The 55,673-nt window shown below is 65.2% G+C and carries 56 protein-coding genes (2 of these 56 only partly in view); 11 read left to right on the plus strand and 45 right to left on the minus strand.

What is annotated here, in order from left to right; translation table 11 throughout:
* From NX782_RS02495 to fabG, 19 genes are all read right to left on the minus strand, one after another.
* Nucleotides 1–875 carry the beginning of an acyl-CoA dehydrogenase C-terminal domain-containing protein gene (locus tag NX782_RS02495; RefSeq protein ID WP_258843917.1) on the minus strand. 916 nt of this gene lie to the left of the window's left edge, so only the first 875 of its 1,791 coding nucleotides appear in the window; it begins with the start codon at nt 873–875; its stop codon lies beyond the left edge, outside the window.
* Between the two features lie 32 nt (nt 876–907).
* Entirely contained in the window at nt 908–1,504 is a 597-nt protein-coding gene (locus NX782_RS02500) for a TetR/AcrR family transcriptional regulator (RefSeq protein WP_258844052.1), read from the minus strand.
* Between the two features lie 205 nt (nt 1,505–1,709).
* The gene (locus NX782_RS02505; RefSeq protein ID WP_258843918.1) at nt 1,710–2,096 is read right to left on the minus strand and encodes an RNA-binding S4 domain-containing protein; all 387 of its coding nucleotides are present in this window, start codon (nt 2,094–2,096) and stop codon (nt 1,710–1,712) included.
* 18 nt (nt 2,097–2,114) lie between these two features.
* Entirely contained in the window at nt 2,115–3,275 is a 1,161-nt protein-coding gene (gene clsB, locus NX782_RS02510; protein WP_258843919.1) for a cardiolipin synthase ClsB, read from the minus strand.
* 6 nt (nt 3,276–3,281) lie between these two features.
* Nucleotides 3,282–4,100, minus strand: coding sequence for an endonuclease/exonuclease/phosphatase family protein (locus NX782_RS02515; RefSeq protein ID WP_258843920.1), 819 nt, complete (start codon nt 4,098–4,100; stop codon nt 3,282–3,284).
* Nucleotides 4,101–4,197: 97 nt separating this feature from the next.
* Complete coding sequence (locus tag NX782_RS02520; RefSeq protein WP_258843921.1) at nt 4,198–4,383, minus strand: hypothetical protein; 186 nt, start codon at nt 4,381–4,383, stop codon at nt 4,198–4,200.
* 214 nt (nt 4,384–4,597) lie between these two features.
* Nucleotides 4,598–5,365 (minus strand): ATP-binding cassette domain-containing protein, encoded by a 768-nt coding sequence (locus NX782_RS02525; protein ID WP_258843922.1) that lies wholly within the window; start codon nt 5,363–5,365, stop codon nt 4,598–4,600.
* Nucleotides 5,366–5,375: 10 nt separating this feature from the next.
* Nucleotides 5,376–6,146, minus strand: coding sequence for an aliphatic sulfonate ABC transporter permease SsuC (ssuC, locus tag NX782_RS02530; protein ID WP_258843923.1), 771 nt, complete (start codon nt 6,144–6,146; stop codon nt 5,376–5,378).
* Between the two features lie 2 nt (nt 6,147–6,148).
* Nucleotides 6,149–7,321, minus strand: a complete 1,173-nt coding sequence (ssuD, locus tag NX782_RS02535) for an FMNH2-dependent alkanesulfonate monooxygenase (protein ID WP_258844053.1) — start codon at nt 7,319–7,321, stop codon at nt 6,149–6,151.
* Between the two features lie 12 nt (nt 7,322–7,333).
* A complete protein-coding gene (locus NX782_RS02540) occupies nt 7,334–8,335 on the minus strand; it encodes a sulfonate ABC transporter substrate-binding protein (protein ID WP_258843924.1) in 1,002 nt (333 codons plus the stop codon).
* Between the two features lie 13 nt (nt 8,336–8,348).
* Nucleotides 8,349–8,879 (minus strand): NADPH-dependent FMN reductase, encoded by a 531-nt coding sequence (gene ssuE / locus NX782_RS02545; RefSeq protein ID WP_258843925.1) that lies wholly within the window; start codon nt 8,877–8,879, stop codon nt 8,349–8,351.
* Between the two features lie 125 nt (nt 8,880–9,004).
* Nucleotides 9,005–9,682, minus strand: coding sequence for a GGDEF domain-containing protein (locus NX782_RS02550; protein WP_258843926.1), 678 nt, complete (start codon nt 9,680–9,682; stop codon nt 9,005–9,007).
* A gap of 54 nt (nt 9,683–9,736) precedes the next feature.
* Nucleotides 9,737–10,693: a CHASE3 domain-containing protein gene (locus tag NX782_RS02555; protein WP_258843927.1), complete on the minus strand. Its 957-nt coding sequence runs from the start codon at nt 10,691–10,693 to the stop codon at nt 9,737–9,739.
* A 79-nt stretch (nt 10,694–10,772) separates the two neighbouring features.
* Nucleotides 10,773–14,606: an ATP-binding protein gene (locus tag NX782_RS02560; protein WP_258843928.1), complete on the minus strand. Its 3,834-nt coding sequence runs from the start codon at nt 14,604–14,606 to the stop codon at nt 10,773–10,775.
* Nucleotides 14,607–14,774: 168 nt separating this feature from the next.
* Nucleotides 14,775–15,233, minus strand: a complete 459-nt coding sequence (gene nudB, locus NX782_RS02565) for a dihydroneopterin triphosphate diphosphatase (protein WP_258843929.1) — start codon at nt 15,231–15,233, stop codon at nt 14,775–14,777.
* Between the two features lie 151 nt (nt 15,234–15,384).
* Nucleotides 15,385–17,190: an aspartate--tRNA ligase gene (gene aspS / locus NX782_RS02570; protein ID WP_258843930.1), complete on the minus strand. Its 1,806-nt coding sequence runs from the start codon at nt 17,188–17,190 to the stop codon at nt 15,385–15,387.
* 20 nt (nt 17,191–17,210) lie between these two features.
* Nucleotides 17,211–17,846 (minus strand): DUF502 domain-containing protein, encoded by a 636-nt coding sequence (locus NX782_RS02575; protein ID WP_258843931.1) that lies wholly within the window; start codon nt 17,844–17,846, stop codon nt 17,211–17,213.
* Between the two features lie 18 nt (nt 17,847–17,864).
* Nucleotides 17,865–18,176: an FmdB family zinc ribbon protein gene (locus NX782_RS02580; protein ID WP_258843932.1), complete on the minus strand. Its 312-nt coding sequence runs from the start codon at nt 18,174–18,176 to the stop codon at nt 17,865–17,867.
* A gap of 314 nt (nt 18,177–18,490) precedes the next feature.
* A complete protein-coding gene (gene fabG / locus NX782_RS02585) occupies nt 18,491–19,231 on the minus strand; it encodes a 3-oxoacyl-ACP reductase FabG (protein ID WP_258843933.1) in 741 nt (246 codons plus the stop codon).
* An 82-nt stretch (nt 19,232–19,313) separates the two neighbouring features.
* On the opposite strand from fabG, the gene NX782_RS02590 reads away from it, so the two are divergent.
* Complete coding sequence (locus NX782_RS02590; protein ID WP_258843934.1) at nt 19,314–20,036, plus strand: TetR/AcrR family transcriptional regulator; 723 nt, start codon at nt 19,314–19,316, stop codon at nt 20,034–20,036.
* On the opposite strand, the gene NX782_RS02595 is transcribed toward NX782_RS02590, so the two are convergent.
* From NX782_RS02595 to ubiE, 9 genes are all read right to left on the minus strand, one after another.
* Nucleotides 20,002–21,018, minus strand: a complete 1,017-nt coding sequence (locus NX782_RS02595; protein ID WP_258843935.1) for a branched-chain amino acid ABC transporter permease — start codon at nt 21,016–21,018, stop codon at nt 20,002–20,004. The two genes, NX782_RS02590 and NX782_RS02595, sit on opposite strands and share 35 nt — an antisense overlap.
* Nucleotides 21,019–21,100: 82 nt before the next feature.
* Nucleotides 21,101–21,985 (minus strand): branched-chain amino acid ABC transporter permease, encoded by an 885-nt coding sequence (locus NX782_RS02600; RefSeq protein ID WP_258843936.1) that lies wholly within the window; start codon nt 21,983–21,985, stop codon nt 21,101–21,103.
* The gene (locus NX782_RS02605) at nt 21,985–22,689 is read right to left on the minus strand and encodes an ABC transporter ATP-binding protein (RefSeq protein WP_258843937.1); all 705 of its coding nucleotides are present in this window, start codon (nt 22,687–22,689) and stop codon (nt 21,985–21,987) included. Before NX782_RS02605 ends, NX782_RS02600 begins: the two co-directional genes overlap by 1 nt.
* Nucleotides 22,690–22,697: 8 nt before the next feature.
* Nucleotides 22,698–23,447 (minus strand): ABC transporter ATP-binding protein, encoded by a 750-nt coding sequence (locus tag NX782_RS02610; RefSeq protein ID WP_258843938.1) that lies wholly within the window; start codon nt 23,445–23,447, stop codon nt 22,698–22,700.
* Nucleotides 23,448–23,521: 74 nt separating this feature from the next.
* Nucleotides 23,522–24,139 (minus strand): methyltransferase domain-containing protein, encoded by a 618-nt coding sequence (locus NX782_RS02615; RefSeq protein ID WP_258843939.1) that lies wholly within the window; start codon nt 24,137–24,139, stop codon nt 23,522–23,524.
* Nucleotides 24,140–24,143: 4 nt separating this feature from the next.
* The gene (gene ubiB / locus NX782_RS02620) at nt 24,144–25,697 is read right to left on the minus strand and encodes a ubiquinone biosynthesis regulatory protein kinase UbiB (protein WP_258843940.1); all 1,554 of its coding nucleotides are present in this window, start codon (nt 25,695–25,697) and stop codon (nt 24,144–24,146) included.
* Nucleotides 25,697–26,350 (minus strand): ubiquinone biosynthesis accessory factor UbiJ, encoded by a 654-nt coding sequence (locus NX782_RS02625; RefSeq protein ID WP_258843941.1) that lies wholly within the window; start codon nt 26,348–26,350, stop codon nt 25,697–25,699. The genes ubiB and NX782_RS02625 overlap by 1 nt, the downstream gene beginning before the upstream one ends.
* A gap of 116 nt (nt 26,351–26,466) precedes the next feature.
* Entirely contained in the window at nt 26,467–27,429 is a 963-nt protein-coding gene (locus NX782_RS02630; RefSeq protein ID WP_258843942.1) for a Tim44 domain-containing protein, read from the minus strand.
* Nucleotides 27,430–27,439: 10 nt separating this feature from the next.
* Complete coding sequence (gene ubiE, locus NX782_RS02635) at nt 27,440–28,174, minus strand: bifunctional demethylmenaquinone methyltransferase/2-methoxy-6-polyprenyl-1,4-benzoquinol methylase UbiE (protein ID WP_258843943.1); 735 nt, start codon at nt 28,172–28,174, stop codon at nt 27,440–27,442.
* 273 nt (nt 28,175–28,447) lie between these two features.
* On the opposite strand from ubiE, the gene NX782_RS02640 reads away from it, so the two are divergent.
* On the plus strand, nt 28,448–28,654 hold the full coding sequence (locus tag NX782_RS02640; RefSeq protein WP_258843944.1) for a cold-shock protein: 207 nt from the start codon (nt 28,448–28,450) through the stop codon (nt 28,652–28,654).
* 80 nt (nt 28,655–28,734) lie between these two features.
* Here the strand turns inward: NX782_RS02640 and NX782_RS02645 are convergent, their stop codons facing one another.
* The 4 genes from NX782_RS02645 to NX782_RS02660 form a co-directional block, all read right to left on the minus strand.
* Complete coding sequence (locus NX782_RS02645; RefSeq protein WP_258843945.1) at nt 28,735–29,157, minus strand: gamma-butyrobetaine hydroxylase family protein; 423 nt, start codon at nt 29,155–29,157, stop codon at nt 28,735–28,737.
* A 123-nt stretch (nt 29,158–29,280) separates the two neighbouring features.
* Nucleotides 29,281–29,718: an HIT family protein gene (locus NX782_RS02650; RefSeq protein ID WP_258843946.1), complete on the minus strand. Its 438-nt coding sequence runs from the start codon at nt 29,716–29,718 to the stop codon at nt 29,281–29,283.
* Entirely contained in the window at nt 29,715–33,725 is a 4,011-nt protein-coding gene (locus tag NX782_RS02655) for a DUF3683 domain-containing protein (RefSeq protein ID WP_258843947.1), read from the minus strand. Before NX782_RS02655 ends, NX782_RS02650 begins: the two co-directional genes overlap by 4 nt.
* 197 nt (nt 33,726–33,922) lie before the next feature.
* Nucleotides 33,923–35,149 carry an NADH:flavin oxidoreductase/NADH oxidase family protein gene (locus tag NX782_RS02660; RefSeq protein ID WP_258843948.1) on the minus strand — a complete coding sequence of 409 codons (1,227 nt, stop codon included), beginning with the start codon at nt 35,147–35,149 and terminating at the stop codon, nt 33,923–33,925.
* 23 nt (nt 35,150–35,172) lie between these two features.
* On the opposite strand from NX782_RS02660, the gene NX782_RS02665 reads away from it, so the two are divergent.
* On the plus strand, nt 35,173–35,625 hold the full coding sequence (locus tag NX782_RS02665) for a MerR family transcriptional regulator (RefSeq protein ID WP_258843949.1): 453 nt from the start codon (nt 35,173–35,175) through the stop codon (nt 35,623–35,625).
* Here NX782_RS02665 and NX782_RS02670 read toward each other — a convergent pair.
* Nucleotides 35,609–36,109, minus strand: coding sequence for a YqaA family protein (locus NX782_RS02670; RefSeq protein WP_258843950.1), 501 nt, complete (start codon nt 36,107–36,109; stop codon nt 35,609–35,611). The two genes, NX782_RS02665 and NX782_RS02670, sit on opposite strands and share 17 nt — an antisense overlap.
* A gap of 170 nt (nt 36,110–36,279) precedes the next feature.
* Here NX782_RS02670 and ilvA point away from each other — a divergent pair, with 170 nt between their 5' ends.
* From ilvA to NX782_RS02705, 7 genes are all read left to right on the plus strand, one after another.
* Nucleotides 36,280–37,812: a threonine ammonia-lyase, biosynthetic gene (gene ilvA / locus NX782_RS02675; protein WP_258843951.1), complete on the plus strand. Its 1,533-nt coding sequence runs from the start codon at nt 36,280–36,282 to the stop codon at nt 37,810–37,812.
* A 163-nt stretch (nt 37,813–37,975) separates the two neighbouring features.
* Complete coding sequence (queF, locus tag NX782_RS02680; protein WP_258843952.1) at nt 37,976–38,806, plus strand: NADPH-dependent 7-cyano-7-deazaguanine reductase QueF; 831 nt, start codon at nt 37,976–37,978, stop codon at nt 38,804–38,806.
* A gap of 366 nt (nt 38,807–39,172) precedes the next feature.
* Entirely contained in the window at nt 39,173–39,655 is a 483-nt protein-coding gene (locus tag NX782_RS02685) for a PTS sugar transporter subunit IIA (RefSeq protein WP_258843953.1), read from the plus strand.
* A gap of 9 nt (nt 39,656–39,664) precedes the next feature.
* Nucleotides 39,665–40,600 (plus strand): HPr(Ser) kinase/phosphatase, encoded by a 936-nt coding sequence (gene hprK / locus NX782_RS02690; protein WP_258843954.1) that lies wholly within the window; start codon nt 39,665–39,667, stop codon nt 40,598–40,600.
* A gap of 23 nt (nt 40,601–40,623) precedes the next feature.
* On the plus strand, nt 40,624–41,487 hold the full coding sequence (gene rapZ / locus NX782_RS02695; protein ID WP_258843955.1) for an RNase adapter RapZ: 864 nt from the start codon (nt 40,624–40,626) through the stop codon (nt 41,485–41,487).
* A 241-nt stretch (nt 41,488–41,728) separates the two neighbouring features.
* Nucleotides 41,729–42,193 carry a helix-turn-helix domain-containing protein gene (locus NX782_RS02700; protein WP_258843956.1) on the plus strand — a complete coding sequence of 155 codons (465 nt, stop codon included), beginning with the start codon at nt 41,729–41,731 and terminating at the stop codon, nt 42,191–42,193.
* Nucleotides 42,194–42,219: 26 nt separating this feature from the next.
* A complete protein-coding gene (locus NX782_RS02705; protein WP_370661752.1) occupies nt 42,220–42,771 on the plus strand; it encodes a PIN domain-containing protein in 552 nt (183 codons plus the stop codon).
* 37 nt (nt 42,772–42,808) lie between these two features.
* Here the strand turns inward: NX782_RS02705 and NX782_RS02710 are convergent, their stop codons facing one another.
* The 10 genes from NX782_RS02710 to NX782_RS02755 all read right to left on the minus strand — a co-directional run bounded on the left by NX782_RS02710 (nt 42,809) and on the right by NX782_RS02755 (nt 51,782).
* Nucleotides 42,809–44,215 carry a GntP family permease gene (locus NX782_RS02710; RefSeq protein WP_258843957.1) on the minus strand — a complete coding sequence of 469 codons (1,407 nt, stop codon included), beginning with the start codon at nt 44,213–44,215 and terminating at the stop codon, nt 42,809–42,811.
* A 116-nt stretch (nt 44,216–44,331) separates the two neighbouring features.
* Nucleotides 44,332–45,105, minus strand: coding sequence for an APH(3')-II family aminoglycoside O-phosphotransferase (locus tag NX782_RS02715; RefSeq protein WP_258843958.1), 774 nt, complete (start codon nt 45,103–45,105; stop codon nt 44,332–44,334).
* A 1-nt stretch (nt 45,106) separates the two neighbouring features.
* Entirely contained in the window at nt 45,107–46,198 is a 1,092-nt protein-coding gene (locus NX782_RS02720; RefSeq protein ID WP_258843959.1) for an enoyl-CoA hydratase/isomerase family protein, read from the minus strand.
* A gap of 106 nt (nt 46,199–46,304) precedes the next feature.
* Nucleotides 46,305–46,673 carry a ribosome hibernation-promoting factor, HPF/YfiA family gene (gene hpf / locus NX782_RS02725; protein ID WP_258843960.1) on the minus strand — a complete coding sequence of 123 codons (369 nt, stop codon included), beginning with the start codon at nt 46,671–46,673 and terminating at the stop codon, nt 46,305–46,307.
* Between the two features lie 49 nt (nt 46,674–46,722).
* Nucleotides 46,723–48,207: an RNA polymerase factor sigma-54 gene (locus NX782_RS02730; RefSeq protein WP_258843961.1), complete on the minus strand. Its 1,485-nt coding sequence runs from the start codon at nt 48,205–48,207 to the stop codon at nt 46,723–46,725.
* 2 nt (nt 48,208–48,209) lie between these two features.
* On the minus strand, nt 48,210–48,995 hold the full coding sequence (gene lptB, locus NX782_RS02735; RefSeq protein WP_258843962.1) for an LPS export ABC transporter ATP-binding protein: 786 nt from the start codon (nt 48,993–48,995) through the stop codon (nt 48,210–48,212).
* Nucleotides 48,992–49,567, minus strand: coding sequence for a lipopolysaccharide transport periplasmic protein LptA (lptA, locus tag NX782_RS02740; RefSeq protein WP_258843963.1), 576 nt, complete (start codon nt 49,565–49,567; stop codon nt 48,992–48,994). The genes lptB and lptA overlap by 4 nt, the downstream gene beginning before the upstream one ends.
* A gap of 37 nt (nt 49,568–49,604) precedes the next feature.
* On the minus strand, nt 49,605–50,213 hold the full coding sequence (gene lptC, locus NX782_RS02745) for an LPS export ABC transporter periplasmic protein LptC (protein ID WP_258843964.1): 609 nt from the start codon (nt 50,211–50,213) through the stop codon (nt 49,605–49,607).
* A 13-nt stretch (nt 50,214–50,226) separates the two neighbouring features.
* The gene (locus NX782_RS02750) at nt 50,227–50,760 is read right to left on the minus strand and encodes a KdsC family phosphatase (RefSeq protein ID WP_258843965.1); all 534 of its coding nucleotides are present in this window, start codon (nt 50,758–50,760) and stop codon (nt 50,227–50,229) included.
* Complete coding sequence (locus NX782_RS02755; RefSeq protein ID WP_308632784.1) at nt 50,760–51,782, minus strand: KpsF/GutQ family sugar-phosphate isomerase; 1,023 nt, start codon at nt 51,780–51,782, stop codon at nt 50,760–50,762. Before NX782_RS02755 ends, NX782_RS02750 begins: the two co-directional genes overlap by 1 nt.
* Before the next feature lie 88 nt (nt 51,783–51,870).
* Between NX782_RS02755 and NX782_RS02760 the strand changes: the two genes are divergently transcribed.
* On the plus strand, nt 51,871–53,853 hold the full coding sequence (locus tag NX782_RS02760; RefSeq protein ID WP_258843967.1) for a monovalent cation:proton antiporter family protein: 1,983 nt from the start codon (nt 51,871–51,873) through the stop codon (nt 53,851–53,853).
* 75 nt (nt 53,854–53,928) lie between these two features.
* Here the strand turns inward: NX782_RS02760 and NX782_RS02765 are convergent, their stop codons facing one another.
* Both NX782_RS02765 and NX782_RS02770 read right to left on the minus strand, forming a co-directional pair.
* Nucleotides 53,929–55,047 carry a GGDEF domain-containing protein gene (locus tag NX782_RS02765; RefSeq protein WP_258843968.1) on the minus strand — a complete coding sequence of 373 codons (1,119 nt, stop codon included), beginning with the start codon at nt 55,045–55,047 and terminating at the stop codon, nt 53,929–53,931.
* A gap of 78 nt (nt 55,048–55,125) precedes the next feature.
* Nucleotides 55,126–55,673 carry the 3' portion of an MOSC domain-containing protein gene (locus tag NX782_RS02770; protein ID WP_258843969.1) on the minus strand. The gene runs 304 nt beyond the window's last position, so the window shows 548 of its 852 coding nt (coding positions 305–852); its start codon lies off the right edge, out of view; the stop codon is at nt 55,126–55,128.

Genomic DNA, 55,673 nt, shown 5'->3' on the forward strand with positions numbered 1-55,673 from the left:
ACGAACATCGCGTTCAGGCCTTTGTGCGGCTGGCCGATCAGGGTGCCGACCGCGCCGTCCAGGTTCATCTGGCAGGTGGCGTTGCCGTGGATGCCCATCTTTTCTTCGATGGCGCCGCAGAAGATCGGGTTGCGCTCGCCGATCGAACCATCGGCGTTCGGCAGGAACTTCGGCACCAGGAACAGCGAGATGCCCTTCGAGCCTTCCGGTGCGTCCGGCAGGCGCGCCAGCACCAGGTGGACGATGTTTTCGGCGACGTCATGCTCGCCGGCCGAGATGAAGATCTTCGAGCCGGTGATCTTGTAGGTGCCGTCGGCTTGCGGCTCGGCCTTCGAGCGCAGCAGGCCCAGGTCGGTACCGCAGTGGGCTTCGGTCAGGCACATGGTGCCGGTCCATTCGCCCGAGACCAGCTTCGGCAGGTAGAACTTCTTCTGCTCTTCGGTGCCGTGTTCCTTCAGGCACTCGTAGGCGCCGTGCGACAGGCCCGGGTACATGGTCCAGGCCTGGTTGGCCGAGTTCAGCATCTCGTAGAAGGAGTTGTTCAGCGAGACCGGCAGGCCCTGGCCGCCGTATTCCGGATCGCAGGCCAGCGCAGCCCAGCCGCCTTCCACGTACTGCTTGTAGGCTTCCTTGAAGCCCTTCGGCGTGGTGACGGTCTTGGTGGCGGCGTCGAAATGGCAGCCTTCGCGGTCGCCGGAGTGGTTCAGCGGGAACAGCACTTCCTGCGTGAATTTCGCGCCTTCTTCGAGCACCTGGTTGATGATGTCGGCGTCGATTTCCTGGTAAGCCGGCAGGTTCTTGAATTCCTCGGTGACGTTCAGGAACTCATGCAGAACGAACTGCATATCCCGGATTGGCGCGACGTACTGACCCATGTTGATCTCCTGACGAAGGTAAAGATGATTGGTTATTTAGTGGGATTACGGTAATTCTCGATCAGGCGCGCGAAGCCGCGGTTTGCGCGGTCGACGGCGCCGGGGATGCGCAGGAAACGGGCATCGTGGTGCACGGCCAGGACCAGGCCGTACATCTCGTACACCAGCTGCTGCGGGTCGGTATCCGCCTTCAGGTCGCCGCAATCGACGGCCTGCTGGGCGCAGCGCACCAGGGCGCCCTGCCACACCCGCACCATGCCGACCAGCTCATCGCGGATCGGGCCAGGGCGATCGTCGTACTCGACGGCGCCGCTGATATAGATGCAGCCGGAGGCGATCTCGACCGAGACGCGCCTGAGCCAGTGGTTGAACATGGCTTCCAGGCGCGGCAGGCCGCGTGCTTCTTTGACGCTGGGGAAAAAAACTTCCTGCTCGAAGCGCTGGTGATATAGTTTCAGCACTTCGATCTGCAAGTCTTCGCGCGAACCGAAATGCGCGAACACGCCCGACTTGCTCATGTTCATGCGGTCGGCCAGCAGGCCGATCGTCAGGCCCTCGAGACCGTCACGGCTGGCGAGCTCGAGCGCAACGTCGAGAATCGCTGCACGCGTCATCTCGCCCTTGCGCATGACCATGGATTTGGCTGAAGTGTTAATACGAGACCCCCGTTTGAAGCGAGAAAAAATCCGAACGCTCGTACTATTATCTACCAGCCTGGAAATGTCAAACGGGAAGTTTAGAGTTGGCGTTCTAGTAGGGTGGGCACTCCGTGCCCACGCGTAACGCTCGAACAATTAACAACCTACATGCCTACATGGGCACAGTGTGCCCACCCTACGATTCACCGGCACGGGTAATCGCCCGGCGGTCGCGCTTGGTGGGCCGGCCCTTGATCGTGCTGCCGGGCTCCGGGAACAGGCGGCGCGCTTCCTGGTCGTTCGCGCGTTTCTGGATGCTGACTTCGGTTTCGCGGTAGAGCGCCTGGGCGACCGGCGCCGGACCGCGCGTGCCGGACAGGCCCAGCACGATCACTTCCCAACGGGTCGAGCCGTTGTCGATGAGGATCTTGTCGCCCACCTTCACCGAGCGCGCCGGCTTGACGTTCTCGGCATTGATCTTGATGCGCCCGCGATCGACCGCTTCCGCCGCCAGCGAGCGCGTCTTGAAGAAGCGCGCCGCCCATAGCCATTTGTCGATCCGTACGTTGTCGTTTTCGCTCATAAATTAATCTATTTCTACTCAGGCATAGCCGATCGTAAAGATCCGCATCGTCAGTTTATACAAAAGATAGGCCATTTCGTGCCCGGTGCGGCGCACCCAACTGAGTTGCTTGAGATCATCCATGCCTACCGGCACACCATCGGCGATGCCGCGCTCGATCTGCTGCGCCATGCTGGCGGCAAATCCGACGTCGTTGACCACCACGTTCGCTTCCTGGTTTACGAACAGCGACAGCGCATCGCAATTGCTGGAGCCGACCGTGGCCCAGTCGTGGTCGACCACCGCCACCTTGGCATGCAGCTGGGTCTTGCGGTATTCGACGATGCGCACGCCGGCCGCCAGCAGTTGCGGGTAGAAGGAATTCGCGACCGCATCCTGCATGCGGAATTCGCCGACGCCGATCAGGAGGCAGACGTCGACCCCACGCCGCGCCGCCTGCGCCAGCGCCTGGCGGAACTTCAGCCCCGGCGCAAAGTAAGGCGTGGCCATCAGCACGCGCTTGCGCGCGCGGCCGATCGCCTGCAGGTAGGCGCGCTGGATGGTGCGGCGGTTGCGCAGGTTGTCGCGCACCACGAAGCCGGCACGCATCGGATGCTCGCCCAGCCCCGGCGCCTGCTTGCGCGTTTCGCGGAACAGGTTCACGCGGTGGGCCAGGTTCAGGTGGCCGACGCGGGTCCATTGGGCCTGCGCCTCGCGGTGGATGCGCTCGACCAGCGGCCCGCGCACGCGCACCGCGAAATCCCAGCGCGGCGCCGGCAGCCTGGCATACGGCGCATAGTCGTGGTGCCAGTCGTCGTTGGTGTTGATGCCGCCGACGAAAGCCGTCTCGCCATCGACCACGCAAATCTTGCGGTGGCTGCGCGCCACGCCGCGCCGGAACCAGGGATTGAACCTGCGGCAATGCACGCAGGCCTGGGTGAACTCCTCGCGCAGCCGGTTGGCGATGCGGTGGCCGGTGCCGAACCAGTCGATCAGCACGCGCACCTTGACGTCGCGCTTGGCGGCGCGCTTCAGGGCCTCGGTCACGGCGCGCGCGGTCTCGTCCTCGGCATAGATATAGGTTTCGTACAGAATCTCGTGCTCGGCCGCGTCGATGGCCGCCAATAGTTCCTTGAAATAGCTGCCACCGCTTTCGAGCAGCTTGACGTCGTTGTTGGCGACGTAGGGAACCGAACGCATGGGCGGTCAGGCCAGCTGCAGGTTGGCGACGATGGGCGCGTGGTCCGACAGGCGCGCCCATTGCGGCCCGTGCAGGACTTCCGCGTGGTCGACCTTGAAACCGCGCACGTAGATGCGGTCGAGACGGAACCAGGGCATGGCGGCCGGGAAGGTCCGGGCCGGTACCAGGCGCCGCTCGCGGCCGGCCATGGTGCGCACCAGGTCGCCGATCTTCGAGGAGTCCCGCTCCAGTTCGTCGAACACCTCGACCACGCCGAGCTTGAGGCGCAGGCAGTCGCTCAGGGTGTTGCGCCAATCGTTGAAGTCGCCGGCGATGATCACCGGCTCGCCGTTCGGCGCCGACTCGTTCACCGCGCTGATCAGGGCATCGGTCTGGCGCCGGCGGCTGCCTTCGAACAGGCCTAGGTGGACCACGTAGCAGTGGACCTGGCCGCCTGGCGTGTCGAGCACGCAGTGCAGGATGCCGCGCTGCTCGTAGGCATGGTCGGAGACGTCGTGGTTGTGCTGGTTGGCGATCGGGTAGCAGGACAGCAGGGCATTGCCATGGTGGCCGTGATCGTAGACCGCGTTCATGCCGTAGGCGGCGTGCAGCGATTCGCCGGCAAAGAATTCGTGCTGGGCCTTCTCGGGCCAGTGGTGATGGGGACTGCGCACCTTCTCGCCGTAGCGGGCCTGATAGCGGTCATGACGGCCCTGCACTTCCTGCAGGAACACGACATTGGCATCGAACATACCGATGGCCTTCTTCAGCGCCAGCACACGCGGGGTGCTGCGGAAGGACGAGACGCCTTTATGGATGTTGTAGGTCGCAACACGAATTTTCATGGGAACATTTTAACCCCATCATTCGTGTTCTTCCGTTAAGCGCACCAATCGTGCGGGGAGATGCCATTCCCGGTCGTGTCCGGGAATGGCTGCGGGATCAAATGCTCATGGCCGGCAGGAAATGCTCTGCCGGCGCGAAATCTTCGGGCTTGCCGGTTTCGCGGAGAATCGGCTTGGTGTGCAGCGGACCGGTCAGGAGCAGACCGTTCAGCAATTCAATGCATAAATAATCATCGTCGACGCTAACATCTTTTATTTGCTGCTCGTGCTTGCGTTCGCTCATAGTTCCTCCAGTAACCTTCGTTGGACATTGCAAAACGTTAATTCGCGGTGAAGCGATCTATTGAACTTAATCAAATCATTTCCGCCTGTCAAACGAGGGAATCTATTGTGCTAACTCATCTGTTCCGAATTTAATTCCGTACATACGGGTAATTTGTAGGCATAAGCTGACAAATTCGTCGGAGTTAGCCGCATGAATTTGTCTTTAAATGTATCTAGATGTGTCGCACATCCAACACTCTGCTAAGTACTTGTTTCTCAAGGGAAATCAAAGCTGCATCGTCGCGCGCGCGCGGGTGGGGCAAGCCCACCGACAGGTCCATTGTTAAATTTCCATCTTCAATGAGAAGGACGCGGTCGGCCAGGGTGACGGCCTCCTGCACGTCATGGGTGACCAGCACGGCGGTGAAGCCGCGTTCCAGCCACAGCGACTCGATCAGCCGCTGCATCTCGATGCGCGTGAGGGCGTCGAGCGCGCCCAGGGGTTCGTCGAGCAGCAGCAGTTGCGGCTGGTGCACCAGCGCGCGCGCCAGCGCCACCCGCTGGCGCTGGCCGCCCGACAGCACCGCCGGCCAGTCGCCGGCGCGCGCTTCCAGGCCGACGCTGGCGAGTGCCGCGCGGGCCTGGGCCTGCCCGTCCGGCAGACCAAGGGCGACATTCTCCAGCACGGTCTTCCACGGCAGCAGGCGCGGGTCCTGGAACATCATCCGCACTTCGGGTTTCGTGCCTCCACCACCGATCTTGACCTGCCCGGCGTCGGGCTGTTCCAGCCCGGCGATGGCGCGCAGCAGCGTACTCTTGCCGCAGCCGCTGCGCCCGACCACGGCGACGAATTCGCCGGGCGCGATCTTGAGGTTGACGCCTTCCAGCACGCTGCGCCCGCTGTAGCGCTTGCCCAGGCCGCGCAGTACCAGGTGGGCGCCCTTCGCGCTCAAACCCGCGGCCTGGCTTACCCGCGTTTCTTCGACATGGCTGATCTGCATGAAGCACTCCTCATGAATAGGCCTGGTTCCAGCGCAGGAAGCGCCGTTCCAGTCCGACCGCGAACAAATCGGCGGCCTTGCCCAGCAGGGCGTACAGCAGGATCCCGACCAGCACCACGTCGGTCTGCAGGAATTCGCGCGCATTCATCGTCATGTAGCCGATCCCGGCCTGGGCCGAAATCGTCTCGGCGACGATCAGCAGCACCCACACCAGCCCCAGCGAAAAACGCACGCCGACCAGGATGGACGGCAGCGCGCCCGGCAGGATGACGTCGCGGTACAGGGCCCAGCCGCGCAAGCCGTAGCTGCGCGCCATTTCGATCAGGCCGGCGTCGACCGTGCGGATGCCGTGGAAGGTATTCAGGTAGACCGGGAAGAACACGCCCACGGCCAGCAGGAACAGCTTGGCCGCCTCGTCGATGCCGAACCACAGGATCACCAGCGGAATCAGGGCCAGCGCCGGGATGTTGCGGATCATCTGCAAGGTGGTATCCAACAGGGTCGCGGCGCGCCGGCTGCTGCCGTTCAGCAGGCCGAGCAGCAGGCCGGCGCCGGCGCCGATGCCGAAACCCGCCAGCGCCCGCCACAGGCTCACCTTCAGGTGCGCCCACAGTTCGCCGGACAAAACCAGGTCGCGGGTCGCCAGCGCCACGGCCCAGGGTTCGGGCAGGATGCGGCTGGACAGCCAGCCGAGCCGCGCCGCCGCCTCCCATGCCAGCACCAGCGCGACCGGCAGCGCCCAGGGTGCCAGCGGCGCCAGCAGGGCTTTCGCGCGCGCCATCCTCAAGCCGCCTTCTTCGGCACGCCGGTGTTCGGCACGCTGGTCTTAGGCACAATGTCGCTGGCCATGACTTCGCCGAAGGGTCCGGTCAGCGAATGTTCGCCGCCCTGTTTTCCTTTACCCAGCAGCGGGAACACCAGTTCGGCGAAGCGGTAGGACTCCTCCAGGTGCGGATAGCCGGACAGGATGAAGGTCTCGATGCCGAGGTCCGCATATTCCTGCATGCGCGCGGCCACCGTTTCCGGGTCGCCCACCAGCGCGGTGCCGGCGCCGCCGCGCACCAGGCCGACCCCGGCCCACAGGTTGGGCGACACTTCCAGCTTGTCGCGGCGGCCGCCGTGCAGCGCGGCCATGCGGCGCTGGCCCACCGAATCCATCTTCGCGAACGCGGCCTGGGCCTTGGCGATGACCTCGTCGTCCAGGTGGCTGATCAACTCGTCGGCGGCGCGCCATGCTTCCTCGTTCGTCTCGCGCACGATCACGTGCAGGCGGATGCCGAAGCGCACCGTGCGGCCATGCTTCGCGGCGCGAGCGCGGATGTCGGCCAGCTTCTCGGCGACGGCCGCCGGCGGCTCGCCCCAGGTCAGGTAGACGTCCATCTGCTCGGCCGCCAGTTCGTGCGCCGCTTCCGATGAGCCGCCGAAGTACAGCGGCGGATACGGTTTCTGCAGCGGCGGATACAGGGTGCGCGCGCCCTTCACGCTCAGGTGCCTGCCCTCGAAATCGAAGCCCTTGTCGCCGCCCTCGCCCGCCATCGCGGCGCGCCAGATGCGGAAGAATTCGTCCGAGATTTCGTAGCGCGTCGCGTGGTCGGCAAACAGGCCGTCGGCTTCGAGTTCTCCCTGGTCGCCGCCGGTGACGACGTTGATCAGGAGGCGCCCGCCCGAGAGCCGGTCGAAGGTCGAGGCCATGCGCACCGCCAGGCCGGGCGTCGACAGGCCCGGGCGGATCGCCACCAGGAACTTCAGCTGGCGCGTGGCCTGGATCAGCGAGGACGCGACGATCCAGGCATCCTCGCAGGAGCGCCCGGTCGGCAGCAGCACGCCGTCGTAGCCGAGCGTATCGGCCGCCACCGCGACCTGGCGCAGGTAGTCGCCGTCGACGGTGCGGGCGCCGCGGCTGGTGCCGAGGTAACGGCTGTCGCCGTGGGTTGGCAGGAACCAGAAGACATTCAACTTGGACATGGCTTATTCCTTGGCGAGCAGTTGAGCAAGCAGTTGGGCCGGCGGCTGCGCATCGCGCACCACGATCGGTTTCGGGATCAGTTTCAGTTTGTGGAAGGCGTCGGCGATGTCCTGCTGCGCCTTCAGGACCTCGGGCGTGACCGGCTTCACGCCATAGGCATAGCGCTGCGCCGCCAGCGCCACCACCTCGGGCGCCAGGCCGGTCTGGGCCGCCAGGATGGTCGACACTTCCTGCTGGTGGGTGCGGCCCCATTCGTCGACCTTCGCCAGTTCGTCGAGCACGATGCGCACCAGCTCCGGGTTCTGCTGGGCGAAGCCGCGCGCGGCCAGATAGAACTGGTGGTTCGCCACCAGGCCTTTGCCGTCGATGAGCACGCGCGCACCCAGCTGCTTTTCGGCGGCGGCCAGGAAGGGATCCCAGATCACCCAGGCGTCGACCGCGCCGCGCTCGAAGGCGGCGCGGGCATCGGCGGGCGGCAGGTAGACCGGCTGGATGTCGGTGTAGGCGATGCCGGCCTTTTCCAGCGCCTTCACCAGCAGGAAGTGCACGTTCGAGCCCTTGTTCAGGGCGATCTTCTTCCCCTTCAGATCGGCCAGCGAGCGCAGGTTCGAGCCCTTGGGCACGACGATCGCTTCCGACGATGGCGACGGCGGCTCGTTGCCGACGTAGACCAGGTTCGCCCCCGCGGCCTGGGCGAAGATCGGCGGCGCCTCGCCGACGGTCCCGAAGTCGATGCTGCCGACATTCAGGCCTTCGAGCAGCTGCGGGCCGGCCGGGAACTCGGTCCATTTGACGGCGATGTTCTTCTCGCGCAGGCGCTTTTCCAGCGTGCCGCGTCCCTTCAGCAGGGTCAGGGTGCCGTACTTCTGGTAGCCGATGCGCACTTCCTTCGTCGCGTCGGCGGCGTGGGCAGGCAGGCCGGCGGCCAGCGGAAGGGATGCGGCGGCAAACAGCAGGCCGAGCGTGCGGCGGCGCTGGTGCACGCGGTCCAGGGGATCGCTCATGGGGTCAGTCTCCTTAAGTAAGCTGCAGCTCGCCGTGCAGCTGTTCGATGCCGGCCTCGATGCGGACGGCGATGGCGTCGGCCGGCTGCAGGCCCCGCGCCGGATCCCAGGGCAACTGCTGCGAGGTGGCGTAGATGCTGGGCAGGATGTGGCGCGCACCGAGCGCGGCCAGCACGGGCCGCAAGGCGTAGTCGAGCGCCAGCATGTGCGACTGGCCGCCGCCGGTGGCCACCGGCAGCACCAGCTTGCCGGCCAGCCCGTCCTGCGGCAGCAGGTCGAGGAAGGTCTTCAGCACGCCGCTGAACGAGGCTTTGTACACGGGCGTACCGACGATCACGGCGTCGGCCTCGAACACGAGCGACAGCGCTTCGCGCAGCACCGGGTCCGTGCCGTCGCCCTGCAGCAGGGCCGCGGCCGGCAGTTGGCGCACCTGCAGCGCCACGCTGCGGTGGCCCAGCGCCGCCAGGCGTTCGCCGAACAGCTGCAGCAGGCGCCAGGTGGTCGATGGCGCGGATGGGCTTCCGCCCAGCAATAAGACATTCATGGTGGGTTCCGGTCAGGATGGACGAGTACAGGCTACCGTCCGCCCCGTGGAATCGGAACGAATGCTTTCGCGCTTCGATATGACTATTTTGTTAAAAGATTTTGCGCATATCGATGTGCGCAGGATTATTGCTGGCCCGCCGCGATGACGCGGTTGCGCCCTTCCCGCTTGGCCTGGTACAAGGCGCGGTCGGCGGCGCGGAACAGCGCCTCAGCGTCGGGGCCGTGGATCGGAAATTCGGCCACGCCGAACGAGGCCGTGATGGTGTCCGGGCCGGCGCCGTCAGGCATCGGCGGCGCGCCGGCGATGTCGGCCCGCAGCGCCTCGGCGCGCCGGGCCGCATCCTGCTGGGCGCAGTCCGGCATCAGGATCACCAGCTCTTCGCCGCCGTAGCGGCAGGCGACGTCGCAGTCGCGGATCGACTGCCGCACCAGCTGGGCGATGGTGCGCAGGACCGCGTCGCCGGTGGCGTGGCCGTAGCCGTCGTTGACGCGCTTGAAATGGTCGACGTCGAGCACCACCAGCGACAGCGGCGACGCCATGCGCCGCGAACGCGCCAGTTCGCGCCGCAGCGTTTCTTCGAAATAGCGGCGGTTGAACAGGCCGGTGAGCGGATCCAGTACCGACTGGCGGCGCAGCGATTCGCGCAGCCTGGCATTGCCGAGCGCCAGCGCCAGCTGCTCGGCCAGCGAGACCGCCAGCTGCTCCTGCTCGTCGCGCAGCTTCGCTTGCGCGGCCAGGCCCTCAAGGTGCAGCATGCCGACCAGTTCGTCCTGCGTGACCAGCGGCACGCACAGACGCATGCTGTCGTCGCCGGCGCCGGCGCCGTTGCGGTAGTGCGCACAGGCGGCCCCCTCTTAGCCGATGGTCTTGTAGCGCGCGCCGTGGCGCAGGGCCCAGCAGTCGTCGGGGGCGATCTCCGCCGGCTGGTTCGAAGCCGCGCCCCAGCGCGCGAGCTGGCGCAGCCGGGCCTCGCCGGCGCCGAGCGCGAAAAAGGTGCCGCCGGCACCGGGCAGCAGCCTGGAGAAGCTGCGCGCCACCACCGGTCCGGTGTCCAGGCTGGACGGCAGGGCCTCGACCGCGCGCAACATCTCGGCGACGATCCTGAGTTCGCGGTTCTGGCGCGTGCTCAACTCGACCGCGGCCGCCAGCTGGGCCGCTTTCTGCTCGAGCTGGCGGGCGGTCTCGCGGCGTTCGCGCAGCATGCGCGCCAGCACCGTCAGCAGTGCGCCGAATACGCAGATATTGATGAAAGTGGCGCCGACGCTCACCGTAAACGACCGGTTCGACGCCGCCAGCATTTCAGTGCGCAGCTCTTCGCGGCGCGCCTCGGTATGCGCCTGCCGCATCCCGATCTGGCGGCGCAGTTCATCCATGTAGACCTTGCCGCGCAGCGAGCCGACCACCTCTTCGGTCTTCGCGAAACCGTCGGCGCGCCGGATCGCGATGGTTTCGTCGAGTTCGGCCAGCTTCAGCTCGGCCAGGCGCGCGATGCGCCAGATCCTGGCGCGCTCGGCATCGCTGCCCGCCTTGTCCTTGGCCTCGCGGATGGCGAGCGGCAGCGTTTGCTGGACACGCAGGTAAGGCTCGAGAAAGACTTCGTTGCCGGTGATGACAAAGCCGCGCTGCCCGGTCTCGGCATCGCGCAGCGCATCCAGGATGCTGTCGAGGCGCTGTTGCTGCTCCAGTTCCGTGCGCAGTTGCTGGACGAGCGTGGTGGTCTGGCGGTCCAGCCAGAACGGCACGGCCGCCACCAGCGCCATCACCAGGAACACGGCCAGGATGGCGAATTGAATGTGTGTTTTACTGCGCATGCAGGGGAATGGCGCCGCCTTGTTCAGGAGCACCCAACCTTAGCACAGATATTGAACATCCGATGATGCTTGTAATGTATCAAGTCTTGCGGCGCACTTTCTCGAGCACCGCGCTCAGGTCCGGCGTATGGACGGGCTTGACCAGGTGGTGATCGAATCCCGCGGCCAGTGTTTGCTGGCGGTCGCCTTCCATGCCGTAGCCGGTGACCGCCACCAGGATGGTGGCGCTGGTGGACGGCATCGAGCGCAGGCGATGCGCGAGCGCGTTGCCGTCCATGCCGGGCAGGCCGATGTCGAGCAGGGCCACGTCCGGCGCTGCGCGGGCGACGCTCTCGAGCGCGCCATAGGCATCGTGCTCGACCCGCACACGGTGACCCCATTGCTCGAGCAGCAGCTTGAACATGAAGGCGGCATCGGTGTTGTCGTCGACGACCAGGATATCGAGCTGCCCGGCCCCTTGCTGCGGCGGCGCACTGGGCGGGGCAGCGGCCGGCGCCGCTTCATCCAGCAGGCGCGGCAACTGGACGATGAAGGTACTGCCCTTGCCCAGGCCGGCGCTATGGCAGGCCACGCGGCCGCCATGCAGGACGACCAGGCTCTTGACCAGGGCCAGGCCCAGTCCGAGGCCACCCTGCGAGCGGTCCGGCGTGCGCTCGGCCTGGGCAAACAGGTCGAACACCTGCGCGCGCAACGCCGGCGCGATGCCGATCCCGGTATCGCTCACGATCACCAGCACGCAATCGGCGTCGACCTCGGTGCGCAGCGTGATGGTGCCGCCGGCCGGGGTGTACTTGGCCGCGTTGTTGAGCAGGTTGGTGAGGATCTGCACCAGGCGCTTTTCGTCGCCGAGGACGCGGCCGCCGGCCGGATCGGGCGCCAGCACCAGCTGGTGGCGCTGCGCTTCGATCAGCGGCCGCACCTGTTCGACCGCATGGGCGACGATGGCCGGCACCTCATGCGGCTTCTTGTCGATCTCGACCAGCCCTCGGGTGACGCGCGAGACGTCCAGCAGGTCGTCGATCAGCGCGGTCATGTGGCGCACCTGGCGGCCGATGATGTCGCTGACGCGGCGCGAACGTGCGGCGTCGAGCTGGGCCATGCCCATCATCTCGGCCGCCGCACGGATCGGCGCCAGCGGGTTGCGCAGTTCGTGCGCGAGCATGGCCAGGAATTCGTCCTTGCGCCGCGCCGCCTCGTGCAGCGCGGCTTCGGCCTGCTTGCGTTCCGAGACATCCATGTACACGCCAAGCACGGTCGACGGGCCGCCGTCGCGGCCGCGCACCGGCGTCACGGTCTTGCCGACCCAGAGCACCCGGCCGTCGGAACGCAGGAAACGGTTTTCGAGTTCGTAGGGAATGCCATACTCGACCAGGGCGGCGAACAGCGCCCGGTTGTCCGGCGCATCCTCCGGATGGAGAAAAGCGTCGACCCGGCGCCCGACGATCTCTTCGCGGGGCAGGCCGATCATGTCGGCATAACGCTGGTTGACGTTCAGCAGGACGCCGTCGAGGCTCGCTTCGGCGATGCCGACCGTGGTCTGCTCGAACAGCGCGGCGGCATGCCGCTGGCTGTCCGCCAGCGCCGCCTTGTCGCGCGCCGTTTCGACTTCCAGGCGCAGGGCCTGCTCGCGCGCGGCGGCGTCGCGGCGCTGGCGCGCCAGCCTGATGGCACCGTCCACCCGCGCGCGCAGTTCGCGCGCGCCGAAGGGCTTGACCAGGTAGTCGTCGGCGCCGGCGTGCAGGCCTTCGAGCCGGGCTTCTTCGCCGGCGCGCGCGGACAGCAGGAACATCGCCACGCCGCTGGTCGCCGGATGGGCGCGCAGCGCCGCCAGCAGGCCGAAGCCGTCCAGCCCGGGCATCATCACATCGGACAGCACCAGGTCCGGCAAGGTGCCGGCCTGCGCCGCCGAACGTACGGCGTCGAGCGCCGCGCGGCCGTTGCCGAACGCCGTCACCTCGTGGCCGCCCTCTTCCAGCACGCGCCTGATGTAGGCACGCATGTCGGCATTGTCGTCGGCCAGCACGACACGGCCGCTGCGCAGGGACAGGCCAGCGCCGTCCCCGGCCGGTGCCGGTGCCGGTGCCGATGCCGATGCCGGCACATCGTCCGGCAGCCAGCCCAGGGCTTCGTCGACGTAGCGCTGCGCCGCGGCGGGCAGCGTCTCGCCGGCGGCATGCGCGGCGTCCCCCGATGCCACCTGGTGCGGCGGCAGGTGGGCCGCGCCGAACGGCAGGCGCAGGGTGAACACCGCGCCCTGGCCCTGGGTGCTGGCGACGGCGATCGTACCGCCGTGCAGCTGCACCAGTTCGCGCACCAGCGACAGGCCGATGCCGGTACCTTCCACCGAGCGCCCGGCCTGGCCTTCGACCCGGTGGAAGCGCTCGAATACGTGGTCGAGGTCGGCTGCGGGAATGCCGACGCCGGTATCGGCGACCCGCAGCTCGGCCATGCCGCCGGCTTCGCGCAGGGTCACGCGGATACCGCCGGCAAGGGTGAACTTGAAGGCGTTCGACAACAGGTTCAGGACGATCGTTTCCCACATCGCCGGATCGACGAAGACGGCGCCGGGCAAGGCTGGGCAGTCGATCTCGAGATCGAGGCCGGCACGTTCGCAGGCGGCGCGGAAGTTACTGGCCAGGTCGGTCGTCAGCGGTCCCAGTTCGGTGGCGACGAAGCCGGCTTCGATGCGGCCGGCCTCGATGCGCGAGAAATCGAGCAGCGAATTCACCAGGCGCAGCAGGCGCTGGGCGTTGCGGTTGGCGATGTCCAGGCGCGCGCGCTGGTCCGGTGCCACGCCATCCGCCTGCAAGGCTTCTTCGAGCGGCCCCAGCATCAGGGTCAGCGGCGTGCGGAATTCGTGGCTGACGTTGGAGAAGAACGCGGTTTTCGCACGGTCGATGGCGGCCAGCATGGCGGCGCGCTTGCGCTCGGCCTCGACCGCGTCCACGCGCGCCAGTGCGGCGCCGAGCGCGGCCTGCACCAGATCGTAGAAACCGGCGTAGGTATCGTCGAGCGGCAGGCGCGCGCTGGCGCCGGCCATCAGCAACAGGTCGGGCTGGACACTGCCCGGCTGGCTGACCGGCAGCGCGAACGCGGCGTCCGGCGCTTCTTCGTAGGGGCCGCAGGCGGCGCCCTCGAGGCGCGCGCGCAGGCCGGTCAGGCGCAGCGGCGCATCGGTTTGCATCAGTTCCGGCATCGGCCAGACCGCGTCGTCGCCTGGCGCCAGCACGGACGGCGCCATCGCGGTGCCGGGGGGCATGCCGGTGTCGCCGGCCAGCCGGTAGTTGCCGCTGTCGGGATCGCGCTCGTACAGCAGCGCGAACGGCAGGTCGAGTTCGCACTGCGCCACGGTCTGCATCAGGAGGCGGAACAGGTCGGCACGCGTGTCGGCCCGGCCCAGTTGCGCATTCAGGTCGCGCAGCGCACGCGTGCGCCGCTCGCTGAGCATGGTCGCCGTGGTTTCCGTCACCGGGTGGAACAGGCCGGCGATATTCCCGCTTTCGTCGCGGATGGGGCTGAGCGAAAACGTGAAGAAGGTCTCTTCCAGGTAGCCTTTGCGGAACAGGAAGATGCGGCGGTTCTCCAGGAAGGACGTGCGCCCGCTGCGCGCCTGTTCGAAGGGCTGGTCGAGCTCCGGCCAGGCCGAGGCCCAGCATTCCTTGAAGTCCTGGCCGAGCGAGCCCGGATGCTTGTCGCCGCAGATGACCCGGTAACCGTCGTTGTAGATCTGGACGTTGTCCGGTCCCCAGATGATATCGATGGGGAAGTTGGAGGCCAGGCACAGGCCGACGGTGGTACGCAGGCTGTGCGGCCAGCCGGAGATGGGCCCCAGCGGCGTGCTGGACCAGTCGTGGGCCAGGATCAGCGCGGCCATTTCGCTGTCGCCGGTCAGGAAGGTTTCTTCGGATAGCATGCCGCTATCGGGCTCGAGAGGCATATTCATTGTGCATTGCAGGTCAGTCCCTGCCGCCTCCCGGCTATTCAGTAATTCGTTACATTAACATGCTTGCGTCGGCGATGTTATGAAACATTTCAGTGCAGCATGTCGGTACGCGGCAGCGCAACGCTGCCACATCCCTCTTCAGGACTGGCGCCCAACGTGGCGCGGCAACTGCAGCACCGCTTCCGCGTTCGAACTGGAAAAGCAGCGGTCGGCCGCGGCCAGCAGCGGCAGCCATTCGTAGCGCAGGTGTTCGCGCGGCGACAGGGTGATCGGGATATCGCGCGGTACGCAGACCGAGAACACGTGTTCGGTGTTGTGGGTGACGCCCGGGGCATAGCGGTGGCGCCAGGTCTGGTAGATCTCGTAGACGTTGGACAGGTGCCAGTCGCGCAGCACGATGCGTTCGCCATCGGCACGGATGCCGGTTTCCTCGAACAGCTCGCGGGTGGCAGTCTCGAGCAGCGGCTCGTCGACGCGGTCCAGGGAACCGGTGACGGATTGCCAGAAGCCGGGCCGGTCGGCACGCTCGATCAGCAGGACCTCGAGGTCGGCGGTGTGGATGACGACGAGGACGGATTCGGGGATTTTGTGGGGCATAACGCCATTGTAGCGTTATTGATCGTCGTTCCCGCTTCCAACAACGTCGTCCCCGCGAAGGCGGGGACCCAAGTTATGCATGCGCTAACGTAACGCCTACAAACCTTGGGTCCCCGCCTGCGCGGGGACGACGGATCAAACGCCAGTGGTTTTACGCCACCTTCGGCTGCTCGTTACGCAGACGGATGTGCAGTTCCTTCAGCTGCTTCTCGTCGACTTCCGACGGCGCGTTGGTCAGCAGATCCTGTGCGCGCTGGGTCTTCGGGAAGGCGATCACGTCGCGGATCGACTCGGAGCCGGTCATCAGCGTGATCAGGCGGTCCAGGCCGAAGGCCAGGCCACCGTGCGGCGGCGCGCCGTACTGCAGGGCGTCGAGCAGGAAGCCGAACTTCAGCTGGGCTTCTTCGGCGTCGATCTTCAGCGCGCGGAACACCTTGCTCTGGACTTCTTCGCGGTGGATACGGATCGAGCCGCCGCCCAGTTCCCAGCCGTTCAGGACCATGTCGTAGGCCTTGGCGACGCAGGCGCCCGGATTGGTCTCGAGCATGTCTTCGTGGCCGTCCTTCGGTGCGGTGAACGGGTGGTGAGTGGCGTTCCAGCGGTCGCCTTCCTCGTCGTACTCGAACATCGGGAAGTCGATGACCCACAGCGGTGCCCAGCGGTCGTCGAACAGGCCGGCCTTCTTGCCGAATTCCGAGTGGCCGATCTTCACGCGCAGCGCGCCCATGGCGTCGTTGACGACCTTGGCTTTATCGGCACCGAAGAAGATCAGGTCGCCGTCTTCTGCACCGGTCAGTTCCAGGATCTGGGTGAGAACTTCGTCCGAGATGTTCTTCACGATCGGCGACTGCAGGCCATCGCGGCCCTTGGCCTTCTCGTTGACCTTGATGTAGGCCAGGCCCTTGGCGCCGTAGATGCCGACGAACTGGGTGTAGGCGTCGATTTCCGAACGCGGCATCGAACCGCCCTGCGGCACGCGCAGGCCGACCACGCGGCCGTTCGGCAGGTTGGCGGCCGAGTTGAACACCTTGAACTCGACGGTCTTCATCAGTTCGGTCAGTTCGGTGAACTGCAGCTTGACGCGCATGTCCGGCTTGTCCGAACCGTAGGAGCCCATGGCGGTGGCGAAGTCCATCACCGGGAACGGGTTCGGCAGGTCGATGCCGGCGGCGTTCTTGAAGACGACGCGCATCATGTCTTCGAACAGGTCACGGATTTCCTGCTCGGTCAGGAACGAGGTTTCGCAGTCGATCTGGGTGAATTCCGGCTGGCGGTCGGCGCGCAGGTCTTCGTCGCGGAAGCACTTGGTGATCTGGTAGTAACGGTCGAAGTTGGCGACCATCAGCAGCTGCTTGAACAGCTGCGGCGACTGCGGCAGCGCGAAGAAGTTGCCCGGGTTGACGCGCGACGGGACCAGGTAGTCGCGCGCGCCTTCCGGGGTCGACTTGGTCAGCATCGGGGTTTCGATGTCGATGAAGCCCAGGTTGTCCAGGTACTTGCGCACTTCCATCGAGACCTTGTAGCGCAGGCGCAGGTTGTGCTGCATCTGCTGGCGGCGCAGGTCGAGCACGCGGTGCGTCAGGCGGGTGGTTTCCGACAGGTTGTCGTCGTCCAGCTGGAACGGCACCGGGACCGAGGCGTTCAGCACTTCGAGGCCGGTGGTGTTGATTTCGATCTTGCCCGACTTCAGGTTGGCGTTGGCGGTGCCCTCCAGGCGGTTCACGACGGTGCCGGTGATGCGCAGGCAGTACTCGTTGCGCACGTGCTCGGCGGCCTTGAAGACTTCCGCATTGTCGGGGTGGCAGACGACCTGCACCAGGCCTTCACGGTCGCGCAGGTCGATGAAGATCACGCCACCGTGGTCGCGGCGACGGTGCACCCAGCCGCACAGGCTGACGGTTTGGCCCAGCAGCTCTTCGGTCACGAGGCCGCAGTAGTTGGTACGCATGGAGGACATAGTTTTTCGATCCAGGTTGGTTATTCGGTGCCTGCTGCCAGGCGTTTAATCTCTTGTAAATCCTTGACGGCGTCTTCGGCCGGTGCCGGCGCCACGACGCCCATCGACACGATGTACTTCAGGGCGGCGTCGACCGTCATGTCCAGTTCCACCACCCGGCTGCGTTCCATCATCAGGAAGAAGCCGGAGGTCGGATTCGGGGTGGTCGGCACGTACACGCTCACGTAGTCGCCCACCAGGTGATTCTTCACGTCGCCGCCCGGCACGCCGGTCAGGAAGGCGATCGTGTACGAGTTCTCGTGCGGGTACGGGATCAGCACGGCCTTGCGAAAGGCGTTGCCCGAGGACGAGAACAGGGTGTCGGACACCTGCTTGACGCTGCCGTAGATCGAGTTCACGACCGGAATGCGGTTCAGCAGGCGTTCCCACAGGCGCACGAACCATTTGCCGACCAGGTTATTGGTCAGCACGCCGGTCAGGAACACGATCGCCAGCGTGATGATCGCACCCAGGCCGGGGATGTAGGTGCGCGGTTGCCACTCGCTGGGGACCAGCACCAGCGACTGGTCCAGCGTGCTGATCACGAAGTTCAGCACCCAGGCGGTAATCGCCAGGGGGACCAGAACCAGCGCGCCGGTGATGAAATATTTACGCATTCGGTGTCCGCAAAGGGGTCAGGTGCTGCTGTCGCCCGGCGTCGAGGCCGGTGCCGGCGCTGGCGCGGCACTGGCGGTGCTGTCGCCGCCGGCGCTGCTGCTTGCGCCGCTGTCGGTCGACGGCGCCGTGCCGGTCGCCGGGGCATTGCCACCGCGGAAGTCAGTCACGTACCAGCCGGTACCCTTGAGCTGGAAACCGGCAGCCGTGACCTGCTTCTTGAACGATGACTTGCCGCACGACGGGCACACGGTCAGAACCGGATCCGAAATCTTTTGCAGTACATCCTTGGCAAAACCGCATTCATCGCAGCGGTAGGCGTAAATCGGCATCTGAATACTCCGCAAAAATCATCAAAACCCTGAATTATAAAGCTTTTGCGGGAGGATTTGCCCTTTGGCGCACTGCCTGGGCAGGATAGACACCCTTACAACTTGCTGCAAATAGGCAACAGTGTTGTTTTTCTTCAGCACAATGGATGTGCTGGGTTTGCCGAACATCAACATACCTGTTTAAATAGCACACCTTAGTTGCTAAGAAACAGAAGTTTGCGCGACCGGCTCCGCCGCCGCCGCTAAGCCATACAAGAACGACTTCAAATCAAGGGCCCTGCGCGGGCCCTTTTTCTTTTGGCGGCGGCCGGCGCTTACAGGGTCAGCCCGCCCGACACTTCGAGCGTGGCGCCGTTCACGTAGCTGGCATCGGCGGACAGCAGGAAGGCCACGCACGAAGCGACCTCCTCCGGCCGGCCCATGCGGCCCTGCGGCACCGCCTTGACCATCTCGTCGATCAGGTGCTGCGGGATGTCCTTGACGATGGCGGTGCCGACGAAGCCCGGACATACGGCATTGCAGCGCACGCCCTTGCGGCCCAGTTCGCGCGCCCAGGTCTTGGTCATGCCGAGCACGCCCGCCTTCGCCGCCGCATAGTTGGTCTGCCCGAAGTTGCCGCTCAGGCCGACGATCGACGAGATGTTCACGATCGCCCCGCCGCTCCCGATCAGCGCCTCCACCGCCGCGCGCCCGCAGTTGAACACGCCCTTCAGGTTGACGTCGATGACGGCGTCCCACTGGGCTTCGCTCATCTTGCGCAACTGCGCGTCGGCGACGATGCCGGCATTGTTGACCAGGCCATCCAGGCGCCCGAAGTGCGCCAGCGTGGCGTCGAGTGCCGCCTGCACGCTGGCCATGCTGGAGACGTCGACCACGCAGCCCAGCACATCGGCCTGCGCCTCCGCGCGCAGGCGCGCCACCGCGGCGTCGACCGCCTCGGCGCGCAAGTCCCATACCGCGACGCGGGCACCATCCGCCGCGCAGCGTTCGGCGATCGCCAGGCCGATACCCTGGGCGCCGCCGGTGACCACGACCACCTTGCCATGTAAATCCATGCGTATTCCTCGCTTTCCATCGATGTAATCCGGACAGGATACTCCGTTGTAGAATTGCGCGTCCCCATCAACTCCAGAGCCGATGACGCGCACCACCGAATCCAGCTCCCCTGCCGGCAATGCGCGCAAGGCCAGGTCGGTCGGCCGCCGTCCCCGGATCGAGGGCGGCAGCGAAACCTCGCCGGTCATCCTCGACGCCGCCGAAAAGCTGTTCGCCCTTCACGGCTTCCACGGCGTGACGGTGCGCGCCGTCGCCGTCGAATGCGGGGTCGATTCGGCCCTGGTCCACTATTATTTCGGCACCAAGCAGGCGCTGTTCGACGCCGTGTTCGCGCGCCGCGCAGCCACGATCAACCAGGACCGCCTGGACGCGATGCTGCGCTACGAAGAGGAATTCGGCGACAACATGACCGTCGAAGGCGTCGCCTCGGCCTTCCTGATGCCGCTGCTCGACCGGGCCCGCCACAACGACCCCGGCTGGAAGCATTATTTCGCCCTGCTCGGCCTGGTCAACAACGCGCGCGGCTGGGGCACGGACACCATGACCAGCAACTTCGACCCGGTGGTGCGCCGCTTCATCGGCCTGCTGCAGCGGGTGCTGCCGCAGGCCGCCACCGAAGACCTGTTCTACAGCTACCACTTCCTGACCGGCGCCCTGTGCCTGACCCTGAGCGATACCGGCCGCCTGGACCAGCTGTCGGAAGGCAGCGCCAGCTCCGCCGACATGGCGGCGATCGCGCCGCGGATGATTGCTTACTGTGCCGCCGGTTTCAGGGCGGTGTGCCGGCCGCGCCGGCCCGCGTAACGGTTCCGGCGTCCCCAGCGCTCTGGCGCGATGCCACGAAGGCGCCGATCTCGCCCACCACGCCGCGGCGGAACAGCAGCACGCAGGCGACGAACACCAGGCCGGTCACGATGCCCACCGATTCGCCCAGGGTCGAGAACCATTCGATGTGGGTGGCTTCGGCCAGCCAGGTGCCGAGGTCGCCGAGACGGTTTTCCAGCGAGACGATCAGGAAGGCGCCGACGATCGGCCCCACCAGCGTGCCCATGCCGCCCACCAGGGTCATCAGGATCACCAGGCCGGACATGGTCCAGTGCACGTCGGTGAGGGTTTCGAAGCTCAGCACCAGGGTCTTGGTGGCGCCCGCCAGGCCGGCCAGCGCGGCGGACAGTACGAAGGCCAGCAGCTTGTAGCGGTCGACGTCGTAGCCCAGCGAGATCGCGCGCGGCTCGTTTTCCTTGATCGCCTTGAGCACCTGGCCGAAAGGCGAGTGGATGGTGCGCACGATCAGCGCGAAGCCGCCCACGAAGATCGCCAGCACCACGTAGTACAGGGTCAGGTCGTTGGACAGGTCCAGGCCGAACAGGCTGCCGCGCGGGACGCCCTGCAGGCCATCCTCGCCGTGCGTGAACGGCGCGCGCAGCGCCGCGAAATACACCATCTGCGCCAGCGCCAGCGTGATCATCGAAAAATAGATGCCCTGGCGCCGGATCGCAAGTAGCCCCATCACCAGCCCCAGCACGCCGGCTGCCAGCACGGCGAGCAGGATCCCGAGCGGCACCGGCAAGCCCAGCGTCGTCAAGGCATAACCGGCCACGTAGCCGCCAGTGCCGAGGAAGGCCGCATGGCCGAAGGACAGCAGCCCCGTATAGCCGATCAAGAGGTTGAAGGCGCAGGCGAACAGACCGAAGCACAGGAGCTTCATCAGGAACACCGGGTAGGCGAACATGGGCGCGGCCAGCGCGATGGCCAAGGCCACCATGCATAAGATTTTCTTATTCATATATCCTCTCTTAAGTGGCCTCGAAAACCGTAGCGAGCATCGCAGGCCAACAATGCAACGCGCAGTAGGTTTGCGAGGTCTCTTACTTCTCCTTGCCGAACAGGCCGGCCGGGCGCAGCAGCAGCACGATCACCATCACCACGAACACCACGACTTCCGACCCCTCCGGATAAAACACCCGGGTCAGCCCTTCGATCACGCCCAGACCGAGGCCGGTCAGGATGGAGCCGAGGATCGAGCCCATCCCGCCGATCACCACCACCGCGAACACGACGATGATCAGGTTCGATCCCATCAGCGGCGTGACGTTGATGACGGGCGCCGCCAGCACGCCGGCCAGGCCGGCCAGCGCGACGCCGAAGCCGTAGGTCAGCATCACCATCATCGGCACGTTGACGCCGAAGGCTTCGACCAGTTTCGGGTTCTCGGTGCCGGCGCGCAGGTAGGCGCCGAGTCGCGTCTTCTCGATCACGAACCAGGTGCCGAGGCAGACCACGATCGAAGCCGCGACCACCCAGGCGCGGTAGTTCGGCAGGATCATGAAGCCCAGGTTGGTGGCGCCGGCAAGCTGTTCGGGCACGTCGAGGGTCTGGCCGGACACGCCGTAGAAGGAGCGGAACAGGCCTTCCAGCAGCAGGGTCAGGCCGAAGGTCAGCAGCAGGCCGTACAGGTGATCGAGCTTGTACAGCCAGCGCAGCATGGTGCGTTCGATCACGATGCCGAGCAGGCCCACCAACAGCGGCGCCAACACCAGCATCATCCAGTAATTCAGGCCGAACTGGGTCACGCCGATGTAGGCCAGGAAGGCGCCGACCATGTACAACGCCCCATGCGAGAAGTTGATCACGTTGAGCAGGCCGAAGATCACGGCCAGGCCCAGCGACAGCATCGCGTAGAAGGAACCGTTCACCAGGCCGAGCAGCAGTTGGCTCATCAATGCCTGCAGGGGCACGCCGAGGATCTCCATCACACCCCCAGCAGTTCGGTGAGCGCCGGCATCCTGGCTTCCAGGTCGGCCGCGGCGATGGTGTCGGCGATTTGCCCATGCTCGATCACGTAGAAGCGGTCCGCCAGCGGCGCCGCGAAGCGGAAGTTCTGCTCGACCATCACGATGGTATAGCCTTTCTCCTTGAGGGTGAGGATCATGCGCGCCAGCGCCTGCACGATGACGGGCGCCAGGCCTTCCGAGATCTCGTCCAGCAGCAGCAGGCGGGCGCCGGTGCGCAGGATGCGCGCCACCGCCAGCATCTGCTGCTCGCCGCCGGACAGGCGCGTACCCTGGCTGTGGCGGCGCTCCAGCAGGTTCGGGAACATCGCGTAGATCTCGTCGAGCGACATGCCCTTGCCTGCATCCAGCACGGGCGGCAGCAGCAGGTTTTCCTCGGTCGACAGCGAAGCGAAGATGCCGCGCTCCTCCGGGCAGTAGCCGATGCCGAGGTGGGCGATCCTGTGGGTCGGCAGGCCGATCGCCTCGACGCCGTGGATCCTGATCGAGCCGCTGCGGCGCCCGGTCAGGCCCATGACGGCGCGCAGGAGCGTGGTGCGGCCGGCGCCGTTGCGGCCCAGCAGGGCCACCACCTCGCCCGGCTGCACGCTCAGGCTGATGCCGTGCAGGACGTGCGATTCGCCATACCAGGCCTGCAGGTTGGCGATCTCGAGTGCGGCGCTCATTGCAGGGCTCATTGCGGCGCTCCCATATAGGCTTCCATCACCTGCGGGTCCTTCGAGACCTCGGCGTAGCTGCCCTCGGCCAGCACCGCGCCGCGCTGCAGCACCGAGATGCGGTCGCAGATGCCGGATACCACGCTCATGTTGTGCTCCACCATCAGGATCGTGCGCCCGCTCGACACCTTCTTGATCAGCGCCGTCACGCGGTGCACGTCCTCGTGGCCCATGCCCTGGGTCGGCTCGTCCAGCAGCATCAGCTCCGGCTCCATCGCCAGCGTCGCGGCGATCTCCAATGCGCGCTTGCGGCCGTAGGGCAGGCTGGCGGTGACCTGGTCGGCAAAACCGGCCAGGTCGACCTCTTCCAGCAGCTGCATCGCGCGGCCGTTCAACACGTCCAGCGAGCGCTCGCTGCGCCAGAAGTGGAAGCTGGTGCCGAGCGTACGCTGCAGGCCGATGCGCACGTTCTGCAGCACGGTCAGGTGCGGAAAGACCGCCGAGATCTGGAAGGAGCGGATGATGCCCATGCGCGCGATCTGCGCCGGCGCCGCCGCCGTGATGTCGCGGCCATTGAACAGGATCTGGCCGGATGTCGGGGTGAGGAATTTGGTGAGCAGGTTGAAGCAGGTGGTCTTCCCTGCCCCGTTCGGCCCGATCAGCGCGTGGATATGTCCACGCTCGATATTCAGATCGACGCCGCCGACCGCCGTAAAGCCTTTGAAGGCCTTGGTGAGCTTGCGTGTTTCGAGTATGACGTCCGCCACTCGCGCCTCCGTTTTATCACCTGCCGGTGCATTATTTTTTCAATCATACACGGCGGGATTTAACGGAACAATCATTAGCGGCGGCGCCAGATCATCCAGCGCTCCTTCTCAAGGAATACCGGGATCGAATCGGTCACCGCCTCGTCGGCGATGCAATCGAAATGCGGCGCCAGCAGCGCATCGAGCTGGGCGCGGGCGATGCCGAACGGCGGCCCCTTCGGCACATCGTCGAAGAAGAAATAGCCAGCCAGCAGGCCGCCCGGTGCCAGCAGGCGCGCCCAGCGCGCGGCCACCTCGGGCCAGCGCGCCCGCGGCAGCGCGCACAGGAAAGCCTGTTCGTAGACCAGGTCGAGCGGCCTGGATGGGACGTAATCGAAGAAGTCGGCCTGCACGATATGGCCGGCGTGCGGTCCCGCCAGCGCCTTGGCGCGCGCCACCGCGACCGGCGAAAAATCGATGGCGGTGGCGTCCCAGCCGGCATCCAGCATCAGCGCCAGTTCGTAGGCCGAGCCGCAACCCGGCAGCAAGACAGCCGGGGGCCGTCCTGCGGTCGACAAGAGCGCCGGGGCATTCGCCACGAAGGCCCGCAGCGCGGCCGACGCGCCGCCCCGGTCCCAGGGCGTGAATTGCCTGTCGAAGCGTTCGTCCCAGAACGTCGGCGTCAGCGGATCGCGGCTGGCAAAGTCCGGCATGGCGTCAGAAGCGGACGAAGTGCACCGCGGCCAGGCCGACCACCGCGACGGCCGTGACGCAGGCGAGGATGGCCAGCAGGCGGTTGGTGCGGCGCTGGTTCTCGACCAGCTTGTACATCAGGTCGCCCATGTCGAGGTCGCTGTGCGCGCGCTTGTGCAGCACCTGGTGGGCCAGGCGCGGGATCTGCGGGAAGATCTGGGCGAAGCGCGGCGCCTCGTCGCGCAGGCGCTCGACGAAGCCGCGCCAGCCCACCTGGTCGGCCATCCAGCGCTCCAGATAGGGTTTCGCGGTCTTCCACAGGTCGAGGTCCGGATCGAGCTGGCGCCCCAGGCCCTCGATGTTGAGCATGGTCTTCTGCAGCAGCACCAGCTGCGGCTGGACCTCGACGTTGAAGCGGCGCGAGGTCTGGAACAGGCGCAGCAGCACCTGGCCGAAGGAGATGTCCTTCAGCGGACGGTCGAAGATCGGTTCGCAGGTCGCGCGCACTGCGGCTTCCAGTTCGTCGACGCGGGTGTCGCGCGGCGCCCAGCCGGATTCGATGTGGGCTTCGGCCACGCGCTTGTAGTCGCGGCGGAAGAAGGCCAGGAAGTTCTGCGACAGGTAATCCTTGTCGAAATCGTTCAGGGTGCCGACGATGCCGAAGTCGAGCGCAATGTAGCGCCCGAAGGTCGCCTCCTCCACCGACACCAGGATGTTGCCGGGGTGCATATCCGCGTGGAAGAAACCGTCGCGGAAGACCTGGGTGAAGAAGATCTCGACGCCATCGCGCGACAGCTTTTTCAGGTCGACGCCGGCTGCGACCAGGCGGTCGGTCTGCGAGATCGGGATGCCGTTCATGCGCTCCATCACGATCACGCTGCTGGAGCAGTAATCCCAGTACATCTCCGGGACCATCAGCAGGGTCGAGTTGGCGAAGTTGCGGCGCAGCTGGCTGGCCTGGGCCGCTTCGCGCATCAGGTCGAGCTCGTCGTGCAGGTACTTGTCGAATTCGGCGACGACTTCGCGCGGCTTCAGGCGGCGGCTGTCCGGCCACACCTTTTCGATCAGGCCGGCCGCCATCTGCATCAGGGCCAGGTCTTCGTCGATGGTCGATTTCATCCCCGGACGCAGCACCTTGACCGCGACTTCCTTGCCGTTCTTGAGGGTGGCGAAGTGGACCTGGGCGATCGAGGCCGACGCCACCGGCGTGCGCTCGAAAGTAGCGAACAGCTGCTCCGGCGGGGCGCCGAGCGAGCGCGTGATCTGGGCGATGGCGAGGTCGGAATCGAAAGGCGGCACGCGGTCCTGCAGCAGCGACAGCTCGGCCACGATATCCGGCGGCATCAGGTCGGGGCGGGTCGACAGCACCTGGCCGAACTTCACGAAGATCGGTCCCAGCTCTTCCAGCGCCAGGCGCAGGCGGATCGCGCGCGGCGACGTGATGCGGCGCCAGAAGAACATGGTGTTAATGAAGCGGGCGGTGCGCGGCACTTGCAGGCCGGACATCGCGATCTCGTCGAGACCGTATTTCGTGAAAACCGTGAAGATCTTCAGCAGGCGCAGGAATTTCAGAATCATCAGCTATCCGATTGTGGGTCGTGCGGCAGTCGCGGCACAGGGGTGGCGCTGCGCTGGGCCAGCCGCTGTTCCAGTTTCTGCTCCAGTTTGGCGATGCGCTTGGCGGTACGCTCGACGTCGTCGCGCAGGCGGTTCACGTCGTCCGCGAAGGCATCGACGGCCTCCGGGCGGATCAGGACGCGGCGCTCCTCGAGCAGGAATTCGGCGACGTTCTCGGCAAGGCGGCGCCCGGCACCGGTCGCGTGCGACACCGCCGCGCGCGCGCCGCCGACCAGGCGGGTGGCGGCGATGGGGCCGAGAAAGCGTTCCAGATCATGCTCGGCATCCCAGCGCAGGCCTTTCGACAGTTGCGAGATGGTGTTGGCGAATTCGGCATCGCCCTCGATGCGCACATAGGAAAAGGCGCGGTCGCGGTTCTGCAGGATCAGCGGCAGGTCGCCCGGCTTGACGTGAATGGTCACGTCCGGCACGTCATCGGCACCGGCCGCTTCCAGCATGCCGTCTTTCGCCACGCGCATGCACAGGCGCAGGTGGCCCATGTCGATGCAGGCGACCTTGCCGGCGCGGCGCATCAGGGTATCGCGCGCCCAGGCTTCCTGGGCCAGCAGGTGGTTGATGGTCGCTACGCTGAGAAAAGAAGGAGTTGATGACATGGAGGCTTGCGTTCAAAAAAAAACCGCCCTGCGTTGGGCGGTTCGATCTTACCAGTTCGCCGGGGCACAAACCCGGCGGCACGGATCGTTATGACAAAAATATTGTCAAAAATATCTTACGTGATCTGCTGGATGCCCGCCAGGACCCAGCCACCGTTGCCGTTCAGCGGCTTCGCCAGGTTCCACACCTCGACGTAGGGCTCGGCCAGCGCGCCCGGGGCGTTGCGGATCATGCCGTTGAACTGCACGCTCGCCAGGTAGTCGCGCTCGGTGGTTTCGATGCCCAGCAGTTGGGCGTCGATCGAGACGACTTCGGTGTAATCCTGCTGGCCGCCGCGCTCCTGGATCTGCATCTGCAGCTCGGCAAACACTTCCGGCGAGGTGAACTCGCGCAGGTCGGCCGTATCGCCGCGGTCCCAGGCTGCCTGCATGCGGATGAACGAGGCTTTCGCATGGCGCAGGAAGGCCTCGGTGTCGAAGCCGGCCGGCACGCCCCATTGCTGGTGCGCGGTCTGCTTGTTCAGCGACACGTTCGAGGTCGGCTGGTTGTAGCCGCCGGCATAGTTGCTGGCGGTCTCAGGCTGCCAGCCCTGGTTCAGACCCGAGCCGATTTCCGGCGTGCCGGTCGCCGGCGCAGGCGTCGGATTGAAACCCGAGAACTGCGTATTCGACGGCGTGGCTTTGCGGCGGAACATGCGCACGATGAACACCACGGCGAGCACCAGCAGCAGGATCATCAGGATCGAGGACAAGGCGCTGGCCATGGCGCCGCCGATGCCGAGGTGCGAGAACAGCGCGCCCAGGCCCAGGCCCAGCAGCGCGCCGCCCAGGACGCCCTTCCACATGCTCGGACGACGCTGCGGCACTTGTGCAGGCGCGGCCGGTGCCGGTGCCTGGCGCTGGTAGCCCGGCTGCTGGGACGGTGCCGGCGCGGGGGCCGGCGCCGGCGCGCGCATCTGGCGCACCGACTGCGACTGGCGGCCGAAGGAACGGCCGCCGCCCACCGGACGCGCGAACGCTTCGGCGACGAAGGACAGTGCGGTCACCGCGATCATCGTGCTGGCCAAGAATTTCTTCATCGTGGACACCTCAAAGTTTGATGCCGGTGTGCAGTGCAGCCACACCAGCCGTCAGGTTGTAGTACTGCACGCGTTCCAGGCCCACCGTTTCCATCATGGATTTCAGCGTTTCCTGGTCCGGGTGCATGCGGATCGATTCCGCCAGGTAGCGGTAGCTCTCGGCATCGTTGGCGATGCGCTGGCCCAGCCACGGCAGCACCGAGAACGAATAGATGTCGTACGGCTTCTGCAGCGGCGCGGCCACTTTCGAGAACTCCAGCACCAGCAACTTGCCGCCGGGCTTGAGCACGCGGCGCATTTCCGCCAGCGCCTGGTCCTTGTGCGTCATGTTGCGCAGGCCGAAGGCCACGCTGACCCGGTCGAAGTAGTTGTCCGGGAAGGGCAACTTTTCCGCGTCACACAGCAAGGTGGGGGTCACTAGACCTTTATTCAATAGACGGTCGCGGCCAACGCGCAGCATCGATTCGTTGATGTCGGTGAGCCAGACCTCGCCGCTCGGCCCGGCCTGCTTGGCGAAGGCCTTGGCCAGATCGCCGGTGCCGCCGGCGATGTCGAGCACCTTGAAGCCGGGGCGCACGCCCGCCTGGGCGATCGTGAAGGTCTTCCAGATGCGGTGCAGGCCGCCGGACATCAGGTCGTTCATCACGTCGTACTTCGACGCAACCGAGTGGAAAACCTTGGCGACCTCGTGGACCTTGTCGTCCTCGGAAACGGTCTTGTAGCCGAAATGGGTGGTGTTGGTCATATCGTTTGCCAGTTTGATCTTGTCGCATTATACAAGGCTCATCCTGGGCACAGGCGCGGGGCTTGCCGGACCGGCAAGCGGGTCGGCAGCACGCGCGGCCCATACTGCTGAGCTGTTGTCGCGGAAATAACAACACTAAAAAAAATTTCAATTCAATCGTGCAGCACTTTCCCTAAATTTTGCTTATAGTGATTCAGCTTTGTTCAGTTCGCCACGGCGGAGACCTGGGGACGTGGCAAAGTTTTGGATAATTCCTTTTAAGAGAGAAAAGACATGGCGACTGGCACTGTGAAATGGTTTAACGACTCCAAGGGCTTCGGCTTCATCAAACCGGATGATGGCGGCGACGATCTGTTCGCGCACTTCTCGGCAATCAACACGGCCGGCTTCAAGTCCCTGGCGGAAAACCAGCGCGTCAGCTTCGATATCACCACCGGCCCGAAGGGCAAGCAAGCTGCAAATATCCAGCCGCAGGCGTAATTGCCGACCAGCCGGTTTAACCGGCATAAAAAAAGCGCCGAGCGGTTTCGCCGGCGCTTTTTTCGTTTTATGTGCTGCTTTTAATGCTTGTGGCCGCAGCCGCTGATCGCTTTGATTGGGGTACCCGGCAGCACCGTGCGCGATTCGCGGCCGACGTCGCCCACGAAACCGGCGGCGTGCAGGCGCTGCATGTAGTCCTGCCACAGGGTTTCCTGTTCGCTGCCCAGCTTGTACAGGTAATCCCAGGTAAAGATGCCGGACTCGTGGCCGTCGGTGAACAGCGGCTTGATCGCGTAATTGCCGACCGGCTCGACGCCGTTGATGCCGACTTCGCGCTTGCCGACCTGCAGTACTTCCTGGCCCGGACCGTGGCCCATCACTTCGGCCGAGGGCGAGTAGACGCGCATCAGCTCGAAGGGGATGGAGAAGGCGGCGCCGTCGTCGAAGGCGATTTCCAGCACTTTGGATTGCTGGCGGATGGTGAGGCTGGTTGGGATGCGCATGGTGTCGATAAATGGTGACCGATGATAAACCGTCATTCCCGCGCAGGCGGGAATCCATACGTCGCGTTCACATAGGCGCAGCATGGGTTCCCGCTTTCGCGGGAACGACGAAGTGGGATCATTTTACTGCTTCGCGAACTTCCGCTCGATCGCCTGCTTCAATTGCGGCATCAGGGCGCGCCGCTGTTCCAGCACATCCGCAGGCGTTTCACGCACCGCCTGGGCCCACACCGGCGCCGGGAAATGCGCGTCGTCGGCGTAGCGCGGAATCACGTGCCAGTGCAGGTGCGGCACCACGTTGCCCAGGCTCGCCACATTCACCTTCAGCGGCTGCATCGCCTCGCGCACCGCCTGCTCGAGCTTGAACACGGCTTCGTTCAACAGCAGCCGGTCGGCATCAAGCAGGTCGCTCATCTCGCGCACGTGCCCGTTCCACACCACGCGGGCGAAGCCGGGATAGTTGGGCTCCTCTGCCAGGATCACGGAAAACTTCTCGTTCGCGACCACTTTCGCAGAAGCCGCCAGTTCGCACAGCTCGCAGCCCATCACCCTGGACGTCATACCAGCACCCTTTCGATACCGCCGTTGTTGGCATTCGCCACGTAGTTCGGCAGCCAGTTCTCGCCCAGCAGATGCCGCGCGATCTCGACCACGATGTAGTCGGCAGTCGTGCCGGCGTCGTCGTTGTAGCGCGACAGGCCCTGCAGGCAGGATGGGCAGCTGGTCAGGATCTTGACGTCGCCCTTGAAGCCGTCGGCGCGCAGTTTATCCGCGCCCTTCTCCATCTCTTCTTCCTTCCGGAAGCGGACCTGGGTCGCGATGTCCGGACGGGACACGGCGAAGGTGCCCGACTCGCCGCAGCAGCGGTCGTTCTTCTCGATCTTGACGTTGTCCGCGGTCTGCACCAGCGCGTTCACGGTCTTCATCGAGTCCTGCAGCTTCATCGGCGTGTGGCAGGGGTCGTGGTACATGTAGCGGGTACCGGTCACGCCTTCCAGCTTGACGCCCTTCTCGAGCAGGTACTCGTGGATGTCCATGATGCGGCAGCCCGGGAAGATCTTCTCGAATTCATAGGTCGCCAACTGGTCGTAGCAGGTGCCGCAGGAAACCAGCACCGTCTTGATGTCGAGGTAGTTCAGCGTGTTCGCCATGCGGTGGAACAGCACGCGGTTATCGGTCATCATCTTGTCGGCCTTGTCGTACTGGCCGGCGCCGCGCTGCGGATAGCCGCAGCACAGATAGCCCGGCGGCAGCACGGTCTGCACGCCGACTTCCCACAGCATCGCCTGGGTGGCCAGGCCGACCTGCGAGAACAGGCGCTCGGAGCCGCAGCCGGGGAAGTAGAACACCGCTTCCGTATCCGCATTGGTCCGCTTCGGATTGCGGATGATCGGGATGACCTTGTCGTCCTCGATGTCCAGCAGGGCGCGCGCGGTCTTCTTCGGCAGGTTGCCCGGCATCTTCTTGTTCACGAAGTGGATCACCTGCTCGCGGATCGGCGCCTTGCCGGTGGTCGGCGGCGGTGCCTTGGTCTGCTCTTTCGCCACCGCCTTCAGCACGCTCGCGCCCAGGCGCTGCGCCTTGTAGCCCAGATCGACCATCGCCTTGCGGGTAGCGTTGATGGTGGTCGGGTCGGTCGCGTTCAGGAAGAACATGGCGGCGCGGTTGGCCGGCTTGAAGCTGCGCTTGTCCATCTTGCGCAGCAGGTTACGCATGTTCATCGAGACGTCGCCGAAGTCGATGTTGACCGGGCACGGCGTCACGCATTTGTGGCACACGGTGCAGTGGTCGGACACGTCCTCGAATTCTTCCCAGTGCCGGATCGAGACGCCGCGGCGGGTTTGCTCTTCGTACAGGAAGGCCTCGATCAGCGCGGAGGTCGCGAGGATCTTGTCGCGCGGCGAGTACAGCAAATTCGATTGCGGCACGTGGGTCGTGCAGACCGGCTTGCACTTCCCGCAGCGCAGGCAGTCCTTGATGCTGTTGGCGATGGCGCCGATATCGCTCTGCTGCATGATCAGCGATTCGTGGCCCATCAGGCCGAAGGACGGCGTGTAGGCGTTGGTCAGATCGGCCGCCACCGCGCTCGTGTTGAGCAGCTTGCCCTTGTTGAAGCGGCCTTCCGGGTCGACGCGCTGCTTGTAGTCGCGGAACTCGGCGATCTCTTCGTCGGTCAGGAACTCGAGCTTGGTGATGCCGATGCCGTGCTCGCCCGAGATCACGCCGTCCAGCGAACGGGCCAGCTTCATGATGCGCTCGACCGCTTTATGCGCATCCTGCAGCATCGCGTAATCGTCGGAGTTGACCGGCAGGTTGGTGTGGACGTTGCCATCGCCGGCGTGCATGTGCAGCGCCACGAAGACGCGCGAACGCAGCACGCGCTGGTGGATGGCGGTGGCTTCGTCCAGGATCGGTTTGTAAGCCGCGCCGTTGAAGATCTGGCGCAGCGGCGCGCGGATGTCGTTCTTCCACGAGACGCGCACGGTGTGGTCCTGCACCACGTCGAACAGACGCGCCTGCGGCTGCGCGTTCAGGCGGCGCTCGAAGTTCTCGTAGAAACCATCCAGCCCGAATTCGGCCAGCTTCGGCAGCGCGTCCTTCAGCGGCTGGTCGAGGTTCGCCAGCAGCCAGCCCCAGCGTGCGGCGGTCTTCGCCAGCAATTCGTCGGCCTGCTGCGGACGGTCGCCGAGGATCTCTTCCTTCGAGACGCCCTCGCCGGTGGCATCGTCCGCCTTCATCACTTCCAGCGTGCCGGACGTGATCCAGGCATGCAGTTCCTCGACCAGCTGCAGCTTGTTCTTGATCGACAGCTCGATGTTGATGCGCTCGATGCCGTCGGTGTACTCGCCCATGCGGTTCAGGGGAATGACGACGTCTTCGTTGATCTTGAAGGCGTTGGTGTGGCGCGCGATGGCCGCGGTGCGTGCGCGGTCCAGCCAGAACTTCTTGCGCGCTTCGGCGCTGACGGCGATGAAGCCTTCGCCGACGCGGGTATTCGCCAGCCGCACCACTTCCGACGCGGCCTGCGCGACGGCGTTCTCGTCGTCGCCGACGATGTCGCCGAACAGCGCCATCTTCGGCAGCGTGCCGCGCTTCGATTTGGTCGCATAGCCGACCGCGCGCAGGTAGCGCTCGTCCAGGTGCTCCAGGCCCGCCAGGCGCAGGCTGGCGAACTCCGGCTTGCCGTTCTTCGGCAGGCTATCGAGATAGTCTTTGATCTCGACGATCGACGGAATCGCATCGCGCGCCTGGCCGAAGAATTCCAGCGCCACGGTGCGCGTGAACTTCGGCATCTTGTGCAGGATCCAGCGGCTGGAGGTGATCAGGCCATCGGTCCCCTCCTTCTGGATGCCCGGCAGGCCGGCCAGGAATTTGTCGGTCACGTCCTTGCCCAGGCCCTCCTTGCGGAAGCGGCGGCCTTCGATGCTGAGCATCTCGGTGCGGAAAGGCGTGCCCTTGGGTGCGCCCTTCTCCGATGGGTGCGTCCACTCCAGCTTGAAGGTCGCGACAGGGGCGTCGTGGATCTTGCCGAGGTTGTGGTCGACGCGGGTCACGTCCAGCCAGTCGCCGTTCGGGTCGACCATGCGCCAGGAAGCGAGGTTGTCGAGCGCCGTCCCCCACAGCACGGCCTTCTTGCCGCCCGCGTTCATGGCGATGTTCCCGCCGATGCAGGAAGCGTGGGCCGAGGTCGGGTCCACCGCGAACACGAAGCCGGCCTTTTCGGCGGCCTGCGAGACGCGCTGCGTGACCACGCCGGCGCCGGTGTAGATGGTCGCGTAATCGCGGTCCACGCCCGGCAGGCGGCTCATCTCGACTTCGCCGAGGGCGATCAGTTTTTCGGTGTTGATCACGGCCGACATCGGCGTCAGCGGAATCGCGCCGCCGGTGTAGCCGGTACCGCCGCCGCGCGGGATGATGGTCAACCCGAGCTCGATGCAGCCCTTCACCAGGCCGGCCATCTCGTCCTCGCTGTCCGGCAGCAGCACCAGGAAGGGGTATTCGACGCGCCAGTCGGTGGCGTCGGTCACGTGCGAGGTGCGGTGCATGCCGTCGAAGCGGATGTTGCGCTTGTCGGTGTAGCGGCCCAGCACGGCCTTGGCGCGCTTGCGCAGGTCGTACATCTCGCGGAACTCGCGGCCGAAATCGTCGACCGCCTTGCGCGCCGCTTCGAGCAGCTGTTCGACCGCCTGGCTGCGCGCGGCGCTGGTGGCGGCGTCGAGGTTGTCGCCGGCGTCCACCGTCAGGCGGCGCTTGTCGACTTCGGCCAGGCGGTGATGCAGGGCCTCGATCAGCTTGGCGCGCCGCTTCGGGTTGTCCAGCATGTCGTCCTGCAGGTAGGGATTGCGGCGCACCACCCAGATGTCGCCCAGCACCTCGTACAGCATGCGCGCCGAACGGCCGGTCTGGCGTGCACCGCGCAATTCGTCGAGCAGGCGCCACGAGGATTCGCCCAGCAGCCGGATCACGATTTCGCGATCGGAGAACGAGGTGTAGTTATAGGGGATCTCGCGCAGGCGGGCGGGCGCGTTCTCTTCGAGCAGGGCGTGGATATTGGCAGGTGCGTTCATGGGCTATCGGAGGCTGACGAACTGACGCGTAGTGGACAGTCATTCTAGCTTATTGCGATGCACCACGCTGCGCAGCGAGCGATTTTCACAAGACTGGTTTAGCAGAAACAACGGCAAAAAAGGCTTCCATACAAATTTCCGATGCATGGGAAGGCGTTTTTGCACAGAAAACTCGGCTTTGTGATCGGGACGGCATGTTATCCACGCTGGGTGGACCAGGCCCGGTAGCGCCGCGTCAGACGTAGGCTGCGCAACTGGTCGAGCAGCAGCGTGAAAGCCGGGCTGTAGGCGGCCAGCGCTCCGCCGCCCTCGGCCAGCGCATGCAGCCGGCGCCGCACCAGCGCCATGCGCGCCAGGCTGACCAAGGCCTTGTCCTTCCAGTCGACTGCGGGCATGGCGGCCACCGGTTCGCGTCCCGCCTGCCATTGGCGCGGCAGGTCCGGCACCGCCGCCAGCGCGGTCGCGATACCGGCCATGGCAACGCCGCTCTGCAGCACCTGTTCGGCGATCGCGCGCCGCGCAATGCCGCCGGTGGTCATCAGGGGCATGGTCGCCACCTGCGCCAGCTCGCGCGCGAATTCCAGGAAATAGGCTTCGCGCGCGAGCGTGCGGCCATCGGCGGTGCGGCCCTGCATGGCCGGGCTTTCGTAACTGCCGCCCGAGAGTTCGACCAGGTCGACCTGCTCGGCATTCAGCATCGCCAGCACCTGCCTGGCATCGTCTTCGGAAAAGCCGCCGCGCTGGAAGTCGGCCGAATTCAGTTTCACCCCGATGCAGAAACCCGGCGCGACGCGGGCCCGCACCGCGCGCACGACCTCCAGCAGCAGGCGCGCACGCTGGGCCAGGCTGCCGCCCCAGGCGTCATCGCGGCGGTTCGTCAGCGGCGACAGGAACTGCGAAATCAGATAGCCATGCGCCGCATGGATCTGCACGCCCGTGAAGCCGGCCTGCTCGGCGGCGCGGGCGGTGCTTGCAAAGCGTTCGATCACGTTGGCGATGTCGGCCTCCGTCATGGCCACCGGCTGCGCGAACATCTTGCTGTGCTTGCCCATGTCCAGCGCCACCGCCGACGGCGCCCAGGCCAGCCCGCCCATGTTGGCCATGACCTGGCGGCCCGGGTGGCTGATCTGCATCCAGACCTGGGCACCATGCGCGCGTGCCGCCTGTGCCCAGGCCTTGAACGGGTCGAGCGGCGTGCCGGCTTCCAATGCGATGGTGCCCGGGCCGGTCAGCGCGCGCCGGTCGACCATCACATTGCCGGTGATGAGCAGTCCCGTGCCGCCCTCGGCCCAGCGTCGATAAAGGTGCTGGATCCGCGGTCCCGGCAACTGGCCGGCGTCGGCCAGGGTTTCTTCCATGGCGGCCTTGGCCAGGCGGTTGGGGACGATGGCGCCGTTGGGCAGGGTCAGGGGCGTAAAGAGCATGCTTGGGTCTCGATTCGATAGGGATGAGGTATCCTAAGCTTGAAGTCAACTTCAAGGTCAAGCAGCAAATGAAAATCGGCGAACTCGCGGAGCGCAGCGGCATTCCGGCATCGACCATCCGCTACTACGAAAAGGAAGGTTTGCTGCCGAAGGCGCAGCGCGGCGCCAACGGCTACCGGGTCTACCAGGACGATGCGCTGGCGCGGCTGGACCTGATCCAGCTCGGCCAGACGCTCGGCTTTTCGCTGGACACGATTCGCAGCATCGCCGCTCTGCACGGCACTGCGTTGAAGGACGCCCTGCTCGGCCAGCTGGACGCGCGCTTGGCCGAGATCGACCGCCTGCGCGCGATTCTCGACGGGCAGCGCGTCTCGGTGGCGGCTGCCAAAGAAAGAGTCCTGGCGGCCCAGGCGCGCGGCGAGTGCCGGGTGCAGGCAGCGTGGGCCACCGACGAATGCTTCAGAACCAGCGGCTAGTCGTATCGCCAATCCACTTCCACCACCCATCCGGCACATACAGCAAAGTCGCGGTCATGAAGATATAGCGCCCGAACTTACCGATCGCCATGTACATCACGCTGGACCAGAACGGCAGATGCAGCCAGCCGGCCAGCGTGCACAGCGGATCGCCGATGCCCGGCACCCAGGACAGCAGCATGGTCTTGGAGCCGTAGCGCGCCAGCCAGTGGAACCAGCGCGACTTCCTCTCCTTGGCGAAGGCGACCTTGGCGCGGTAGCCGATCCAGTAGTCGACCGCGCCGCCCAGCGTGTTGCCGAGGGTGGCGACCAGCACGGCCGGCCAGAACATCGCCGGGTTGGCTTTGACGACCGCGAACACGGCCGGCTCGGAGCCCAGCGGCAGCAGGGTCGCCGACACGAATGCGATCAGGAAGACGGAGGTGAGCCCGACGGCCGGGGCGGCAAGAATTTTCAGCAGCCAGAGGACGGCGGACTCGATCATGGGGCGCGGTGGTCAAATTGGACCGGTCCATTATAATGAGGAAAACCCAGCATCACGACACGGTAGGCTCCGCTCCACCCGGCATGGCCCGCCACACTGAACACCTCGTCGGTTACCGCCATGGCAGGACAGTCCAGCGTCGCCCGGAAAACAGCTCTTTTGGATCCGCCATGACCACCGACTACCTCAAGAAAATCCTGACCGCGCGCGTCTACGACGTGGCCCAGGAAACCCCGCTCGAATTCGCCCCCACGCTGTCCCAGCGCTTCGCCAACCGTATCTATTTCAAGCGCGAAGACATGCAGAGCGTGTTCAGCTTCAAGCTGCGCGGCGCCTACAACAAGATGGCGCGCCTAGCGCCGGAACAGTTGAAGCGCGGCGTGATTTGCGCTTCGGCCGGCAACCATGCGCAAGGCGTGGCACTGTCGGCCAGCCGGCTCGGCTGCCGCGCGCTGGTGGTGATGCCGACCACCACGCCGCCGGTGAAGATCAACGCGGTCAAGGCGCGCGGCGGTGCGAACGTCGAAGTCGTGCTGCACGGCGATTCCTATACCGACGCCTACAACCATGCCCTGCTGCTCGAACGCGAGCAGAAGCTGACCTTCGTGCACCCCTTCGACGATCCGGACGTGATCGCCGGCCAGGGCACCATCGGCATGGAGATCCTGCGCCAGCATTCCGGCCCGATCCACGCGATTTTTGTGGCGATCGGCGGCGGCGGCCTGATCTCCGGCGTGGGCGCCTACGTGAAAGCGGTGCGCCCGGACATCAAGGTGATCGGCGTGCAGACCGTCGATTCGGATGCGATGGCGAGGAGTTTGAAAGCCGGCGAACGCGTGACCCTGCCCGACGTCGGGCTGTTCTCGGACGGCACCGCGGTCCGTCTGGTGGGCGAGGAAACCTTCCGCATTGCCAAGGAAGTCGTCGACGAGATCGTGATCGTCGATACCGACGCCATCTGCGCGGCGATCCAGGACGTGTTCCAGGACACGCGCAGCATCCTCGAACCGGCCGGCGCGCTGGCGGTGGCCGGCGCCAAGGCGTATGTGGAGCGCTCGCAGCTGACCCGCAACCCGGTCAGGAACGAGACCCTGGTGGCGGTGGCCTGCGGCGCCAACATGAACTTCGACCGCCTGCGCTTCGTGGCCGAACGCGCCGAGGTCGGCGAGGCGCGGGAAGCCGTGTTCGCCGTGACCATCCCCGAGCAGCGCGGCAGCTTCAAACGTTTCTGCTCGCTGGTGGGGCCGCGCAACGTTACGGAATTCATCTACCGCATCAGCGACGAGCGCGAAGCCCACGTGTTCGTGGGCGTGCAGATCGGCGACCGCAGCGAGTCGGCGACGGTGGCGCGCACCTTCGAGGAGCACGGCTTCCGCACGCTCGACCTGAGCCACGACGAACTGGCCAAGCTGCACGTACGCCACCTGGTGGGCGGCAAGAGCCCGCTGGCCCATGACGAGCTGCTGTACCGCTTCGAATTCCCGGAACGCCCGGGTGCGCTGATGCGCTTCCTGGACAGCATGGCGCCGAACTGGAATATCTCGCTGTTCCATTATCGTAACCAGGGCGGCGATGTCGGGCGCATTCTGGTTGGCTTGCAGGTGCCGGCTGGGGAGATGGCGGAGTTCCGCGAGTTCCTCGCGACGCTAGGTTATCGGCATTGGGACGAGACCCAGAACCCGGTGTACAAGCTGTTCTTGTAATGTTGTGCGTGGGCACAGAGTGCCCACCCTACGGTTGAGCGTGCCATGTAGGGTGGGCTCCCCGAGCCCACGAACCGAATGCGCATCGATTGGCATAAAGGTGTACGATACGCGGCTTTGCCGTCGCCGACCGGCCAGTTTGCCGGCGTATCGAGACCTGAATATGACCAATACCCCTGATCAATCGCCGCTCGGAAAGACCTCGGCCTACCAGACCGAATACGCACCCGAGCTGCTGTTCCCGATCCCGCGCCAGCAAAAGCGCGACGAACTCGGCCTGAAGGGCACCCTGCCCTTCTTTGGCGTCGACATCTGGAATGCCTACGAACTGTCGTGGCTGAACATGCGCGGCAAGCCGCAAGTGGCGATCGCGACCGTGACGGCGCCTGCCGATTCGCCGAACATCGTCGAATCGAAGTCGTTCAAGCTGTACCTGAATTCCTTCAACCAGACCCGCCTGGCGAACACCAATGCCCTGCTGGCACTGCTGCGCGAAGACCTGTCGAACGCCTTCGGCGCACCGGTCCACGTGAGCCTGACCCTGGCGGAAGACTTCGGCAAGCTGAAGATGGGCGAACTGGAAGGCCTGCTGCTGGACCGCCTCGACGTCGAGGTCGACAACTATGCGCCGGCGCCGCACCTGCTCCGCGCCAACCATGAGGAAGCCGCGGTCGAAGAGACCCTGGTGTCGCACCTGCTGAAATCGAACTGCCTGGTGACGGGCCAGCCGGACTGGGGCAGCGTACAAATCCATTACGCCGGTCCGCAGATCGACCAGGAAAGCCTGCTGCGCTACCTGATCGGCTTCCGCGAGCACAACGAATTCCACGAGCAATGTGTCGAGCGCATCTTCACCGACATCCTGCAGCACTGCAAGCCGAACAAGCTGGCCGTCTATGCCCGCTACACCCGGCGTGGCGGACTGGACATCAATCCCTGGCGCGCCAATTTCAGCACCGGCAAACCGTCGAATTTGCGTACTGCCCGCCAGTGAAATCACGGCTTGTATAGAAAAGCTGCGCCTCGCCCCCATCTAGTGTCCGTTTCCAGCGACAAGCCCGTGTCTTGGGCGCGACGTCAATCGCGTCCTGGCGCCCAGATCGATACTGGGTAGACCGGCAAGATTCAGCTAGAAAATACGAAAGATGGGCTTAAAAATACCCTTTCCGTTCGTCAAATTTGAAATTTCGTAGCGGAAATTGCGTATGAATGCAAAACGGTTGCGCGCGCTCAAATCGACGTTTTATGGCGGGGCTAAAACAGCTTGCCGTACAGACGCGAAATCGAATGTCACGGCCAGGAAACCGGCCTATAATTCCCGCTCGCAAGCACCTGGTGCACCGCAATATCGAAGCGTGTTATGACTAATTTAAGCAAAATTCTGTCGCTCGAAAACGTTCAGCTCGACCTGGAAGTGTCGAGCAAGAAGCGCGCCTTTGAACAGGCCGGTCTGATTTTCGAGAACAACTGCGGCATTGCCCGCTCGACCGTCTCGGACAACCTGTTCGCGCGCGAACGCCTCGGTTCGACCGGGCTCGGCCATGGCGTGGCCGTGCCGCACGGCCGCATCAAGGGCAGCAAGAGTCTGAAGTCGCCGCTGGCCGCTTTCGTGCGCCTGGCCGAGCCGATCCCCTTCGAATCGCCGGATGGCCAGCCGGTCAGCCTGCTGTTTTTCCTGCTGATTCCGGACCACGTGACCCAGCAACACCTGGAGATCCTGTCCGAGATCGCCGAACTGTTCTCGGACGAAGCCGTGCGCACCGCGCTGGCCACCGATCCGGATCCGCGCTCGGTGCATGAGCGCATCATCAACTGGCAGCCGAGCCTGCAGGCTCTGGGATAAAATCAAACCATGCTCCAGACCCCGCTGACCATCCAGAGGCTGTACGACGACAATCGCGATAGTTTGCAACTTGGCTGGTTCGCAGGTTTCCCCGGCGGCGAGCGCCTGATCTCGGGCGACGCCGTCTCTGCCGCCGACCAGGTCGGCCACCTGAACCTGATCCACCCGGGCCGCATCCAGGTGTTCGGGCATCAGGAACTGAATTACTACCAGCGCCTCAAGAGCGGCTCGCGCAGCCACATGATCGGCGAGATGATCGCGGGCGGCCCGCCGGCCCTGATCATCGCCCAGGGCCTGGACACCCCGCCGGACATCCTCGCCATCTGCGACGAGCAGAACATTCCGCTGTTCTCGACCCCGCTGCCGGCGGCCCAGGTGATCGACTTCCTGCGCGTCTATTTATCCAAGAAGCTGGCACAGCGCGTCATCATGCATGGCGTGTTCATGGACGTGCTGGGCGTGGGCGTCCTGATCACCGGCGACTCCGGCCTCGGTAAAAGCGAGCTGGGCCTGGAGCTGATCTCACGTTCGCACGGCCTGGTGGCCGACGACGCCGTCGAATTCTCGCGCATCGCGCCGAACATGATCGAAGGCCGCTGCCCGCCGCTGCTGCAGAACCTGCTGGAAGTGCGCGGCCTGGGCCTGCTGGACATCAAGGCGATCTTCGGCGAGACCGCGGTGCGCCGCAAGATGCGGCTGAAGCTCATCGTCCACCTGGTCAAGCGCGGCGCGCTGGACGAGGAAGTCGAGCGCCTGCCCTTCCACTTCCCGACCGAAGACGTGCTCGGCCTGCCGATCCGCAAGGTCGTGATCCCGGTCGCGGCCGGCCGCAACATCGCGGTGCTGCTCGAGGCCGCCGTGCGCAACACCATCCTGCAGCTGCGCGGCATCGATACGCTGCAGGAGTTCATGGAACGTCAACGCCAGGCGATGAGCGGCGACTAAACGGTTTACAGTATCATTACCGCATGCGCATCGTTCTCATTACCGGTATCTCGGGCTCCGGCAAATCGGTTGCCCTCAACGTCCTCGAAGACGCAGGCTACTACTGCGTCGACAACCTGCCGCCTGCCCTGCTGCCCTCGCTGGTCGAGACGATCAACGGCGCCGACAGCAAGTGCGTCGCGGTCGCGGTCGACGCCCGCAGCGCCGAGTCGCTGGTCGAACTGCCGGCCACGGTACGCGCGCTGCGCGAACAGGGCCACAACGTCAAGGTGATGTACCTGACCGCCAGCACCCACTCGCTGGTGGCGCGCTTCTCGGAAACCCGCCGCAGCCACCCGCTGTCGCACGAGCTGCGCCCGGGCGAGAATCCGGCTTCGCGCCGCACGCTGATCGAATGCATCTCGGAAGAGCGCGATCGCCTGGGCTCGATCGAGAAGCTGGGCCACGTGATCGACACCTCGGAAATGTCGGCGAACAAGCTGCGCGCCTGGGTCAAGGAGCTGGCCGAGATCGAATACGCGAAGCTGACCCTGTTCTTCGAATCCTTCGCCTTCAAGCGCGGCGTGCCGCTGGACGCCGACTTCGTGTTCGACGTGCGCGCCGTGCCGAACCCCTACTACGACCTGACGCTGCGCCCGCTCACCGGTAAGGACGCGCCCGTCATCGCCTTCCTCGACGCCCAGCCGCAGGCCACCGAGATGCTGGCCGACATCCGCGCCTTCGTGGCGAAATGGCTGCCCTCGTTCAAGACCGACAACCGCAGCTACCTGACGGTGGCGGTCGGCTGCACCGGCGGCCAGCACCGCTCCGTGTACATGGCGGAGCGGCTGGGGGTGTATTTCGGCGAGAGCGAGCGGGTGGTGATCCGGCATCGCGAGCAGCACTAAAACGCATCCATCGCGGCGCCGCACACCTGCATAGCGGCGCACAAAATCTTCTTACACCACTGAACGGACACCGCGTTGCCGCGTCACGTCCATATCTTTTCGCGCTCGTCCGTTGACGGGCACATGCCGACTTTTCAAGCCACACGATAGACAAGTGCTGTTGCGTTTATTTCGTTTATTTCTTAGAATTCGATTAAAATGAATTTGAGGTCCTGCCTCCAAGGAAAGATCGGAGAAAACGATGTCTGATGTGATTGATCGCTTGGAAAACAAGGAGGATGTAGAACTGGCCAAGGCAGCACAACGCTGCATTGTCAGCGCCCTCGACCACTCTCGTGCAGTCAATATCGCCATCGTGGAAGACGGTGTCGAGAGAATTGAAGGCGCTCCTATCCTGAAACTTCCTCCCAATGTTCTGCGCTTGTTCGCAGACATGTTGGGCACCCTCGCCCAGGGGCATGCGGTGGCCATCATGCCGAAGGAAATGGATGTCTCGACGCAGGAAGCAGCCATGTTTCTGAACGTTTCGCGTCCATATTTGGTCAGGATGCTCGACGAAGGGAAAATCCCGTTTCACAAGGTCGGAACGCATCGACGGATCAGGTTTGAGGATGTGGTCGCCTATAAGGAGCGAAGGAAAAAGGCATCCCAAGATGCGCTGCAAGAGTTGGTTGACCAGGCACAGGAACTCGATCTGGGCTACTAATAGCCGGCTACTATCGCTATACGGCGGTGCTCGATGCATGCGTGCTATTCCCGGCACCGCTGCGTGACCTACTAATGAGCCTGGCTGACGAAGGCATCTACGGTGCGCGTTGGACCGCTCAAATACACGATGAGTGGATCCGTAACCTCAGCGCGAAGCGCCCTGACCTGGACAAGCACAAGCTCCTGCATACGGCGTCCCTGATGAATCAAGTAGTCGAGGATGCACTGGTAGAAAACTACGAATACCTCATTCCCACACTGACCCTGCCAGATCCGGACGACCGACACGTGCTTGCAGCGGCAATCGTAGGCCATGCCGATGCCATCGTCACCTTCAATCTGAAGGATTTTCCTGAAAAGAGCCTGGCGCGGCACTCGATCGAAGTACTGCATCCTGACGACTTTCTCGTTGCGCAGTACGACCTCGACCAAATCCGCATGTTAAGGGTGATAAAGGGCTGTCGCACCAAGTTGAGAAAGCCGCCGAAATCGGCCGAGGACTATGTGGCGACACTCGAACAACAAGGCTTGCCCCAAACCTGCCGACTCCTGCGACAGGCAATCGACCTGATTTAGTGGGAACCCAACCGGCGGCTCATGCTCCCTCTGTCACTTATACCAGCCCGGTCGCGTAAAACACCCCAATCACAAAGAACACTGCCAGCGTCTTGATGACGGTAATCGCAAAGATCTCGCGATACGACTCGCGATGCGTGAGTCCGGTCACCGCCAGCAGGGTGATCACGGCGCCGTTGTGCGGCAGCGTGTCCATGCCGCCGCTGGCCATCGCCACCACGCGGTGCAGCACTTCCAGCGGAATGTGGGCCGCCTGCGCGCCCTGGATGAACAGGTCGGACATGGCCGCCAGCGCAATGCTCATGCCGCCCGAGGCCGAGCCGGTGATGCCGGCCAGCGAGCTCACCGACACCGCCGCATTCACCAGCGGATTCGGAATCCCCTTCAAGGCATCGCTGACGACGATGAAACCCGGCAGCGCGGCGATCACGCCGCCGAAGCCGTACTCGGACGCGGTGTTCATCGCCGCCAGCAGCGCACCGCCGACCGCTTCCTTCGAACCGCTGGCAAAGCGCTGGCTGACGCGGCGGAAAGCCGTGGCCACCACCAGCAGGATGCCGAGCAGCAGCGCGGCTTCGACCGCCCAGATCGCCAGCACGGTCTTGATGGTGGCCGTCACCGGGGTGTGGACACCGGGCAGGATCTCGGCCGGCACCGTGTAGGCATCGCCGCCGTACCAGACCGGGATCATCCTGGTGAACGCGAAGTTGGCGACGCCCACCAGCACCAGCGGCAGGACCGCAACCAGGGGATGCGGCAGCGCTTCCTTGCCGGTGTCCTCGAGCGGCTCGTTGGCGAGCGCGGTGCCGTAGCCCTCGCCTTTCGCCATCGCCGCGCGGCGGCGCCACTCCAGGTAGGCCAGGCCGACCACGATGATGAACAGCGAGCCGATGGTGCCCAGCACCGGTGCGGCCCAGCCGGTGGTCTTGAAGAAGGTGGTCGGGATGATGTTCTGGATCTGCGGCGTCCCGGGCAGCGAATCCATGGTGAACGAGAAGGCGCCCAGCGCGATCGCACCCGGCATCAGGCGCTTCGGAATATTGCTTTGCCGGTAGAGCTCAGCGGCGAAGGGGTACACCGCAAACACCACCACGAACAGCGACACGCCGCCATAGGTCAGCAGCGCGCACACGGCGACGATCACGGCGTTCGCGCGCGAGCGGCCGATGTAGCGGATCGCGGCCTGCACGATCGACTTCGAGAAGCCGGACATCTCGATCACCTTGCCGAACACGGCGCCGAGCATGAAGACCGGGAAGTAGAGCTTGACGAAGCCGACCATCTTTTCCATGAAGATGCCGGAAAACACCGGGGCCACGGCGGACGGATCGGTGAACAGGACCGCGCCGAGCGCGGCGATCGGCGCGAACAGGATCACGCTGTAGCCGCGGTAGGCGGCCACCATCAGGAAGGCCAGTGCGGCCAGGACGATCAGGAATGACAAAGCGGCCTCCTCTATTGTTGTTCTGCATTCGCCATGCGCAAGATGCAGATATTTCATCGTTTGATGAAATCATCACACAAAAATCGTGACGATGTTGCAAGGTGCCGGGCCAACAATCAGAAGAATTCGTCGAGCAGACGGTAGAAGGCGCTCTTGCCGGCATCCTCTTCGATGCCGTAGGCGCGCAGGAAAGGCGCGCACCATTCCTGCCCCCATTCCCCGGCGATGTCGCGCGTGGCCAGCGCCAGGTCCTGCCAGCGGTCGGCCACGCCCAGGCGCCCGCAATCGATCCAGCCGCTCAAGCAGCCGGCCTCGTCGACGATCAGATTGGGCAGGCAGGCGTCGCCATGCGTGACGACCAGGTCTTCGGCAACGGGCGCCAGCGCCTGCAGGCGCGCGAACAGGACCGCGGGCGCCAGGCCCTGGTGTTCGTCGTCGAGATCGTCCTCGTCGACCAGGCCAGCCGCCATGCGCGCACGTGCGTGGGCGATGCGCGCGGCGGCGCGATGGTCGAAGGGACAGCTGCGCGGATCGAGCGCGTGCAGCGCCCGCAGCGCCTGCGCCAGCAATTCGATGCCGGCAGCGGGCGCGATGTCCGATGCCAGCAGGTCGCGTCCGGGCAAGGCGCCCAGCAGCAGCCAGTCGTGGCCGCCGCTCGCGGCCAGGTCGAGCACCGGCGCACAGGGGATGGCGGCGGTGGCCAGCCAGCGCAGGCGCTCGGCTTCGCCGCGCAGTTCCGCCAGCGGCGCCGCAAGCTCGCGCTTCACGAACAGGCTGGGACGGCCGTCGGCATCCAGACGGAACACGTCCGCCTCGGAGCAGCCGATATCCTGGGCCGACCAGCGGTAGCCGGCCAGGCGTGCATGCCACGATGCCGGCGCGCGCAGCATCTCAGAGATGGCGCAGCGGATGGGCCCAGGCCGGCCACACCGGCTCGAAGAAGCGCGCCACCATCTCGGGCGTCACTGCGTCGAGCGAGGGCGGATTCCATTGCGGCGCATTGTCCTTGTCGATCACTAGCGCGCGCACGCCTTCCAGCACTTCGCCGTGTTCGAAATTGCGCCGTACCAGCGAGCGCTCCATGCGCAGGCAGTCGGCCACGTCCAGGACGGCGCCACGCACCAGCATCTCGCGCGTCACGCACATCATCAGGGGCGAGCGCTGGCGCATCGCGTTCAAGGCCTTCTGCGCGAAGGGGCTGGCGTCGCCTTCGAGCGCGTCCATGACAGCCTGCACCGACGATGCGCCGAAGTGTCGGTCGACCAGCGCGCGCTGTGCTTCCAGCTCGCTGGCACCGGCCTGCTGCGCGAACGGTGCGGCGAAGGCGCGGATCGCTTGCGCCAGCTGCGCGCCTGGCGTCGCGGCGATCAGCGCGTGCAATGCGGCCAGTTCGGCGGACGGCACGAACACGTCGGCCAGGCCGACGTACAGCGCATCGGCGGCGCCGATGGTGAGGCCGGTCAGCCCCAGATACATGCCGAGCGCGCCCGGCGCGTGCGACAGGAAGTGGCTGCCGCCGACGTCTGGGAACAGGCCGATGTTCACCTCGGGCATCGCCACCTTGGTACGTTCGGTCACGATGCGCAGACCGGTGTCCGGGCCGCCCTGGGCGATGCCCATGCCGCCGCCCATCACCACGCCATCCATCAGCGCGATATACGGCTTCGGATAGAAGTGAATCAGGTGGTTGAGGGCGTATTCTTCGGTAAAGAAGTCTTCCAGCAGAGCACTGCCGCAGCCGGCAGATGCGGGGGTCGCATGGCCGGCCTGGTGGAAGAAGCGGATATCGCCGCCTGCGCACAGGGCTTTCTCGCTGCTGCTGGTAATGACGACGGCGTCGACGCTTGCGTCCTCGCGCCATGCCAGCAAAGTCTCGGTGAGTGCGCGCACCATCTCCAGCGACAGCGAGTTCAGCGCCTTGGGACGGTCCAGGGTAATGATGCCGGTGCCGTTGGCAACGCGGGTCTGCACGTATTCGCTCATGTCTCTTATATTTATTGAAAAGAAAACCGCATTGTAGCGCGCCCAATAAAGCAAAAAGGGCGCCAAATGCGCCCTTCGTCTTACCTATGCTGTGCCAGCGGAATGATCACGCTGTAGCAGCAGCTTCTCCTCCCTCGGTGGTCTCGTTGGCCATGCGTTTGAGTGCGGTGTGACTGTGATCCTGCAACATTTGCTTGTACTTCTGCACCTGGCGGTCGAGGCGGTCCATCAGCATGTCGATCGCGGCGTAGAGATCGTGCGCGGCACTGGCGACGTGAACGATCTTCCCGGCAACGCGCAGGTTGATCTCGGCCTTCTGGCGCTTCTCTTTTTCGGTGAGGTTGTCTATGCAGAGGATGACGTGGGAGTCGATCACTTGATCGAAATGGCGGGTGATGCGTTCAAGCTTGTTCTGTACGTATTCTCGGATTGCTGGGGTTACATCGAGATGATGTCCGCTGATAGTGAGATTCATACACACTCCTTTGAAGATGCGCTGCCGGCCTTGGGATACCTGCAGCTTATTACAAGGATTTGCGGAGGCTGACGGGTGGGATCTTCAGCGCCTCGCGGTACTTGGCGACCGTGCGGCGTGCGATAACCATTCCCTGTTCCCCCAGCATCTCCGCGATCTTGCTGTCGGATAAAGGGTTCTTAGGGTCTTCTGCTCCTGTGAGTTGTACGATGAGAGCCCGGATCGCGGTCGAGGATGCTTCACCTCCTGCCTCGGTCGCGACGTGACTCCCGAAAAAGTACTTCAACTCGAACATGCCGTGCGGCGTCAGCATGTATTTCTGAGTTGTGACACGAGAAATTGTGCTCTCGTGTAGACCTAGTGTATCAGCTATCTCACGTAAAACAAGGGGCCGCATGGCAACCGCGCCGTGCGAGAAAAAGTTCCGTTGGCGCTCGACGATTGCTTGCGCCACGCGCAGGATCGTGTCGAAGCGCTGGCGCATATTTTTGATGAGCCACTTGGCTTCCTGCAATTGCGCATTCAACTGGGACTCCGATTTCCCCTGCTTCAGCAAGGCCGCGTACACGCTGTTCACGCGCAGGCGCGGCATCACTTCCGGATTCAATTGCACGCTCCAGCCATCCTTCGCGCGGCGCACGATCACGTCCGGCACCACGAAGTCGGAGACATCGGAAGCGAAGGTCGCGCCCGGATGCGGATTGCACTGGCGGATGACGGCCTGGGCTTCGCGCAGGTCTTCGTCGTCGCAGTCGAGGGCTTTCTTGAGCTTGTTGAATTCGCGCTGCGCGAACCAGGTCAGATAACGCTCGACGATGGTCAGCGCCATGCGTCGCGTCACCAGCGGCACGCCGGGCATGCGGCGAATCTGCAGGGCCAGGCATTCGGCGGCGCTGCGTGCGCCCACGCCGGGCGGGTCCATGCTTTGCACCAGCGACAGCGCGGTGCGCAGTTCCTCGAATTCGATTTCGAGTTCGGCCGGCAGGCGCGCGTGGATGTCGTCCAGCGATTCTTCGAGGTAGCCGTTGTCGTCGAGGGAATCGACGACGATCTCGACCAGCGCGCAGTCGCGCGGCGAGATGCAGGTCAGGCGCACCTGTTCCATCAGGTGTTCGCGCAGCGAGACCGGACTGGCTTCCAGTTGCGGGCGGCCGTCCTCGTCCTCGCCGCCGTTGCCCGAGCGGCCGGGCTCGCCCCACTCCATGTCGTGGTCGCCGCCGGCGGCTTCGTCGCCGCCTTCATGCTGACCCTCGGCCTCGCCGTTGCCGCCGCCTTCCTCGCCCTGGCCGGAGGTGGGCGGCGCATCGGGCGTGGTGGAGGTCTGCGTGCCGTTATTGATCGCGCCGTCGGCCAGCAGGCGCACCGAGCGGTCGAGCGGATCGTCGAGGCGCTCGAGCAGCGGGTTCTCGCCCAGGACCTGTTCGATCTCCTGGTGGAGTTCGAGCGTGGACAGCTGCAGCAGACGGATCGACTGCTGGAGTTGCGGTGTCAGCGCAAGGTGCTGTGAGGTCTTGAGTTGCAGCGTCTGTTTCATGACTACATCCGGAAATGTTCACCCAGGTAGACGCGGCGGACGGATTCGTTGGCGATGATATCGTCTGGGCGGCCGGAGGCCAGGACCGCGCCCTGGTTGATGATGTAGGCGCGGTCGCAAATGCCGAGCGTTTCACGCACGTTGTGGTCGGTGATCAGGACGCCGATGCCGCGCTCCTTCAGGAAGCGCACGATGCGCTGGATCTCGATCACGGCAATCGGGTCGACGCCGGCGAAGGGCTCGTCCAGCAGCACGAAGCGCGGATTGGTGGCCAGCGCGCGTGCGATCTCCACGCGGCGGCGCTCGCCGCCCGACAGCGACAGCGCCGGGTTCTCGCGCAGCTTCTCGATCTGCAGCTCGGCCAGCAACTCGTCCAGGCGTTCCTGCATGCGGTTCTTGCTCAGCGGCTTGCCGTCCTCGCGCTGCAGTTCCAGCACGGCGCGGATGTTCTCTTCCACCGTCAGCTTGCGGAACACCGAGGCTTCCTGCGGCAGGTAGGACAGGCCGAGATTGGCGCGGCGGTGGATCGGCAGGCTCGTGATGTCGGTGCCGTTGATGACGATGGCGCCGGCATCGGCCGGCACCAGGCCCACGATCATGTAGAACGAGGTCGTCTTGCCGGCGCCGTTCGGGCCGAGCAGGCCGACCACTTCGCCGCAGGCGACCTGCAGCGAGACGTCGCGCACCACCAGGCGCTTGCCGTAGCTCTTCTGCAGGCCCTTGACGACCAGGGTGCTGCCGCCACTGACGATGCCGGTCGCGGCGGCTTCTGCGTGGACATCCATCATTGCTTTCCTGCTCCTGCCGGGGTCGTTGCGGACGCGGCCGGTGCGGTCCTGCGCGGCGCGATGATGATGGTGCTGCGGCCGCCGCCCTGCTTGCTCTCGCCGCTGGCGTCGTTGTGCACGTTGGCCTGCTCGGTGCGGTTGTCGTAGGAGATGAACGGACCGGTGACCTCGCTGGTCATGCGCTTGCCTTCGAGTTGCTTGACGACGGCGTTCGAGAACAGCTTGACCACCTCGGTGCGCTCGTCGTATTCGATGCGCTGGGCCTGGCCCTCGGTCCACAGGTCGGGGCCGCCGTCGCGCTTCTGGCGGAAGCTCGCGACCTTGCCCGGCTCGGCCGTCAGCGTGAGGAGCATGTAGCCTTCCGGGGTTTCCTTCATCACGGCCTTGTCCGACTTGATCAGCAGCGTGCCGCGCGTCAGCACGACGTTGCCGGTCAGGGTGCGGGTCTGGGTGACCTCGTCGAGGTGGCCGTTGTTGAAATCGACCTGGGCCTGCTTGAGCGAATCGGCCCGCTCCGCCGAGGCGGTCAGGGTTGCCAGCGCAAGCGCGGCCACAGCGAATATTTTTTTCATTGGATGCGAGTCCTTTCAGTTGTCCTGTCAGCCGCCATCAACGCGCCGTGCGCGGCGGCAAGGTAATCCTGCCGCGTCCGCCCACCTGCAGCTGCATCGTGGCATTGTTGGCGACCATGCCGACGCCCGTCACCACCGAGGCGCCCACCTTCATCTCGATCGGTTTGTCGGTCTTGGCGATTTCCTCGTCCGGCAGCACGGTCAACGCCTCGGTGCGGATGCGCAGCGGCTGCGTGGTCTTGCTGCCCGGGCGCGAGATATCGACGTTGCCGGCCAGGTCGATCTGGTTCTGGTCCTGGTTGACGTGGGCGGTGTCCGCCGTCATGGTCATGTTCGGATGCTCGGTGCTCATGTTCTGCACCACCGGCTTCTCGATCACCGAGGTGTTGTCGGCCGGGCGGTGGGTCAGGCGCTCGCCCGAGATCACATAGCGCGGCTGGCCGGTTTCCGACATGCGCACGAAGCTGAAGTTGTCGATGATGTAGTCCGGATCGTTGCCCACGTTGACGTTCGGTCCCCCGGCGTCGCCGCGCATCACCTGCACCAGCCAGAAGCTGCCGAAGGCAAAGAACACGGCCGCCAGCATCAGGGCCAGCAGACGCCAGCGGTGGGCGGTACGCTTGTTGACGTAGGTGGTGGTCGCCATGGCTTGCGAGGGATTATCCAAAGTACGGTGCCAGTGCCTGTTCGTAAGTGCCCTGGGCGCGCATCACCATGTCGCAGACTTCGCGCACGGCGCCGCGGCCGCCCGCGTTCTTCGTCACGTAGTGCGCGCGGTGCTGCACTTCCGGATGCCCGCTCGGCACCGTCACCGCGAAGCCGACGCGGGTGAGCAGCGGCAGGTCGATCACGTCGTCGCCGATGTAGCCGCACTCCTCGGCCGTCACGCCGGTCTGTTCCAGCAGCTCGGCGAAGGCCAGGCGCTTGTCGTGCTGGCCCTGGAACACGTGGGTGATCCCGAGGTCCGAGGCCCGCCGATCGACGATCGGCGAACGTCGCGCGCTGATGATCGCGGTGCGCACGCCGGTGCGGTTCAGCAGCTGGATGCCGAGGCCGTCCAGCACGAAGAAGGTCTTGGTGATCTCGCCGTTGGCGTCATAGGTCAGGCTGCCGTCGGTCAGCACGCCGTCGACGTCGAAGATCATGACCTTCACGCGCGCCGCGCGCTGTACGTGTTCGAGCGGGGTCACCATCAGATCACCTTGGCGCGGGTCAGGTCGTGGATGTGCAGGGCGCCGACCAGCACGTCGTCGGCGTCGGTCACCAGCATCTGGTTGATGCGGAATTCCTCCATCACGGCCACGGCGTCGACCGCCAGCTGTTCCGGATGGATACGGCGCGGATTCGCGTGCATGACGTCACGGATCGTCAGCTTGCTGAAATCATGGGTCTTCTCGAACAGGCGGCGCAGGTCGCCGTCGGTGAACACGCCGACCGGGCGGCCGGCATCGTCGACGATGGCGGTCATGCCCATGCCCTTCTGCGAAATTTCCAGCAGCGCTTCGGTGAGCGGCGCGTCCGGCTTCACTTGCGGGACGGCATCGCCGCTGCGCATCACGTCGCGCACGTGGGTCAGCAGCTTGCGGCCCAGGGCGCCGCCCGGGTGCGACAGGGCGAAATCTTCGGACTTGAAGCCGCGCAGTTCCAGCAGCGCGACGGCCAGCGCGTCGCCCAAGGCCAGCGTGACGGTGGTGGAGGCGGTCGGCGCCAGGTTCAGCGGGCAGGCTTCCTTCTCGACCGAGACGTCGAGGTGCACGTCGGATACCTGTGCCAGGCGCGAGCCCGACTTGCCGGTCATGGCGATCACCGGCACGCCCATGCGCTTGACGGCCGGAATCACGACTGCCAGCTCGGCGCTTTCGCCGGAATACGAGATCGCGATCAGCACGTCCTGCGGGGTGACCATGCCGAGGTCGCCGTGCGCGGCTTCGGCCGGGTGCAGGAACAGGGCCGGGGTGCCGGTCGAGGCCAGGGTGGCGGCAATCTTGCGGCCGATGTGACCCGATTTGCCGATGCCCGAGACGACCACGCGGCCTTTGCAAGCCAGCATCAACGCCACCGCGCGCGGCAGGCTGTCGTCCTGGCCGAGGCGCGCCGTCAGCTTGCGAATCGCTTCGCCTTCGATGTCCAGGGTCTCGCGGGCCAGCTCCAGAGCACGCTTCGCCTGGGTCTCGTCAAAACTTGTCAGCATTATTTTTTCATCGGTTACACTCATGGTGGAAGTATAGCCGAATTGAGAAAGCAAAAAACTTGCCAGATGTAACCGAGTGCACATATTTACAGGACCTGAACGATAGCCCCGCATGACATCCGGCCTTGAACTAACCCTACTTTTACTGGGCAGCGCCGTCCTCGGCGTGGTCGCGTTCCGGATGCTGCACCTGCCCCCGATGCTGGGTTACCTGGCGGTGGGTGTGCTGATCGGGCCACACGCCCTGCAACTGGCCGACAACGGCCCCACCACCCACGCGCTGGCCGAATTCGGCGTCGTGTTCCTGATGTTCTCGATCGGCCTCGAATTCTCGCTGGCCCAGTTGCGGGCGATGCGGCGCATCGTGTTCGGGCTCGGCCTGGCCCAGGTCACGCTTACCATCCTCCTCACCATGCTGGTCGCCTTCCTTAGCCCGCGCCTGCCGGCGCCGCTGAACGTCGGCTGGCAGGCCGCGCTGGCGCTGGGCGGTGCGCTGGCGATGTCGTCCACCGCGATCGTCTCCAAGATGCTGACCGAACGCCTGGAACTGGAAAGCGAGCACGGTCGCCGCATCATCGGGATCCTGCTGTTTCAAGACCTCGCGGTGGTGCCGCTGCTGATCCTGATCCCCTCGCTGGCACGGCCGGCCGAGGAATTGGCGATGAACCTGGGCTGGGCCGCGGTCAAGGCCGCCGGCGTGCTGGCGCTGCTGCTGTTCTTCGGCCAGAAGTGGATGCGCAGGTGGTTCACCGTGGTGGCCAAGCGCCGCTCGCAGGAGCTGTTCATGCTGAACCTGCTGCTGGTGACGCTGGGCGCGGCCTGGATCACGGAACGCGCCGGCCTGTCGATGGCGCTGGGCGCTTTCGTGGCCGGCATGCTGATCTCCGAGACCCAATATAAACACCAGGTGGAAGAAGACATCAAGCCCTTCCGCGACGTGCTGCTCGGCCTGTTCTTCATCAGTATCGGCATGCTGCTCAACCTCGAGCTGGTGCTGGCCAACTGGTGGCTGGTGCTGGCGCTGCTGGTGCTGCCGGTGCTGCTGAAGTTTGCCCTGATCGCAGCGCTGGCCAAGGCCTTCGGCTCGTCCGACGGCGTGGCGATGCGCACCGGCCTGGCGCTGGCCCAGGCCGGCGAGTTCGGCTTCGTGCTGCTGAACCTGGCCTCCGGCTCGAAGCTGATCGATCCCTTCCTGATCCAGCTGGTGCTGGCCTCGATGGTGCTGTCGATGCTGGTCGCGCCTTTCGTCATCGCCAACATGGACCGGATCGCGATGAAGGTCGCGTCCAACGAGTGGATGCTGCAGTCGTTGCAGCTGACCCAGATCGCGAGCCGCACGATGGCGGCGCAGAAGCACGTGATCATCGCCGGCTTCGGGCGCAGCGGGCAAAGCCTGGCCACCCTGCTGTCGGAAGAAAAGCTGCCCTGGTATGCGCTCGACCTCGACCCCGAACGCGTCCAGGAAGCGCGCGCGGCCGGCGCCAACGTCTCCTATGGCGACTGTTCGCGCCGCGAAGCGCTGATCGCGGCCGGCATCAACCGCGCCAGCGCGCTGGTGATCACCTTTGCCGACACCCGCCTGGCACTCAAGGTGCTGCATCTGGTGCACGAGCTGGCGCCCAAGCTGCCGGTGATCGTGCGTGCCCACGACGATACCGAACTCGATATCCTGAAACGCGCCGGTGCCACCGAGGTCGTGCCGGAAGCCCTGGAATCGAGCCTGATGCTGGCCTCGCACGCGCTGGTGGTGATGGGCGTGCCACTGCGCCGCGTGGTGCACCGCGTGCAGGCCGCGCGCGACGAGCGCTACGCCTCGCTGCGCGGCTTCTTCCACGGCGCCGGCGACGTCCGCGAAGACCCGGAGCACAGCTACGTACGCCTGCATTCGGTGGTGCTGGCCGACGATGCCGGCGGGGTCGGACGCTGCATCGGCGACCTGGGGCTGGATGAAGTGGGCGCGGAGGTGACGGCGCTGAGGCGCGGTAACCAGCGCATCGAGCCGGACCAGGATACCGAGCTGCGCGCCGGCGATGTGGTGGTGCTGCGCGGGACTGGGATGGCGGTCAGCCGGGCCGAGGGGCGTTTGCTGCGTTGATGTGGAAGCGTGATGCGTGCGCTCGGGGAGCGCACCCTACGTCACGCTGTAGGGTGCGCTCCCCGAGCGCACGCGTCACGCGCTGACGACCCTGTTCCTGCCCTGCTGCTTGGCCTCGTACAAGGCCTCGTCAGCCTGCGCCACCAGCGCTTGCGCCATGGTCTCGACCGCATGCTCGCGCCCGAAGTCGTCCAGCGTCGCCACGCCGATCGACACCGTCACCGGCAGCGCCTCCCCTTCCGCCAGCAGGAAAGCCTGGTCGGCCACGCTGGCGCGGATGCGCTGCGCCACCATGCTGGCGCTTTCCAGGTCGGCGTCGATCAGCAGCCCCACGAATTCCTCGCCGCCGAAGCGGCCCAGCGCATCCGACATGCGCAGTTCGGCCTTGATGCGGGACGCCACTTCGCGCAGCACGTCGTCGCCGGCCTGGTGTCCATACCTGTCGTTGACCTGCTTGAAGTGATCGACGTCGATGTACATGCAGGACACGCGGTAGGACTGGCGGCGGGCCCTGGCAATCTCCTCGACCAGGCGGCGGTCCATGTAGCGGCGGTTGTAGACGCCGGTCAGCGCATCGGTCAGGCCGATGTACTTCAGCATCTCGTTGCTGATCACGTTCTCGAGGCAGATCGCGATGATCGATCCCATGTGCTCGACGAAATCGGTGCCCAGCAGCGGCGTGAAGCGGCTCGGATCGCGGCTGCCCAGATTCAGGCTGCCGATCAGGCGGCGGTTGCGCAGCAGCGGCACCAGCGCCACGCTGGCCAGGCCGGCGGGCGGCAGCGGAAAGGCCGAAGCATGGCTGACCGGGTGGTAGGGCAGCAGTTTCGGCCGCGACGTGCGGCCCGGCGCGAGTTCGAAGCCCAGCGCTTCCGGGTGTTCATGGAATTGCAGATTGGGTAAAGCGTCGAAGTCCACGCCCAGCTTGTGCATCACCGTGAAGATGTCCGAGCCGGCGTCGACCAGCGACAGGGTCACGATATCGAGGCTGGAGACGATCGGCAGCTGGCGGAAGATGGTGGCGACCAGTTCCTGGAAGCTGCCCGCGCCCACGATGTCGAGATCGAAGGCCTGGTGGCGCATCATGATCGCGTGATTGCTTTCGGCCTGGTCGATCAGGCTGGCGAGCTGCCTGCGCAGTGCCGCATTCTCGGCCATCAGTTCGCGCACACTGGCGCCCTGCTGCTCATGCATGGACATTCCTTTCAGCAATGAGCCCTTACATTACGCCAACTCGGCCGCAATGCAAATCGAAACTGTAGCGGAACGTTGTCAGAATGCGAGTTCGGCCGCCAGTTCCTGCCCCACGCGCAGCCGGCTGCCGGCGCCGGCGGAGACGATGCAGTTCATGCCCAGGCAGACCGCGCCGTCCATCTTCGGGTTGGCGCGGTAGGTTTGCAGGATGTCGAGCGGGTCGGGGCCGGCCACGCCGGTGGCCTGGTCGATCGCGGGAATCGGGCAGCGTGCGCAGGGTTTGACCGGACGGATCTCGGCCGCGCCGGTGCTGAGGAAGGCGGTGTAGTCCTCCTCGAAGGCTTCCAGCCCGGCCACCACCAGGTTCGGGCGGAAGCGGTCCATCGGCACGGCGTCGCGCCCGGCCGCGCGCAGGCGGACATTCACGTCGTCGAGCGAGGACTGGCCGATCAGCAGCAGCGGGTAGGCGTCGGCGAAGCGCGTCTGCGAGGGCACGCCCTCGGTCCACTTGACGCTGGTAGGACGCACGACGTCATGGTGGAAGCGCACCAGGCGCACGCGCTCGCGGGTGTCGAGCGCTTCGGTGAACCAGTTGCCGGCCACGTCGCCGCAGTCGGCCGCGTTCA

Origin of the sequence: Massilia norwichensis (assembly GCF_024753245.1) — a bacterium.
GTDB lineage: Bacteria > Pseudomonadota > Gammaproteobacteria > Burkholderiales > Burkholderiaceae_D > Telluria > Telluria norwichensis.

Excerpts from the sequence above, each read along its gene's own strand:
- hprK (WP_258843954.1), top strand. The coding sequence starts at position 39,665 with ATGCTCCAGACCCCGCTGACCATCCAGAGGCTGTACGACGACAATCGC.
- NX782_RS02720 (WP_258843959.1), bottom strand. The coding sequence starts at position 46,198 with ATGAGCGAATACGTGCAGACCCGCGTTGCCAACGGCACCGGCATCATT.
- nudB (WP_258843929.1), bottom strand. The coding sequence starts at position 15,233 with ATGCCCCACAAAATCCCCGAATCCGTCCTCGTCGTCATCCACACCGCC.
- hpf (WP_258843960.1), bottom strand. The coding sequence starts at position 46,673 with ATGAATCTCACTATCAGCGGACATCATCTCGATGTAACCCCAGCAATC.
- NX782_RS02505 (WP_258843918.1), bottom strand. The coding sequence starts at position 2,096 with ATGAGCGAAAACGACAACGTACGGATCGACAAATGGCTATGGGCGGCG.
- NX782_RS02600 (WP_258843936.1), bottom strand. The coding sequence starts at position 21,985 with ATGGAGATCCTCGGCGTGCCCCTGCAGGCATTGATGAGCCAACTGCTG.
- fabG (WP_258843933.1), bottom strand. The coding sequence starts at position 19,231 with ATGGATTTACATGGCAAGGTGGTCGTGGTCACCGGCGGCGCCCAGGGT.
- NX782_RS02500 (WP_258844052.1), bottom strand. The coding sequence starts at position 1,504 with ATGCGCAAGGGCGAGATGACGCGTGCAGCGATTCTCGACGTTGCGCTC.
- rapZ (WP_258843955.1), top strand. The coding sequence starts at position 40,624 with ATGCGCATCGTTCTCATTACCGGTATCTCGGGCTCCGGCAAATCGGTT.
- NX782_RS02730 (WP_258843961.1), bottom strand. The coding sequence starts at position 48,207 with ATGAAACAGACGCTGCAACTCAAGACCTCACAGCACCTTGCGCTGACA.
- lptB (WP_258843962.1), bottom strand. The coding sequence starts at position 48,995 with ATGATGGATGTCCACGCAGAAGCCGCCGCGACCGGCATCGTCAGTGGC.
- NX782_RS02685 (WP_258843953.1), top strand. The coding sequence starts at position 39,173 with ATGACTAATTTAAGCAAAATTCTGTCGCTCGAAAACGTTCAGCTCGAC.
- ubiE (WP_258843943.1), bottom strand. The coding sequence starts at position 28,174 with ATGACCAACACCACCCATTTCGGCTACAAGACCGTTTCCGAGGACGAC.
- ubiB (WP_258843940.1), bottom strand. The coding sequence starts at position 25,697 with ATGATTCTGAAATTCCTGCGCCTGCTGAAGATCTTCACGGTTTTCACG.
- NX782_RS02660 (WP_258843948.1), bottom strand. The coding sequence starts at position 35,149 with ATGCTCTTTACGCCCCTGACCCTGCCCAACGGCGCCATCGTCCCCAAC.
- NX782_RS02560 (WP_258843928.1), bottom strand. The coding sequence starts at position 14,606 with ATGCTATCCGAAGAAACCTTCCTGACCGGCGACAGCGAAATGGCCGCG.
- NX782_RS02760 (WP_258843967.1), top strand. The coding sequence starts at position 51,871 with ATGACATCCGGCCTTGAACTAACCCTACTTTTACTGGGCAGCGCCGTC.
- NX782_RS02605 (WP_258843937.1), bottom strand. The coding sequence starts at position 22,689 with ATGAGCGCCGCACTCGAGATCGCCAACCTGCAGGCCTGGTATGGCGAA.
- NX782_RS02590 (WP_258843934.1), top strand. The coding sequence starts at position 19,314 with ATGACGCGCACCACCGAATCCAGCTCCCCTGCCGGCAATGCGCGCAAG.
- NX782_RS02755 (WP_308632784.1), bottom strand. The coding sequence starts at position 51,782 with ATGAGTGTAACCGATGAAAAAATAATGCTGACAAGTTTTGACGAGACC.
- NX782_RS02670 (WP_258843950.1), bottom strand. The coding sequence starts at position 36,109 with ATGATCGAGTCCGCCGTCCTCTGGCTGCTGAAAATTCTTGCCGCCCCG.
- NX782_RS02665 (WP_258843949.1), top strand. The coding sequence starts at position 35,173 with ATGAGGTATCCTAAGCTTGAAGTCAACTTCAAGGTCAAGCAGCAAATG.
- NX782_RS02595 (WP_258843935.1), bottom strand. The coding sequence starts at position 21,018 with ATGAATAAGAAAATCTTATGCATGGTGGCCTTGGCCATCGCGCTGGCC.
- NX782_RS02580 (WP_258843932.1), bottom strand. The coding sequence starts at position 18,176 with ATGCCGATTTACGCCTACCGCTGCGATGAATGCGGTTTTGCCAAGGAT.
- NX782_RS02765 (WP_258843968.1), bottom strand. The coding sequence starts at position 55,047 with ATGCATGAGCAGCAGGGCGCCAGTGTGCGCGAACTGATGGCCGAGAAT.
- NX782_RS02525 (WP_258843922.1), bottom strand. The coding sequence starts at position 5,365 with ATGCAGATCAGCCATGTCGAAGAAACGCGGGTAAGCCAGGCCGCGGGT.
- ssuC (WP_258843923.1), bottom strand. The coding sequence starts at position 6,146 with ATGGCGCGCGCGAAAGCCCTGCTGGCGCCGCTGGCACCCTGGGCGCTG.
- lptA (WP_258843963.1), bottom strand. The coding sequence starts at position 49,567 with ATGAAAAAAATATTCGCTGTGGCCGCGCTTGCGCTGGCAACCCTGACC.
- NX782_RS02715 (WP_258843958.1), bottom strand. The coding sequence starts at position 45,105 with ATGCTGCGCGCGCCGGCATCGTGGCATGCACGCCTGGCCGGCTACCGC.
- NX782_RS02700 (WP_258843956.1), top strand. The coding sequence starts at position 41,729 with ATGTCTGATGTGATTGATCGCTTGGAAAACAAGGAGGATGTAGAACTG.
- NX782_RS02625 (WP_258843941.1), bottom strand. The coding sequence starts at position 26,350 with ATGTCATCAACTCCTTCTTTTCTCAGCGTAGCGACCATCAACCACCTG.
- clsB (WP_258843919.1), bottom strand. The coding sequence starts at position 3,275 with ATGCGTTCGGTTCCCTACGTCGCCAACAACGACGTCAAGCTGCTCGAA.
- NX782_RS02655 (WP_258843947.1), bottom strand. The coding sequence starts at position 33,725 with ATGAACGCACCTGCCAATATCCACGCCCTGCTCGAAGAGAACGCGCCC.
- NX782_RS02650 (WP_258843946.1), bottom strand. The coding sequence starts at position 29,718 with ATGACGTCCAGGGTGATGGGCTGCGAGCTGTGCGAACTGGCGGCTTCT.
- NX782_RS02575 (WP_258843931.1), bottom strand. The coding sequence starts at position 17,846 with ATGCGTAAATATTTCATCACCGGCGCGCTGGTTCTGGTCCCCCTGGCG.
- NX782_RS02615 (WP_258843939.1), bottom strand. The coding sequence starts at position 24,139 with ATGCCGGACTTTGCCAGCCGCGATCCGCTGACGCCGACGTTCTGGGAC.
- NX782_RS02520 (WP_258843921.1), bottom strand. The coding sequence starts at position 4,383 with ATGAGCGAACGCAAGCACGAGCAGCAAATAAAAGATGTTAGCGTCGAC.
- NX782_RS02555 (WP_258843927.1), bottom strand. The coding sequence starts at position 10,693 with ATGCGCAGTAAAACACACATTCAATTCGCCATCCTGGCCGTGTTCCTG.
- NX782_RS02550 (WP_258843926.1), bottom strand. The coding sequence starts at position 9,682 with ATGCGTCTGTGCGTGCCGCTGGTCACGCAGGACGAACTGGTCGGCATG.
- aspS (WP_258843930.1), bottom strand. The coding sequence starts at position 17,190 with ATGTCCTCCATGCGTACCAACTACTGCGGCCTCGTGACCGAAGAGCTG.
- queF (WP_258843952.1), top strand. The coding sequence starts at position 37,976 with ATGACCAATACCCCTGATCAATCGCCGCTCGGAAAGACCTCGGCCTAC.
- NX782_RS02540 (WP_258843924.1), bottom strand. The coding sequence starts at position 8,335 with ATGAGCGATCCCCTGGACCGCGTGCACCAGCGCCGCCGCACGCTCGGC.
- ssuE (WP_258843925.1), bottom strand. The coding sequence starts at position 8,879 with ATGAATGTCTTATTGCTGGGCGGAAGCCCATCCGCGCCATCGACCACC.
- NX782_RS02630 (WP_258843942.1), bottom strand. The coding sequence starts at position 27,429 with ATGAAGAAATTCTTGGCCAGCACGATGATCGCGGTGACCGCACTGTCC.
- NX782_RS02645 (WP_258843945.1), bottom strand. The coding sequence starts at position 29,157 with ATGCGCATCCCAACCAGCCTCACCATCCGCCAGCAATCCAAAGTGCTG.
- NX782_RS02640 (WP_258843944.1), top strand. The coding sequence starts at position 28,448 with ATGGCGACTGGCACTGTGAAATGGTTTAACGACTCCAAGGGCTTCGGC.
- lptC (WP_258843964.1), bottom strand. The coding sequence starts at position 50,213 with ATGGCGACCACCACCTACGTCAACAAGCGTACCGCCCACCGCTGGCGT.
- NX782_RS02750 (WP_258843965.1), bottom strand. The coding sequence starts at position 50,760 with ATGGTGACCCCGCTCGAACACGTACAGCGCGCGGCGCGCGTGAAGGTC.
- ilvA (WP_258843951.1), top strand. The coding sequence starts at position 36,280 with ATGACCACCGACTACCTCAAGAAAATCCTGACCGCGCGCGTCTACGAC.
- NX782_RS02515 (WP_258843920.1), bottom strand. The coding sequence starts at position 4,100 with ATGAAAATTCGTGTTGCGACCTACAACATCCATAAAGGCGTCTCGTCC.